Source organism: Arthrobacter sp. UYCu712, from assembly GCF_040547005.1.
In the GTDB taxonomy this organism is placed as follows: domain Bacteria; phylum Actinomycetota; class Actinomycetes; order Actinomycetales; family Micrococcaceae; genus Arthrobacter.
In genome coordinates this window covers 1-54092 of the sequence record NZ_JBEPOZ010000003.1, presented here as the reverse complement: position 1 = coordinate 54092, position 54092 = coordinate 1, and the positions used below count along the sequence as shown (strand labels likewise).

The following is a 54092-nucleotide window of genomic DNA, read 5'->3' as shown; positions in this document are numbered from 1 at the left end:
TCGCATAGAGCGTGGGCAGCGGGGCGGCCGGCGGCGGCGCAATCGGCACCGGGTTCTGGTGCACCGCTTTGAAGGCCCGTCCCGGTCCCGGCCACGCCCAGTTGAGGGCCACTTTCGCGGAGATCACCTTGTCACCGGTCTGCGGCGGTCCGGTCTCGTCAGTGTCGCCCGGCACTCCGGGGGGTCGCCGGCGGTGTCACGGCGGACGACGCCGGGGCGGAGCCCGTGGCCTGGCCGGCACTCCCGGGTTGCGGCGCAGGCGGCACACAGCCCGTGAGGATCACCAACAGCGCCAGCGTCCCCGGACCGGCGCTCCGGACCCATGGTTTCCGCCCCCTGACCGCACCCATGCTGAGCTCCCCTCGACCGTTCCAGCTTAGCCAGCGAAGAATCCCCTGCTCAGGGCCAAAAGTCACCGGCCATCCCGGACTATTTCAGGCGCCGCTGGGCTAGAGTCGTTCCTACCACTGCAGGAACGCAGACCGGCCGACGGCGCCCGGAACCCCGGAGCACAGCTGGCCTCTGCCACGAACCCATAAGGGGTCAATACATGCGATACGTAGTTGGCTATACACCCAACGAACGCGGCGCCGACGCCGTCGCCCTGGCCTCGGCCATGGCACGCGCCCAGGGGGCGCAACTCGACCTGGTCTATGTGGTGGACCGCCGGGCCCCCTACGTGGCCCTGAACCCGGACGGGAACCGCATCAGCGCAGCTGAGCAGGCAGTGCTGACCGCGGAACGCGAAGGCGTGGCCCTCGTCCCCGAAGGCGTGGAAGCCACGTTCCACGTCCGCCAGGCGGAGTCGTTCGCGTCGGGCCTGATCGACGCGGCAAGGGAATACGAGGCCGGACTGATTGTGGTGGGTGCGGCGAGCAACGGCCTGTTCAAGCGGTACAGCGTCGGCAGTGTGGCCAACGCCCTGCTCCATGCCTCGCCGGTCCCGGTGGCCCTCGCTCCGCGCGGCTACCGCCGCACGGAGCCCGTCACACGGTTGACCCTCGCGGTCGGCCAGCGCACCGGCGCTGAGGCGGCCATCGGCGTCTCGATCGAAGCCGCCGGGCGCCGCGGCGTCCCGCTGCGCCTCGTCTCGCTTGTGGAGCTCGACGCCGAAGGGGACAGCGGCGAGAACATCAACGCCGCCCACATCCACGCCAACACGGTCCTCACCGAGGCGTCCCACCGGCTCCCCGCCGGGCACGGCGCGACCGTTGAGGTGGCGCACGGCCGGACCATCGAGGAAGCCATCGATGACCTGGAATGGGATGACGGCGAGATCATGATCGTGGGCTCATCCCGGCTGGCGGAAAAGAACAAGCTCTTTATCGGCAGCACCGCCGGCAAGGTGCTGCGCGCCCTGCCGGTTCCGATGGTGGTGGTCCCGCGCGATTACGAACCCGTGGATTCCAGCCACCAGCTCTAAGGCCCGCACAGACACGCCGCCGCCTGGGATTGCCTCAGGCGGCGGCGCGGGCCCGTTTCCGGGTGAGCGAATTCTTCCTCGCGGTCCGCAGCATGTCCACGGTCAGCACCAGCAACGCCAGCCACACGACGCCAAAGCCGATCCAGCGCTCCGTGGTCATGGCTTCCTTGAACACGGCCAGCGCCACGACGAACTGCAGGACCGGGGCAAAGTACTGCAGCAGGCCGATCGTGGTCATCGGCAGCCGTCGGGCGGAGGCGCCGAAGAACAGCAGCGGGACGGCGGTGATGATGCCCGACGCCGCGAGCAGCCAGAAGTGCACGGGGCCGTTCGTGCCCAGTGTGGCGGCGCCGCTGACCGCGAGGAAGATCATGGTGGCGGCGGCGAGCGGTGCCAGCACAATCGTCTCCACGCTGAGGCTCGTGATGGCGTCCGCGCGGGGACCCACACGCTTCTTGACGAAACCGTACAAACCGAAGCTCAGCGCCAGGGTCAGGGCAATCCAGGGCAGTTTCCCGTAGGAGACCGTCAGGACGCCGACGGCGATGAAGCCGATAGCGACGGCAGCCCACTGCAGCGGGCGCAGTTTCTCCTTCAGGACGACGACACCCAGCAACACGGAGACGAGCGGATTGATGAAGTAGCCGAGCGAGGTTTCCACGGCCTGCCCGGTGGTCACGCCGTAGGTGTAAGTCAGCCAGTTCACCGCAATCAGCCCGGCCGCGATCGACAGCGGCCCGATTACCGCGCGGTTGCGGAACGCTGCTCCGAGCACCCGCCAGGAGCGGGTGATGGTGATCAGCAGGGTGCAGAAAAGCAGCGACCAGACCACCCGATTGGCCACGATCTCGACATTGCCGGCCGGTGCCAGCACAAAGAAGTACAGCGGAAGCAGCCCCCAGAGCCCGTAGGCGCCGATGCCGAACAGGACCCCCGCCGTCGTGTCCTTGTCCACAGCCCTGAGCGCCGGCGGCGTCGGCTGGCTGCCGCCGGGTGCGGCGCCACCCGGAGCGGTGATCATGGCTGGGGCGAAGGATCCGTCGGGAGTAGGCACAAGATCAACAACACCACCTGCTGGCCCCCTATTCCTGCCATCGGGCACCTGCGGACGGCGCCGGTCCCTGCGATCTCAGTCACGCAGGTCCCCACTGCTTCCTGCGGACATTTAGAATAGGGGATTGTGCGCTGCATCAACCGGCGCAGCCGCTCAGACTCAGAAGGGCTCCCGTTGTCCAACCCGGCCGAAACCCCGTCCAAACGTCCCCTCCGCGTCGCGATTGTCGGCGCGGGACCGGCCGGCGTCTACGCTGCGGACATCCTGACCAAGTCCAACGAGGTCAAGGACGGAGATTTCGAGGTCAGCATCGACCTGTTCGAGGCGTACCCGGCGCCGTACGGGCTGATCCGCTACGGCGTGGCCCCGGACCATCCCCGGATCAAGGGGATCGTGAATGCCCTGCACAAGGTCCTGGACCGCGGCGACATCCGCTTTCTCGGGAACGTCACCTACGGCCGCGACCTGACCCTGCATGACTTCCGCGCTTTCTACGACGCCGTGATCTTCTCGACCGGTGCCATCAAGGATGCGGAACTGGAGATCCCGGGCGTGGAGCTCGAGGGATCCTTCGGCGGCGCGGACTTCGTCTCCTGGTACGACGGGCACCCCGACGTGTCCCGCGACTGGACGCTGGAGGCCAAGGAGATCGCGGTGATCGGCAACGGCAACGTGGCCCTGGACGTGGCCCGGATGCTCGTCAAGCACGCAGACGAACTGCTGGTCACCGAAATCCCGGACAACGTGTACCGGGCGCTCAAGAATTCCCCCGTCACCGACGTTCACGTCTTCGGCCGGCGCGGCCCGGCCCAAGTGAAGTTCACGCCGCTGGAACTGCGCGAACTCAGCCACGCCGAGGACGTCGACATCGTCCTGTACCCGGAGGACTTCGAGTTCGACGAAGCCTCTGACGCAGCGATCCGCAGCAACAACCAGATCCGGACCATGGTCAACACGCTGACCAACTGGCTCGTCGAGGAGCACGCCGAGGCCGAGGAGCCGTCCTCACGCCGGCTGCACCTGCATTTCCTGCACAGCCCCGTCGAGATTCATGACGACGCCGCCAACCCCGGCAAGGTCACCGGCATCAAGTTCGAGCGGATGCAGCTGGACGGCACCGGCAACGTCAAGGGCACCGGGGAATTCCTCGACTGCCCGGTGCAGGCCGTCTACCGCGCGATCGGCTACCACGGCTCGCCGCTGGACGAACTGGAATTCGATGCCCGCCGCGGCGTGATCCCGAACGAAGGCGGCCGGGTGCTCGACGCCGAGGGCAACCCCGTCCCCGGCATCTATGCCACCGGGTGGATCAAGCGCGGACCCGTGGGCCTGATCGGCCACACCAAGGGCGACGCGCTGGAGACCATCGGTTTCCTGCTCGAGGACCGGCTGACCCTGCCGCCGGCGCAGAACCCGGATCCGCAGGCCATCATCGAGCTGCTCGACGAGCGCGGCATCGAATACACCACGTGGGAGGGCTGGAACAAGCTCGACGCGCACGAACTGGCCCTCGGTGCGGAGTGGTCCGCGGCCGGGAACGCCAACGGCGTGGTCCGGGAACGCATCAAGGTGGTGCCCCGCGAGGACATGGTCGAGATCTCGCGCGGCTAGCAGGGCACCATTCCCGGTGTCTCTGGCGGGTGCCCGGCCGGCCCACTAGACTGGGCCGGACGTGGCCGCCTCCGGCACGCCGTACCGCGTCCAATGGGAGTTCAATGAAGAACCTGGTCCCTCCGGCAGCTCTGTTACCGCCAGCAGGCGGAGTCACCGCGCAGCTGCGCCAGCAATACGCCAGTGTGGGCCATGAGCAGCTGGACTCCCGCGGACCGGCGTTCCCCGAGGGCCTGCAGCTGCCCGGCATCAGCGCCCTGATCCAGGAATCGTGGCAGCGATCCGTGCAGCTGCACGCCAACCCGGACAATCCCGAAGCCCCGCTGGCCATGGACCGCGAAGAACTCGAAGAATACCGGCGGCAGCACCCCCTGGCCGCCATCATGCCCGTGATCCACAAGCTGCTGGTCCTGCCGAGCCACGACAGCGGCATGCTGGTGGCCGTGGGGGACGAGGTGGGCCGGCTGCTCTGGGTCGAAGGCGACGCCGCCATGCGGCGCCGGGCCGAGGGCATGATGTTCGTCCCGGGGGCCGACTGGTCCGAGGCGACCGTCGGCACAAGCGCCCCAGGCACGGCGCTGGCCCTCGGCCGCGGCATCCAGATTTCCGGCGCCGAACACTACAAGCGCTCCGTCCACCCGTGGAGCTGCACGGCAGTGCCGTTCCACGACCCGGATTCCGGGGCGCTGCTGGGGGTCGTGGACATCACCGGGACGGAATCCGCCGTCGCCCCGCATACGCTGTCCCTCGTCGAAGCCACCGTGGCCGCCGCCCAGGCCCACCTGAGGGTGGAACGGCTCCAGCTCGCCGCGGCCCGGCAGACCTCGCCGCGACGGCGAAACCAGGCGTCCGCCTCCCACAGCGGGCGCGGTGCGTCAGCCGCCGCCGGCAGCCTCTACCGCAACAGCCTCCAGCTGCTCGGCCGGGACCAGGCGCTGCTCAGCATCGATGGCCGCACCGTGTCCCTGTCTGCCCGGCACAGCGAAATCCTGATCCTGCTCAGCATTCACCCTGAAGGGCTGAACGCGGAGGAGCTCTGCACCCTGCTCTATCCCGGGGAGGCGTCCACCATGACGCTGCGGGCCGAGATGGTGCGCCTGCGCAAGGTCCTGCACCAACTCAAGCCCGAGGCGGTCCCGGAATCGCGGCCCTACCGGCTGCCGATGGACCTGGTGCCGGACTCCGGCCAGGTCCTTAACTGCCTGCAGCGCGGCGCCCACCGGATAGCCCTGGAGATCTACCGCGGGGCCGTATTGCCGCGCTCGGAAGCGCCCGGCATCGCCGAATTGCGGACCCGGGTCTCCTCCCTGCTGCGCGAGGCTGTGCTGACCGATGGCAGCGCGGAATCGCTCCTGAAATACGCCGAGCTTCCCGAGGCAAGGGACGACGTCGGAGTCCGGACCGCCGCGCTGAAGCTGCTGCCGCTCCGCTCGCCCAAGCGCGCCGCCGTCGTCGCCGATCTCGAACGGCTGGACCAGGAACTCGGGGCCTGACCGGCCTTTATTCGCGAAGGTGACCCGGATCACTTTGCTTGCAACCTGACTGCAACCTTGCGCCTCCTACGCTGTAGGCAACGGTGAGAGCCAAGCAACAGGCCGCCATCAATCTTGCACAGCAAAGGAGCTAGCAATGACTGTCTACGCACAGCCCGGTACCAAGGGCTCGAAGGTCACCTTCAAGGACCGCTACGAGAACTGGATCGGCGGCGAATGGGTTGCCCCGGTCAAGGGCCAGTACTTCGAGAACATCACCCCCGTCACCGGCAAGGCCTTCTGCGAGGTCGCCCGCGGCACCGCCGAAGACATCGAGCTGGCGCTGGACGCGGCGCACAAGGTCGCACCGTCCTGGGGCAAGACCTCCGTCGCCGAGCGCGCCGCCATCCTGAACAAGATCGCCGACCGCATCGACGAGAACCTCGAGATGCTTGCCGTCGCCGAATCCTGGGACAACGGCAAGCCGATCCGCGAAACCCTCAACGCCGATATCCCGCTCGCGGCCGACCACTTCCGCTACTTCGCTTCCGCCGTCCGCGCCCAGGAAGGCCGGCTGTCCCAGCTCGACGACGACACCACCGCCTACCACTACCACGAGCCGCTCGGCGTCGTGGGCCAGATCATCCCCTGGAACTTCCCGATCCTGATGGCTGTCTGGAAGCTCGCCCCGGCCCTCGCCGCCGGCAACGCCGTCGTCCTGAAGCCGGCCGAGCAGACGCCGTCCTCGATCCTGGTGCTGATGGAACTCATCGGCGACCTGCTGCCGGCCGGCGTCCTCAATGTGGTCAACGGCTTCGGCGTCGAGGCCGGCAAGCCGCTGGCCTCCAGCCCCCGCATCCGGAAGATCGCCTTCACCGGTGAAACCTCCACCGGCCGCCTGATCAGCCAGTACGCCAGCCAGAACCTGATCCCGGTCACCCTGGAGCTCGGCGGCAAGAGCCCGAACATCTTCTTTAACGACGTCGCGGACACCAATGACGCGTTCTACGACAAAGCCCAGGAGGGCTTCACGCTCTTTGCCTTCAACCAGGGCGAAGTCTGCACCTGCCCGTCCCGCGCCCTCGTCCAGGAAGACATCTACGATTCCTTCATGGCCGACGCCGTGGCCCGGGTGGAGAAAATCATCCAGGGCAACCCGCTGGACACCGAAACCCAGCTTGGTGCCCAGGCCTCCAACGACCAGCTGGAAAAGATCCTCTCCTACATCGACATCGGAAAGCAGGAGGGCGCCAAGGTGCTCACCGGCGGCGCCCGGGCCGAAATGCCCGGCGACCTGGCCGGCGGCTACTACGTCCAGCCGACCATCTTCGAAGGCCACAACAAGATGCGGATCTTCCAGGAGGAGATCTTCGGCCCGGTTGTTTCCGTGACCCGCTTCAGCGACTACAACGACGCCATGGGCATCGCCAACGACACCCTGTACGGCCTCGGCGCCGGCGTCTGGTCCCGCAACGGCAACGTCGCCTACCGCGCCGGCCGCGAGATCCAGGCCGGCCGTGTGTGGGTCAACAACTACCACGCCTACCCGGCAGGGGCCGCGTTCGGCGGGTACAAGTCCTCCGGCATCGGCCGCGAGAACCACTCGATGATGCTGGACCACTACCAGCAGACCAAGAACCTCCTGGTCAGCTACAACGAGAACAAGCTCGGCTTCTTCTAAGCCGCATTGACCCGGGCGGGGCGGATCGTGAATGATCCGCCCTGCCCGCACCACTTTCCGGACCAGCCAGGGAGACCCCGATGACCCAGACCAGGCTCGACGCCGCCGTGACTTGCCCCGGCGAGGACTTCTCCCGGGTGGCGCTCATGCCGGAGGCCGTGGAACTGCTGCGCAAGCTGTGGCTCCAGCACGGGCCGCTGATGTTCCACCAGTCCGGCGGCTGCTGCGACGGTTCCTCGCCGATGTGCTATCCGGCCGGGGAGTTCATTACCGGGGACTCGGACGTGCAGCTGGGACTTTTCGACATTTCGGACGGGCTGCAGCCCCAGCCGGTCGAATTCTGGATGTCCCGGGAGCAGTTCAACTACTGGAGCCACACCCACCTGACCGTCGACGTCGTCCCGGGCCGGGGGAGCGGCTTCTCGGTGGAATCACCCGAGGGCAAACGCTTCCTGATCCGCTCCACGCTGATGGACTGGCCCGTCTGAGGCGGCCGCACACGGGCGCTGAGCCTCCTGGCGGACGCTTGGAGCGTCTCACTATGTGGGACAAAAATGGTCGTCCACTGGATGGACACTACTATGGATAGGTCTGTTTCCAACACGTTATCGAGATTGTGGACTTTCCTATGAACCTATTCCGGACCAAGACCATCGAGCAGTCCATGGCTGACGCCGATGAGCCCGGACGTAAGCTCAAGCGGTCGCTCAGTACCTGGGACCTCATGATTATGGGCGTCGCCGTTGCTGTCGGCGCCGGCATCTTCTCCGTCGGGGCCAAGGCCGCCGCGAATTTCTCCGGACCGGCAGTGACGATTTCCTTCGCCATCGCCGCCGTCACGTGCGCTCTCGCCATCATGTGCTACGCCGAGTTCGCCACCGCGATCCCGGTGGCCGGCTCCGCGTATGTGTTCACTTACGCCACCATGGGTGAGCTGCTCGCGTGGATCATCGGCTGGAACCTGATCCTGGAACTGTTCACCGCCGGCGCCGTGATCGCCAAGTACTGGGGCATCTACCTCAGCAAGGTGTTCGCGCTGATGGGCGTCGACATTCCGCCGTCGATTTCCCTCGGCGGCCTGGACCTCTACTGGGGCGCGTTCCTGATTGTCGCCGTGTTCACCGTGCTGCTGGTGCTGGGGACAAAGCTGTCCGCCCGCGTCGGCAACATCTTCACCCTGATCAAGATCGCCGTCGTGCTGTTCGTCATCGTGGTGGGCTTCAGCTACGTGAAGTTCGAGAACTACGCCCCGTTCGTGCCGGCCTCGGAGCCGACCGGCGGCACCGGAACCGCCGACGTCCTCAAGCAGTCCTTCTTCGGCTTCCTCACCGGCGCCGCTCCTGCACAGTACGGCACGCTGGGCATCTTCGCCGGCGCCGCCCTGGTCTTCTTTGCCTTCATCGGCTTCGATGTGGTGGCTACCTCGGCCGAAGAGGTCAAGAACCCGCAGAAGACGCTGCCCCGCGGTATCTTCGGCGGCCTCGCCGTCGTCACCGTCCTCTACATCCTGGTGTCGCTGGCCTTGACCGGCATGGTGTCCTACACGAAGCTGGCCGAAGCCGACAACCCGACGCTCACCACCGCCTTCGAGGCCGTGGGGAACACCGACGCCGCCAAGGTCATCGCCTTCGGGTCCCTCGTGGGCCTTACCACGGTGATCATGGTGCTGCTGATGGGCCTCTCCCGCGTGGTCCTGGCCATGAGCCGCGACGGCCTGCTGCCGCGCTCCCTGTCCAAAACCAGCGCCACCCGCGCGACGCCGGTCCGACTCCAGATCATCTGCGGTGCCGGCGTGGCCCTCGTGGCCGGGCTGACCAATGTGGACCTGCTCGAGGAAATGATCAACATCGGCACGCTGTCCGCATTCGTGATGGTCAGCCTGGGCATCCTGGTGCTGCGGAAGAAGCGCCCGGACCTGAAGCCGGCGTTCCGTGTCCCGTTCGGTAAGGTGCTCCCGGTCGTCTCGGCGGTCCTGTGCCTCTACCTCATGACGAACCTCGCGGTGGAGACCTGGATCTTCTTCGCCGGCTGGCTCGTGATCGGTGTCATCATCTACTTCTCCTACGGCCAGCGGCACTCGCGGCTGAACGAGAAGTTCGCCGTCGCCAAGGCATCGGTCAACGGTACGTCCGGCAGGACCGCCGGCGGCGACGCCGAGCCGGCCATGGAGCCGGCCGTTGACGACGACGAGGACGCCCTCAGCCGCTCCTGACCGGGAAGCGGCCGGTCCCTGCAGCCGCACCTGCAACGGGAACAACCGGAGTCGCCGGAGACGTGCGAATTCGCTGGAAAATTCCGGCGAATTCGCACGTCTCCGGCGATTTCGGCGTTTGGCGGGCGTTTGGCAGGCGTCGGGCGGGCGTCGGGTGGGCTTTTGGCCGGGCGGATCGGGATCCTGCAGCAGCGGTGGGCCCCGCCGCTCCCTAAGCTGGGATCATGGCCCGCCCAGCACGACCGGAGCGCAAATCAGAGTTGCTGTCCGCGATTCTGGACTACCTCATGGACAAGACCCTGGCGGAGCTCACATTCCGGAGCCTGGCCGAGGGCCTGGGCGTCAGCAGCTACGTGCTGGTCTACCACTTCGGCCACCGCGAACAGCTGGTGAACGAGATCATCGGCAGCATCGAATCCCGGCTGGACAGCATCCGCGCCACAGATGTGCGGGACATTGACAGGGACGCCTGGCGGGCGTTTCTCCTGGAGTCCTGGCGGTGGACCATGGCGCAGCGCAACCGGCATCTGGCCCGGCTCGAATTCGAAGCGACAGCCCAGGACATCGTGGCGGCAGTACCGCGCGGCGCGGCGCAGGACGACTACCGGATGCTGCACGGGAAGGCCCGGGACTGGCTCATGCTGCAGGGCATCGTGGAGGAATTTGCGGAGAACGACGCGCGCCTGTTCACGGCCGCGTTCTACGGACTCCAGTTCGACTTCGTGGTGATGAACCAGACGGAGGAAGCCAGCAAGGCCTTCGAGCTGATGATGCTGGTCTTCTTCAACAACCTGGACCGCCGGCTCGCCACCGACGGCGAGCACACCTGACACCCCCGGAAGCAAGCCGGAGCGCTGACACCCCGGCTGCCGGACGGCGCACCGGACACCACCGGACACCCCGGAGGCCGGTCAGGGCGCGGCGTACCGGCTGATCCACTCCACCAGGGGCCGCAGCTCCTCCCACCGCCGGGCCACCTCGGTCGAGGCCCCGGGCGTGGAGAGCCAGCCGGGTTGGCCCACTTCCACACCTGCCGTGAGTGACTTGTGCTTAAGCAGCCCGGCCCGTGGGTGGTCTTTGTCGAAGCCCCGCGGGACGGTCTTGAGGCTCTCGCCCTCCACCGCGAAGCCGGCCGACTCAACCGCCTGCACAATCTCCTGGAGCTCGCCGCCGCTGGCCCCGGCATCGACGGCGCTGCGGTACCGGGCGAGCTGGGCCGGCGTATGTGTGTGGCAGCCTGCCCCGATGAGCAGACCATCGGCGTCGAGCTGGAGGTAGAACCCCACGCCCTCAGCTGTCGAGGCGAACGCCCCCTGCGCCGTCTTGTAGGGCGATTTGTCCAGCGAAAACCGGACGTCCCGGTTGGGCCGGAAGAGCTTCGCCGCACCGAAGGCCGGTTCCAGTTCGGCAAGCAGCAGGCTCAGCGGCCCCTTCACGGCGTCGTCGTAGATTGCCTTGTGCTCCAGCCACCAGTCGCGGTTGTTGTTGTGTTCGAGCTCGGCATAGAACCGGAAGGCGGCATCCGGGATGCCTTCGAATGGGGTCATGGATGAATCGTATGGACACAGCGTGCCGCACGGCGAGGGGAGTGGCGCTTATGTGGAAAACGGCGAACACCCCGCCACGGCGAACCGTGACGGGGTGTCGGGTGCTAAAACTGCAGGGCAGCCGCCGTTAGACCTTGTTGGCGGCCTCGGCGTCGGACTCGACCTGGCCGGCGCCCAGGTTGGCGCGCAGCTTGGCGCCGAACTCGGCGTCGACGTTGGTCCAGTACTGGATGGCGCGTTCCTTGATGCCGGCGTTCTTGACGCCGCTGACGGCACCGGTAACGGTGTCCAGGAGGCGGGCCTTCTCGCCGTCGTTGTAGACCTCGCGGTACAGCGTGCCGGCCTGGCCGAAGTCGCCGTCCTCAGCGTGCAGGGAGTGCGCGGAGAGCGTCAGCGCGCCGTCATTCTCCCAGCCGCCGCCAGCAACGGCAGGCTCCACGGCAGCCGGGCCGCCCACGGAGTTCGGGGCGTAGACCGGAACGGAGGGGGCGTTGAAGTGGTAACGCCCGGCGCCGTCCTGGCTGTAGTTGTTGACCTGGTTCTTGGGCAGGTTCACCGGCAGCTGCGCGTGGTTGGTGCCCACGCGGTAACGGTGTGCGTCCGCGTAGGAGAAGATGCGGGCCTGCAGCATCTTATCCGGCGACGCGGCGATGCCCGGCACGAAGTTCGACGGCGCGAAGGTGGCCTGCTCGATCTGCGCGAAGTAGTTCTCCGGGTTCCGGTTCAGCTCCATGGTGCCCACCTTGACCAGCGGGTAGTCCGAGTGCGGCCACACCTTGGTGAGGTCGAACGGGTTGAAGCGGTACGTTTTGGCGTCCTCGTACGGCATGACCTGGACGTGCAGGTCCCAGGAGGGGAAGTTGCCGGCGGCAATGTTTTCCTGGAGATCGCGGATGTAGAAGTCGCCGTCAGCGCCGGCGAGTGCCTCGGCCTCGTCGCCCGTCATGGACTTGACGCCCTGGTTGGACTTGAAGTGGTACTTGACCCAGAAGCGCTCGCCCTCGGCGTTGATCCACTGGTAGGTGTGCGAGCCGTAGCCCTGCATTTCACGCCAGGATGCCGGGAGGCCGCGGTCTCCCATGAGCCAGGTGACCTGGTGCGCGGATTCCGGGGAGAGGGTCCAGAAGTCCCACTGCATGTCCGCGTCGCGCAGGTGGGTGCCCGGGAGGCGCTTCTGCGAGTGGATGAAGTCCGGGAACTTGATGCCGTCGCGGATGAAGAACACCGGAGTGTTGTTGCCGACGAGGTCGTAGTTGCCCTCGGTGGTGTAGAACTTCACGGCGAAACCGCGGGGGTCGCGCCAGGTGTCGGGGGAGCCTGCTTCGCCGGCAACCGAGGAGAAGCGGATGAGCATGTCCGTCTCGGTGCCCGGCTGGAACAGTGCGGCTTTGGTGTACTTCGAGACGTCCTCGGTGGTCTTGAAAGTACCGAAGGCGCCGCCGCCCTTCGCGTGCACAACGCGCTCCGGCACACGCTCGCGGTTGAACTGCGCAAGCTTCTCGATCAGGTAGTGGTCAGTCAGGATGATCGCGCCGTCGGGGCCGGTTGCCTGGGAATGGGCATCCGACGTGACCGGGGCGCCCGACTGCGTCGTCGAGTGGGCGGGGGTGGATACGGGTGAGATGGGCGCAGAGGTGTTCGCAGTCATCTTTCTCCTTCTGGTTGGGTTACTTAGTTTCGTTCGGAGGGAAGTTTTTGGGTGCGCTGGCAGTCCTGGCAGATGCCCTGGTACATGACATCAGCGATCTGGATGGTCATCGGCTTGGCGCCCTCGTCCCAGTGCGGGGTGAGGCAGGGAGCATGGCCCACGGCGCATTCCACGTCCTCGACGCGCCCGCAGCCGATGCAGACGGCGTGGTGGTGGTTGTCTCCCACCCGCGTCTCGTACAAGGCGGGGGAGTGCGGCGGCTCGAAGCGGCGCAGCATCTGCAGATCGGTGAGGTCGCCCAGGACCACGTACACAGACTGCGCCGTCAGCTCGGGCAGTTCCTCCCGGGCGGCGGCAAGGATGCTCTCTGCCGGGGAATGCGGATGGTGTTCGACGGCGGCGAGCACCGCCAGGCGCTGCTTCGTCACCCGGCGGCCGCGGGCGCGCAGGGCGGCAGCCCATGCGTCGTGGGTACCCGCGGAATCCGTCATGACCCCATTCAAGCACTTATTATGATTTTCTCACAATAAGGCAAGGCTAATATCCGCCGGTAACGTCTGCCCACGCCACGGGCCTCCGCGCTCGTGGCTAGAGTTACCCGGTGGGGAAATTTCTGGCGGACATCACGCCTCTGCGCGAAAGTCCGGCCTTCCGCCGCCTGTGGCTGGGCTCAGCCGTTTCGGCACTGGGCAGCCAGCTGACCTTGGTGGCGGTCAGCCTGGAGGTCTACCGCCTCACCCAGGACAGCCTCTATGTGGGACTGCTCAGCATCTTCGCGCTGGTCCCGCTCGTGTTCGGCGGTCTGCTCGGCGGCTCGATCGCGGACGCGCATGACCGCCGGAAGGTGGCCCTGCTTGCCTCCTCGGTGCTCTGGCTGACCACCGTATGCCTCGCGCTCCAGGCCTGGCTGCAGCTGGGGAACGTCTGGCTGCTGTACGCCCTGGTCGCCGTGCAGAGCGGCGCGCAGGCCATCAACCAGCCGGCCCGCAGCGCCATCATCCCGGTGCTGGTGCGGAAGGAACTGCTGCCCGCCGCGAACGCCCTGAGCATGATGAGCTTCGGGCTGACCATGACGGCTGGGCCCCTGCTGGCCGGCGTCCTGGTGGCCTGGATCGGCTTCGCCTGGACGTATTCGATCGACGTCTTCAGCTTCGCTTTCGCGTTCTGGGCGCTCCTGAAGCTGCCGCCCATGCCGCCGGGGGAGCATGCCCGTCCGGCGGGGCTCCGGTCCGTCGTCGAGGGCTTCCGCTTCCTGGGCACACGGCCGAACCTGCGGATGACCTTCATCATCGACCTCGTGGCCATGATCTTCGCCCAGCCCCGGGCGCTGCTGCCCGCGATCGGTGCCCTCATGATCGGCGGCGGCGAAGCCACCGTGGGCATCCTGCTGGCCTCGACGGCCGTCGGCGCGTTCCTCGCCGGGCTGTTCTCCGGGCCGCTGGGCGCGGTGCGCCGGCAGGGTGCCGCCGTCGTATGGTCCGTGATGGGCTGGGGCGCTTCGGTTGCCGGCTTCGGCCTCGTGGTGGTGCTCGCCGGACGCTCGGGGGACGACGGCGTGACGCCGTGGCTGGTGCCCGCCGCCCTGTGCTGCGCGCTGGCGGGCATCGCCGACTCCGTCAGCGCCGTCTTCCGCACCACCATCCTGCAGGCGTCCGCCCCGGACCATCTGCGCGGACGGCTGCAAGGCGTGTTCGTCGTCGTCGTGGCCGGCGGCCCCCGGATAGGGGACATGCTCGCCGGTGGCGGGACTAAACTTTTGAGTGAAGGTTGGGTCCTGCTGCTGGGTGGTATTTTGTGCATCGGGGTGGCATGGATGGTGGCTCACTTGCAGTCGGGCTTCCTGAAGTACGACGCACGGAACCCCGTCCCGTAGCGGTGCGTTTTCCTGTACAGGTAGTTCGCGGAACGCCACAGCAGGGGACACGGCGTGGGAGGCACAGTGCATAGGCATCACAACGGACTGAAGACCGCGGCCCTGATCGGCGTCCTGTGGGCGGTGCTCCTCGCGCTCGGCGCCCTGATCGGATCTGGCATGAACAGCGTCACGCCGATCTGGATCATGGCCCTGGTCGGCGTCGGCGTCGGCACCACGGCGTACGGGTACTGGAACAGCGACAAGATCGCCATCCGGGCGATGCGGGCCTATCCGGTGACGGAGGCCGAGGCCCCGCAGCTCTACCAGATCGTCCGGGAGCTCTCCGCCAAGGCCCAGCAGCCGATGCCGAGGAACTATGTCTCGCCCACGCTGGCCCCGAACGCCTTCGCGACGGGCCGGAACCCGCAGAACGCGGCCGTGTGCTGCACCGAGGGGACCCTCCGGCTGCTAGACACCCGCGAGCTCCGCGGGGTGCGGGGCCACGAACTCATGCACGTGTACAACCGGGACATCCTGACCTCCTCGGTGGCGGCCGCCGTCGCCGGCGTCATCACCTCGGTGGGGCAGATGCTGCTGTTCTTCGGCGGTGACCGGCGCAACGGGAACCCGCTGGCGATGTTTGCCATGTCGCTGCTGGCCCCGTTCGCGGCGTCGCTGATCCAGATGGCGATTTCCCGCACCAGGGAGTTCGACGCCGATGAGGACGGTTCCGCGCTCACCGGGGACCCGCTGTCGCTCGCCTCGGCCCTGCGCAAGATTGAGCAGGGCGTGCAAATGGCGCCGCTGCCCCCGGACCAACGGCTGGTCAACGCCTCGCACCTCATGATCGCCAACCCGTTCAGCGGCGGCGGCATGGCGAAGCTGTTCTCGACCCACCCGCCGATGAAAGATCGGATCGGCCGCCTGGAGCGGATGGCGGGCCGGCCGCTCCGGCCTGGCGACGCGCAGATTGCTCCGTGACGCGCGAAAGGGCTGGCGCAACGGGAATACCCGCCTCGCCAGCCCTTTGCGCGGCGTGCGGAAACGTGCGCCGCGGACGGGCCGCTAGCTGCGGAAGTTCACGAACTGCAGGTCGGCCTCGTCGAAGCCCTTCAGCAGGTTCATGGTCTCCTGGAGGTCATCGCGGGACTTGGACGAAACTCGGAGTTCGTCGCCCTGGATCTGGGATTTGACGCCCTTGGGCCCCTCATCGCGGATCAGCTTGTTGATCTTCTTGGCCAGGTCCTGCTCGATGCCTTCCTTGATGGAAGCCTCGAGGCGGAATTCCTTCCCGGAGGCGTACGGCTCGCCGGTGTCCAGGGACTTCAGGGAGATGCCGCGGCGGATGAGTTTGGACTGCAGCACGTCCAGGACGGCCAGCACGCGCTCTTCCGAGTTGGCCTTCATCAGGATCTTCTCGCCGCTGAAGTCGACCTCGGCGCCGACGCCCTTGAAGTCGTAGCGCTGGACCAGTTCCTTCTGGGCCTGGTTCAGCGCATTTGCGACTTCCTGCTTGTCGACCTTGCTGACGACGTCGAATGTGGATTCGCCTGCCATGACTGTCCTCCTGGGGGTTGCCGGGTGCCTGTGAATGGCCCTGATGTCTGCATTCCAGCCTAGTACGGATGCCCCCAAAGTGAAGTCCGGCAGGGCGGCCGCCCGATTCACAGTCCGCTCAAAGCAGAAGCAGGGCGGGAACGAAGCTTCGGCGGCGAGAGTTGCAGAGGTTGGAAGAACTGCTCGAAAGGCTATGAACATGCACCGCAAAGCCGTCCGTTACCTCACCCGCACCACAGCTGCCGCTGCGGGCAGCATCGCCACGGCAGCGACGTCGGTTGCCGCCGCCGCGCTGGCCGCCTCCATCATCTTCAGTCCGGCCGCGGATGCGTCCTCCCGGCTCGACGGCGTCCAGGCTGACCTCGCGCGTGCGGTCCAGCTGAATCAGATCACGGAGGAGCAGGCGTCCAAGTTTGAGGCCAAGATCGCCGCACGCATCCTCGGGGAAGCCTGATATTCCGGGCTTTTTGGGGCCGCAGGGCGCCGATTCGATTCTTCGGCGGAAGTTCTGTAAAGTTGTCTTGCCCGCGGTTACTGGAAGCGAAACGGACTGGAAACAGGCGTTCTGCAGCTGGAAGCCGCGAGTGATCTTCTTTTGAAGTTCGGCAGATTACCCGAGCGGCCAAAGGGGGCTGACTGTAAATCAGCTGGCAACGCCTACGGGGGTTCGAATCCCTCATCTGCCACAGTCCCGGATTTCCGGGGAATTTAGACCCGTTTGGATCTCTTTAGAGGTCCGGGCGGGTCTTTTTTTGCCCAATTGTGGGGGAAGTTGTGGGGGAAGTGTCCGGAATCAGGCGCTGAAGGCCCGCGCATAGGCCGCGGAGACGTCGTCCTTCAGCCGCTGGTCCTTCACCACGTCGAAATACAGGTCTGACGTGACGGTGATGGTTGAGTGCCCAAGGATTCGGGACACTACGGGCAGCGGCAGGCCGTTCTGCAGCATGATCGTTGCGGCCAAGTGCCTGAGGCTGTGGAAAACCACCTTGGGCAGTCCCGCGCGTTCGGCCATGCGACCGAAGGTCTTGGACACGTTGTTGGGGATCAGCGGGGCTCCTAGCGCGTCGGTGAAGACCAGTCCCCGGTCATTTGCCCACGCTTCCCCGGAGATCAGGCGCTCCCGTCCCTGCTGGACCTTCCACGCCTTCAGTACGTCAGGCACCCATCCGGCGAGCGGTACCCAGCGGTCCTGCCCGGCCTTGGTCTTGACGGGCTGAAACACAACTTCCTTGCCCTGCAGTTGTGCCTGCTGCCTGACGGTCAGATCCCCGGCCGCCAGATCCACGTCTGACCAGCGGAGCCCGCAGACTTCCCCAAGCCTCATACCCGTGCCCACGGCAAACAGGATCAGCGGGGCTAGGCGTTCCGCGTGGCCGTCCTGGGCTTCCATCCACGCCCGGAACTGGCCGAACTCTTCCGGAGTCCACACGTCCCGCCGCTCTGCCGCTTCCTTGGAGACGTGGGCACCGATAGTGGGGTCCCGGTGAATCTGGCCCGCCCTGAGAGCATCCCGCAGCGCTGACCGGAGCGTGGCAACGATCCGCCGCTCTGTGGAGGCGCTGACCTGCTGATTCTTGAGCTTCCCCGCATTGGCCTTCCGGACCTTGACCAGCATCGCGTCTATCTGGGCCGCCTTCAGGTCAGACAGCCGGACGCCGCCAAGGTTCGGGATCAGGTAGTTATCCAGATGCCCCCGGTAGGACCGGATGGTCGCCGCCCGGATGGTCTTAGCCGATTCCTTCGCCGTCAGCCACCGTTCCAGATACTGGCCCACGGTTTCCTTCCGCCGGTCAGCCTCGAGCGTCCCTTCCTTGTGTGCCCGCATGGCCTTGGTCCGGGCTTCCTTGGCCGTCTCCTGATCCGGGAAACCGGACTCGGCAATGCGGAGCCGCTTGCCGTCCTGACCGGGAGGGAACTCCACACTGAATCCCCACTTGTGCCGCTTGCACCGTGCCGGGCACCCGGGAGTGCACCGCTGGTAGACCCCTGCTGCTTTACCCATCTTCGATATTTCCTTTCGCCGTGAATCTTGAACTATTGACGACCTGTAACCCGTGTGCCTGGCCCGGGACTGAGGCCATGGGCCGGTCCTTACCGCTTGGGCCACGATGGCCGTCCTTTCGCCGGAACACCCCAACTATTGACATTCCATCCGAAGGGGGCATATCCTGAACAGTTTGTCTTGCTCATTCTACCGGGGCATGCAAGAATCAAGGCACCTTTTGGCGAAGGGCACCAAATAAAGATATGAAGGAGCAACAAACAAGTGTCTTCCGCCAAAGCGATTCCCCAGACGGCCCCCGCGCCTGATGACGACCTGCTGAGCATCAAGCAGGTATCCGAGATGACCGGCTGCAGCTCCCAAGCGCTGTATAACCATCGACACCGCGGGACCGGGCCCGAATGCTCCATGGTGAAGGGCAGGCTGAAGTACCGCCGGAGCGCTGTCCTCGAATGGGTCACCAAGGCAGACACCGCAACACTGCCGGAGCCAGCCCCCGCGCCCCACGGTTCCGCCGCCATGACAACGGCCGAAGTGCTGGACCTGCCGCCGTCCGTAGACCTCGAAACCGCCTGCAGGGCATTCCGGATCAGCCCGGCCACCGGCTACCGACTCGTCAAATCGAACGGCTTCCCCTGCCCCGTGGTCCGACTGGGTAGAGCCATCCGCGTCCCGAAAACCGGCCTACTCCGGGTTCTCGGGCTCGACGGCGCAGACCACACCTCTCCCACCGGATCCTGACGCCGTGCCCCGGGACTCTGGGGGTGGACCACTGCTGAAGCGCAACGCCGATTCTCATAAGTTCGACTGGCACCGGGCAATCGCCCGGTGTGGCCTGCCGCAAATCACAAAGCTGATTGCCTACGCCCTCTGGGACTTTACGGACCAGAACGGAACGAACGCGCACCCGGGTAATCCACTTTTGGCGGAAATCACGGGGTTTTCGATGGTTACCGTCAAGCGGCACATGGCAACCCTCAGGGCCGAACAATGGATCACCCGCGTCACGGCGTCCAACTCTCACCCTGACCGCAAATGGGCCGACGTTTACAACCTGACCATGCCCGTATCGGGTATCTCTCAGGAGACACCCGATACCGCCCAACCGGGTATCTCTCAGGGGATACCCGGTGTGGGGGAACCGGGTATCTCTCAGGAGATACCCGATCAGGTGCAGGACCGGTTATCTCCCGAAGACCAACCGGGTATCTCTGAGAGCCAACCGGGTATCTCTGAGAGCCAACCGGGTATCTCTCAGGAGATACCCCAACAAAGCTTTTCCATCAACCCATCTACAAAAAACTTAGATCAGGAGCCCACTCCGCCGGACGAATGCCCGCCAGCCCTGCCGCTCAATCTGACGCCGCCGGAGATCGAGGCCGCAAAACTCAAAGCAGCCGGAACGAATCCGGAAGCAGTCGACTACATACGCAGGCTCCGGCCTCCGAAAGGCACGAATGAATACGCCATCGCCCGCAGCAGGTTGCAACGGTGCCGGGGGCTCACGGGCCCGGAGATCTGGGAATTGGCCTTGAGCAAGCGGTGGATCCATCAATCCACCACACCCCCGGCGTGGGCATCCGCTCTGCTGCTGGAAGAAAAGATCCCGCCCGCCCGGGCCGGAATCACTCCCTGAAAGGAAAACATCATCATGGCAACTCAGGAAACAGCAGTACAGATTGCTTTCGACGTGCTGCAGGAAGTCATCGCCACCGGAGCGGACCCCCGGGGGCCGCTCGGCTCAGGCGCCGCCTGGACGATTGACACGTACGGGACGCCTGCCCAGAGGGCACAGCTGCAGCGGCTGGAAATGGCGGCCAGCCGGAAGCATGGCGCGGAACCGTCCCGAACGACCGCCGGAGCTGGCAAGGCCAAGGCATCGGACACGCAGGGCATGGACGCGCTAGACCGTGCCATTGCCAAGAGCTTCGGGACAGAGGAAGCATGAGCCCGAAGACTGCACCCTTGACTGCGGAGCAGGTCCGGGCAGACATTCTGGGCCCCGTGATCGAGGAACAGGACCGGATCAATGCGGGGGAGAGGGCAGCGCGCGTTGCCATCGATGAAGCCCGGGCCAAGCGCGAGGAGGAGATGACGGCATGGCAGGCGGAAGCGGCTGAGAGCCGCCGCCTCTTCGCGCCGGAGCCCCAGCGGCCTGCACCGATAGAGATGCAGCCACATCACGCCGTCCTGCACCGGGCGATAACGGCCCGTAAAGACGCTTCGGAGTGGCAGGACCGGTTGCTGGCCGACCAGCGCGGGAAGGCCGAGACGGCGTACAGGAAAGCGCTACCGGACCTGATCGAACGGACCCGCACCACCGCGCTAGGGGCCACTGACGCGATCCTGACCGAGTGGAACGGCTGGCTGCAGCTAGCCAGGGACTGCCGGGCCGCTAACGAGCGCACGGGCGGCAGGAGGCCATGGGACCCGGCAAGCGGCCGCATGCGGACCACGATCACCGCCGCGGACCTGCTGGAAGCCGTCAAGGGCGCGGATCTCCTCGAACCGTTCCCGCCAGCAACCGAGTGGATCGACGGGGGACCCCGGGACGGCTTCCACCAGCCACTGAGCGGCGGACCGGACGGACCGGACGGGCAGACCCGGGAGCAGGCAGCACAGCAGCGACGCCACGGCGGTGCACGGTGGTGGCTGTGAATGAGCACGATTGAGCAATTTTCCCGGGGTCAGCGGGCAGCACTCACGGCCCTGCTGGTCACGCCGAACCTCCGGACAGCCGCCGAGAGTGCCGGGGTAGGGCATTCCACGCTCCGCCGCTGGCTTGCACAGCCGGAATTTCAGGAGGAGTACCGGCGGCTGTCACGGGAGACGCACCAGCAGGCGGTCAGCGCGGTCCTTTCGGCCCAGCAGGAGGCTGTAGCGGTTCTGGTCCGCCTGATGGCCAGCAGGTCAGCAGACGTCCGCCTACGGGCCGCCAGCAAACTGCTGGATTTGGGGCACCGGATAGCGGGGGACGATCTGGACCAGCGGCTGACCCGGCTGGAAGAGATCGCCACACAACAGGAGCAGGAGAAATGGGCATGGGACGCAAAACGCGCGTAGGCCAGCTGGAAGAGAAGATCAAGGGCCCGGAACGCCGGGAGCCGTTCGACTGGGAAGCGGCGTATGGGGAAATCGGGGTACTCACGCGGGACTGCATCATTCTGTACCTGACCGCGGACAAAAGCCGGGAAGCACAAGAGGGGCACGCGCACCAGCTGATGCGGGTGGGAGGCTTCGCACTCACCAATCTGACGGGCGAGCGCCCTATCCGGGACGGGGAACGGGACGCGCTCCGGCAGCTGATGACGGATCCGGAGTACCGCGGCTTCGGCTGGGCCGAGGTGAAGCACCCCAAGGCCCTGGAGCTGTACCGCATGTGTGCGGCGCGGGGGTGGCTATAGTCTTCGCTGGCCTAGGTCGGTTCTTTTTGCTGTGCATTCGCGGTCATACGCACCTTCTCCTCTCTAGTGCCCTGTATTCTGTGTCAGTGTTCGAACTGAACACTGACACAGAATGACTCGGTGGGGGTCGGGTCGATCATGGCTGCACCCTCGCGAGCTACAACACGCAGGGGGCGCAGGTGGCTAGAATCAGGGAAAAGATTCCCCGCACCATTCAGTGGTGGCGGCTGGTTGACGGTAGGAGTGGCGCGGCAGTCGAGGAAGTTGACTGGTTTAGCGTCCTGGGGAAGCTGTACGGACCACAGCATATTTACTCTGTCGACGGGCGCGAGCAAAGCGGTCTCATTCGCTCCCTTCCGGTTTCTAACGCATGGCAGGACAGTCTCGCGGTAAGCGATCTCGAGGACGCGATACAGGTAGTGGACGAAACCACCACCTACGGCGTTGTTCTCGCGGGCGGCAAGGACTTCGTCCCCAACCAGCTGAACACTGAAAGCGGGGATCAGCAGCCGCTGGGTTTGGCCGGTGACGGATGGGAACCCGTAGACAACCTGTTCGTTTGGTTCGCGCCGTTTGGCAACATCTTCGGAGTTATGGCCGAGTCTGTGTCAGCAGCAAGGGCGAAGACATTTGCCGAGTGGCTGACCTTGACGATGGAGGGCGCGGGCATGTTGGATCCAGACGATCCAGAATTCTCATGGGCTGTGCATCCAGTCATCGACAAGCAGCAGGCAAATAAGCTGAGGACTGCCACTGGGCTACGTTCGATGGCCTTTGCCGGTCTGTTCGGCAACAATGTCCGCGACGCATCTGGTCTCGCCCGCATCTTTGGACGCCCTCAAGCTGCAGTCGGTGCCCTTCGTATCGAAGTCAAGGTCAGCCGTGTTGCAGGTCAGAGCGCACCGGGTGACGAAGAGGCGATTCTTGATTGGTTTTCACAGGAATTTGGGGACTTGGAGGGCTCTGTTCAGAAAGCCCAGGTTACGATCGCTCAGGATCAGGGTGCAGACGTTCCGGCCGACGAGATTGACCTCCTTCACCATCGGTTGACACGAAAGGTGAAGGTTGCTCTCGCGCCGGGAGCAACGAGATCCTTTGAGGCCTCCACGGCGATAAGCGAGATTGTCAGTGCCTTCTGTAACGATAGGAAAGATCTAGCACGCCTGAGGTTCAAGATCGATTAGAAGCGAGAGGGGCAGGACTGATGACTACAAACGACGTTCCGGCAGCCGAGACTAAGAGCCTTGTCATCCTGCTCCTCGCCATCCTTATCGCGGTTGGGGCAGGTGGCGCTCTGCTGGTTGTCTTCTTCCTGCAGGGCATAACCGTTACTGGCATACAAACGGGCCTGACCAACGTGGCTCAGGTAGGTGGAGTGGCAAGCGGGCTGTCTTTGACTGGAACGGCCGTGCTTTCGCTGAAGGGCCAAATGCTGCAGGAGATCGTGGACGACTATGGCGGCTTTCTGAGGGGCGTTCTCTTTGGCGGTTATGCCCTGATGGTCATCGGCGCGATCGCCTGTGCTTTGTTCTCGGCTCGGCCTGAACATCCCGCTGCAATGTGGGTAATGGCCTACACCGGAGCCGTCACTGCGGCAGGTCTACTCGTCACGGCCTTTATGATCAACGGATTGTTCTCCAAACAGGGGCACAACAGTAAGGCGCAGGTGACGAAGAGCCCCGTGAAACTCTGACGCTTCTCATGCGGGGCCTACGGCTGAAGTGAGCTCCTGCAAACGTCTCCTGAGGTAGATGTTCTGTTGGGGATTTGTGGGGGAAGAGGCGTTTGTTGGGGATAACTGCTGACAACTAGGGCGGCTTGCATCCGGGAAATTCCCTGAATGCAAGCCGCTCTAGGCCACTTCTGATAACTGCTGCTAACTCGGCTGTGACAACTGTAAATCAGCTGGCAACGCCTACGGGGGTTCGAATCCCTCATCTGCCACCCTTGCGAAAGCCTCCGGAACCAACAGGTTCCGGAGGCTTTTTCTTTTGCTCAGCGCCGGCGCGGACTCCGCGCGGCAAGCTTGCGGCTGTAGCCGACGGCCTTGAGGAGCCCGACGGCAAACCGCACCAGCAGTAGGAGCGAGATCGCGCCAACGACCCCGGTCACCACCCAGCCCAGAACCGGAGCGTCACTGCAGGGCAGATCGGCGACGTCGAATCCCGCCGCCGTGGCTGCCTGCCCGCACCCTTGGCGCATAAGCCGTACCGGAGCGTTGACAAGGACGACGGCGCCCATGCACACAAGCCAGATCCACGGCCGGTTCCAAGGCCATGAGATGTACTTTTCCATAGTGCACCCTTCGCCCGGCCTAACGTCGGGAGATGTCCGCCACGACCTGCTCGATCTGGTACTTCGACACCCGCGCCAGTTGCGGGTTGGTGTCCACATAGAAGGGATAGGCGATGATGCCGATCGAGAGTGCCCAGGCCCGTCCTCGGTTCCAGGTCGGCTGGTCAACGTCCATCGCGTCCCGGAACACCGCCCGCGCTTCGTCGTCGAGGAGGTTCCACGCGACGATGAGGTCGACGGCGGGGTCGCCGATGGCGAGGCCACCCCAGTCAAGGACACCGGCGAGCCGCCCGCCCGCGGCCAGGAGGTTGCCCGGCTGCAGGTCCGTGTGGATCCAGACGGCCTCCCCGGCCCCCTCGGGCACCCTGCGGGCCTCGTCCCACGCTTCCGTCAGGAGCGCTGGATCCAGCAGGTCAGCGCAGCCGCCGATGGCGGAGCGGGTCAGGACGTCCCTGGCACCAAGCGGGCCGCCCCGGTAGGTGCGCAACGGACCGGCGGACGTCTCAGTCCCGACGTCGGCGGTATGCAGTGCGGCGATGAAGTCGGCGAGGTCCACCGCGAGTGAGGGCCCGTGAGCGTCGCCCGGGGAAGGGTTCCCGCCTTCCAGCCAGCCGGATACCGTCCACGGCCACGGGTAGCCCCGCCCCGGCGCGCCCACGGCGAGCGGAATCGGGACCGGTACAGGCAGGCGCGGGCCGAGGACGGGCGCGTACCGCACCTCCTTCCGCAGCGAGGGTACGGCCGAGACAGTGCGCGGAAGACGGACGACAAGCCCCTCACCAAGCCGGAGCATCACGTTGTCAGTCCCGCTGGCGGACACCGGAGCCAGCGGCAGCCCCGCCCACCGAGGGAACTGGTCTGCGACCATACGGCCGACTTGGGCGATGTCAATGTCCGGCTCGGAGGCATGGAGCTTGGTAATCGGCACGTGTACCAGGCTATCTGCGCCCGATGAGGACGTTTTCCTGGAGCTTGCGCCACCCGGCGGCTTCGAGTTCCTTCGTGTCGAAACCGTCCGTCACCAAGGTGGCCGCCGAACCGTCCGCCCCCGACACCGTCACGATCTGGCCGGTCACCATTGAGCTTCCACATCCCGCAACAAAGCCAGTGGTGCCATCGCCGGGCACCTTGACCAGGCACGTCACGGCGGAACTATCGGTCTGGGCGGCGTAGTACCGGACACCGTCGGCTTCCGCGAGCACGCGCGTGTTTTCCATTTTCGGTGTGCCCGGGGTGTCCGGCCCCGCGGGCAGCTGGTCAGCGGCGGTAGCGTCGCGCTGGAAGGCGGCCAGGCCGGCCGGGGCCGAACACGCGCCCAGCAACAAGGCGATTGCGATCGCAGCAATGACCGGGAGTGGTGGACGATTCATGGCGCTGCCCCCTCAGGCTGTCGTTCCACCCGACGCTACAGCACCGGCCAGCCGGGGTGTTCCCATGCCTGGACCGACGCCGTGCACCGCCGCCTGCCGGCAGCTGTTGCGCAAGCGTTGTCAGCGCGAAGCGGACGGGCCTACTATGTGCGCACAGCCCTACTTCGGGGCAGTTCCGGGACTTCCTCCATGGCGTCGTGCGCACCGTGGGACGCCCGAGTCCTGGACTTCAGGGGACAGGAATAGGACCATGACCAAATATCTGTTCGAAGCGAATTACGTTGGCGACGGAATCAAGGGCCTCATGCGCGAAGGCGGCACAAAACGCAGGGAGGCGCTCGTCGAGGCCCTCAACTCCGTTGGGGGCACGCTCGAAAGTTTCTACTACGCCTTCGGCGACACCGACGTCCTCGGTGTCTTCGAGATCCCGGACCAGTCCGACGCCGCCGCCCTGTCGCTCATGATCAACTCGACGGGCTCCGTGAACGTGCACCTGAAGCCGCTCATGACACCTGAGGACCTCGACAAGGCTGCCAGGAAGACGCTGTCCTACCGGGCCCCCGGGCAATAGGGGCAATAGAGCAGGGCAGTTACTCGGGCATGCCCGGATGAACCGGGACGAACTCGATCTTGTTGGCCGGCTGGACCGTCTTCTTCGGTGCCCGCGAGTAACCCTTCGCATCAAGGTGGTTCTGCGCCCGGTACACGGCCAGGGCTTCGTCGTAGGCCGCATTGAGCTGATGACCGGAGACTTCCTCCGTTGAACCATCGTTGAAGGTGATGGAGATGCGCGTGCTGCCGGGATAGTGCCTGTTCATGCGGATATAGCCTTCGGCGTCCTGCTGGAGATTAATCAATGTGGGTCCAAACCTTCGTGATCGAGGACTTACAGTCTTCCGCACTTCCCGCGCCGCCGTGCACGGTTCCGCAGGAACAGTGCACGGAACGGGCGGAAGGCCCCTCACCGAGGAGCCTTCCGTGGTCTTGCCGGGGCTATACCTTCTCGCTGGTCCGGTCAACCGTTGCCGGTTCCTCGACGGTGAATTCCCTGCTGCGGCGGGGGAAGTACCAGAACTTGAAGTCCTTCTCCTCCACCCGGGGCTCAGGGCGCACCTCAGGCTCCTTTGTGGCATCCTTCTGGACGTCACGCCAGTAGTCCCGGTTGTACTGATAGCACATCACTGACCTCCTTATGGTGACTGCCCTTTAATACTCCTCCGCAGACGCCCAGGCGTCGATACTTGTTTCGGCGGGAGCTAGCAGGTCAATGCCTGGCTCAATGCCGACACGGCGGCCCAGCCCCGATGACGACGCCGCCCAGGAGCAGCAACCATACGAGTGCGACGGCGGATCCGGCCCAGACTGCGGCCGCGACGGGTCCGGCGGACGCGGACCTGTGCGTCCGCCGTGCCGGCGGAGTCCCCGGTTTCTCCCGCACGTCAGCCAAGCCCCGGTCCTCCGGCGGGCACGATACGGGCGGGGCGGGCGGTGGATTCACGAGGGTTCCTGTCAGCCGTGCCGTGCTGGAGCGTCGATGGGACGTTATTCCACACTCTTGATTAAGTCCACCGACCCGCCGGCCCGGAGCCGGCCATTCGGTATAGTGCCCGTCATGGATGAAAAGGCGATTCTGCACCGGTACCTGCGCACGCGGCGTGACGACTTGTTGGGCAAGCTCGACGGGCTCAGCGAGTACGACATCCGGCGGCCCCTGACGCCGACCGGCACCAGCCTGCTGGGCCTGGTCAAACATGTGGCCAGCGTTGAAATTGGCTACTTCGGCGAAGTGTTCGGGCGGCCCGCCGGACTGGAGCTGCCATGGTTCGCCGACGACGCGGAACCGGATGCGGACATGTGGGCAGCGGCGGATGAGACGCGGGAGCAGATCATCGAACTGCACCGGCTGTCGGCAGCGCACAGCGACGCCACGATCGAACAGCTCCCCGTCGACGCGACCGGCGAAGTGCCCTGGTGGCCGGAAGAGCGGCGCCACGTGACCCTGCACCAGATTCTGGTCCACATGTGCGTCGAAACGGCCCACCATCTCGGGCATGCCGACATCCTCCGGGAACTGGTGGACGGGACAGCCGGGCAGCGCCCGGGCGACCCCAACCTCACCCCGCGGACCCCGGACGAGTGGGCCGCGCACCGGGCAAGGCTCGAGGCCGCCGCCCAAGAGGCCGCCGGCAGCACGGCGACGCCGAACCCCGCCTAGCTCCGGCGGTGTCTGGAAAGGACTAGCTCAACTCATATCAGCCCGGCCCGGGCACGCCGGCGGTGTCGACAACACAGAAGCGGTTTCCCTCCGGGTCGGCCAGGATCACGTAGTCCGCATCCGGAGGCCGGCCGCCCCATTCGACCCGGCTCGCCCCGAGGCCAAGGAGTCGCTCCACGTCCGCGTCCTGCTGGTCCGAGTACAAGTCGAGGTGGATGCGCGGAGGTACCTGGGCGGTCGCGGGAACCCGGTCCAGCGAGATGTTCGGGCCGGCCCCATCCCTCGGCCCGAGGACAACGAAGTCTTCTTCGGGAGGCCGTCGCGGCACGTAGTCCAGAGCGGCCGTCCAGAAGTCCAGTTGGCGCCGGAGATCATCGACACGGATGACGATGGAGCCGACGCTGATCATTTGGCCAAAGTACACCCCGGTCCAGGCCGGGCAACACCCCCGGCTCCGCGGAAATTCGCCGTCTTTGCGCGGTGGCCGGAGTAGGGTTATGCGGTTCACCGTCGAATCTGAGGAGCCCTAGTGAAGTCGTTTGCATGTGGAGATGTAGTGCCCGGTTGCGAAGCCCGCTGGGTGTGCAGCACGGACGATGAAATCCTGGTCAACGTTGCGGCCCACGCCGCATCAGCCCACGGATTGGTTGAGTTGCCGCTGGGGCTGGTCCAGTCGGTGCACAAAGCAATCGTTCCAATTAGTTGATACCCGCGGTGGACGGTCCGCCTCCCGGTGCCGGCGCGGCTCCGGCAACGAACTGGGAAGAGCTTTTGGCGGCCGCCTGCCGCGGTGACGGCCTGTCCTCGGCCTACCAGCCGATTGTTGATACGTCCCGCGGCACCGTGGTGGGGTATGAAGCCCTGGCCCGGTTCCCCGGTTTCGCCGAGAAGAACCCGGAAGTGTGGTTCGCGGCCGCGCGGTCCCACGGCAGGTCGGCCGAGCTGGAAGCGGCCGCCTTGCGCGCTGCGCTCGCGGCGCGGGCCACCCTGCCGCCCAACTGCTTCCTGACCGTCAACGTCTCGCCCGAACTGCTGCCCAGCGAAAACATCCGCAGCGTCTGGCGGGACGAAGGCAGCCTGGCGGGCCTCGTCGTCGAACTCACAGAGCAGACCCCCATTGACTCCTACGTCGAGCTGGAACCTGACCTCAACCAGCTCCGGGCTGCCGGCGCGCTGATCGCAATCGACGACGCCGGCGCCGGCTATGCGGGATTGCGGCACCTTCTGGCGCTGCGCCCCTCGCTGATCAAGATCGACCGCGAACTGATCCAGGACGTCGACCAGGATGAGGCGAAGCGCGCCTTGATCAGCATGCTGGGAACATTCGCCAGCCGCGTGGACGCGTGGATCCTCGCCGAGGGCGTGGAACGGGTCGAAGAGCTCGATGCCCTGGTGTCCCTCGGAGTGCCGCTCGTGCAGGGCTATTGCCTGGCCCGGCCCGGCCCGCCATGGGCCAGCCTCGACCTTGATCTCGCGCACCGGCTGGCCTCACAGCGGCCGGTAGTCCACAAGACCGTCATCCGGGACATCCTGGAGACGGCGGCAACGGCCACCAGTACCGCGCTCGCAGCGGAGGCTTTCGCAGCAAACCCCGCGGTGCAGTCGGTGGTGCTGCTCGGGGACCACCTCCGGCCAGTCTCGGTGCTTGACTCGGACAGTACGGGGCTCGGGTTGGTGAGCCCTGGCATGCGGGTGAACCTGGACACGCCGCTGAGCGAAGCGCTTGCCCGGTCCATGACCCGGGCGAAGGCCAGCCGGTTCGAGCCGTTGCTGGTGACGGACAACGCCGGCCGCTACGCCGGCGTCGCCCGGATGGAACGGATGATCACCGCGCTGACGGGCAGCGGCGGGTAGGCGGATCCAGTCCCGGTCCGGAACGCGGTTCAGTCCGCTGTGCCCAGGAGCCGGTCAGTGGCGGCATCAGGCTGCCCCTCGAAGTACAGGTCGAGGATCCGCTGGAAGACCGGTTCGTCCGGGTCTGCCCGCAGGAACAAGGTCATGGACGACCGCAGCTTCCGCTCATCCGTGGTGCCGAAGATCTGCCCAAAGGTGCGTCCTTCGACGCCGGCCACGGCCCCGGCGCTTTCGAGCAGGCGCGGGCCCAGCACCGGATGGCGGAGGTAGGCCTTCGCTTCAGCCAGGCTGGAGATGGCATACCGGACGGCGGTGGCGCTGTGTCCGAGGCCCGCCAGCTGGGGGAAAACGAACCACATCCAATGGCTCCTCTTGGCGCCCCCGCGAAGCTCCCGGACGGCCTGTAGGTAGGTGCCGCCCGAGTCCTGGGCGGTGACGAAGCGCTCAAGGTCAAAAGGATCGTCCACAACAACCGATTCTATCCGTCAAAGCGCGCCGACATATCGGTGTCACCGGCGATGCCGGCAACGACGGCGACGGCAACGTCGCGGATTTTCATGTTCCTGTTGTTGGACGTGTTCCGCAGGATCTTGAAGGCGATGTCCCGCTGGCACCGGTTCTGGGCCATGATGGCGCCGACGGCCATGTCGATGATGGTCCTCGATTGCATGGCGGCGGTCAGGTCGTCCCTGGAGTCGCTGAGCCGGGCGATCTGCAGGGCTATTAAGGGGGCGCGTGAGGCGTCAGCCGCGAATTCCCGTGCCGCTGCCCGGTCTTCGCCGCAGAAGGCCCCGGGACGGGACGAGTAGACGTTCACCACCCCGGAGTTCTCGGCGTCAAGGACAAGGTCTTCTCGAATGCTGCTGCGGGCATCCCTACCGCGGCTGCCGGCTGTCGAAGCGGGCTTTCGGCGCCGGTACAGCGTGACTCCGCAAGACACTTCCGCTCCCGGGCGCGAGAATCTGTGCCCTGCCAGGACGGCCAACTCGGCCAGGAAATCGTCCATGCCGGAACTCGCCGCGGCGTTGTCCAGGAGCAGGTCCAGCAGCGTTCCTGTGTGCCGCCCGACGTACTGGTCGAGTTCTGATGCATGTTTAGCCCCCAAGTCCTGGCCACGCGATTGCCCCAGGACACGGCAGGCGGCTTTCAACGATGCTAGTTCGGCCTTCCGGTGGAGGGAAGGGCGGCCTCCTGTAGCAGCAGTTCTGCACCACGATCAGCGAGACGCCGGCATCGATGACAGCGCGCGATTTCAAGGCCGCCCGCAAAATTCTCCGGGTAAAGTTCCGGCTGGTGCACGCGGAGTGCCAGGCGCAGGATCCGTGAATGGACGCCGCGTGGCTACGGGGACCGGGCAGGCGGCGCGGGCAACGGCTGACGTTGCTAGAGTCTGCTGTAAGGCAGCCGGGACGGGCCGGACCTGCCTTCATTCCGGACCGGGAAGGGCGCGCGGCATGGTCGAAATGTTGGGGCTGTTTACCGAGACGAGCCTCCTGGAAGTCGGGCTGCTGCTTGCCACCTTCGTCCTGACCTCCCTGATCGGCATCGAACGGCAGGTCAGGCAGAAAAGCGCCGGTTACCGGACCCACGTGCTCGTGGGGTTGGGATCCTGTGCCTTTACTCTCGTCTCGGCCTACGGCTTCGCCTCCGTGCTCGACCCGGGCGTGGCCCTGGATCCGTCCAGGATTGCCGCGCAGATCGTCAGCCGCATCGGCTTCCTCGGTGCCGGTGTCATCTTCAAGGGCCGGGATGTGGTCCGCGGCCTCACCACCGCCGCGACCATCTGGGTGGCTGCCGCGGTGGGCATGGCCTGCGGAGCGGGAATGGTTTCCCTTGCCCTGGCGCTGACCGTATTCCACCTCATCACGCTGTTCGTTGTAGCGCCCGCTGTCCGCAGGATCCCCTCCGCGGACCGGAACCGGGTCCTGCATATCAGCTACGCCGATGGCCAGGGGGTTTTGCGTGACGTGCTCGAAGTCGCCACGACCATGGGGTTCAGTTCCTCGATCCTGCGCACGCGGCGAGCCGGGGATGAGCAGAAGCCGATGGTTTCGATGGACGTCCGGTTCTTCGGACAGCATCCGCTGCGCAACCTCGTTCCGCACCTGATGGACCTGCACGGCGTCGAAAGCGTGATTGTCCGGGGCACCGACAGCAACGAGGACGACGACGATGCAGCCTGAGCAGCTGCCGGCAACTGATCCGCGGGTCGACGCCTACATCGAGGCGCTGCCCGGCTGGCAACAGGCGCTCTGCCGCGAGGTCCGGGCGCTGGTCCACGCCGCCGATCCGGGTATCCGGGAGACCATCAAACGCACCACCCAGCCTTACTTCGTCCTGGACGGCAATGTCTGCGCCCTGCTCGCGGCGAAGGACCATATCAACGTGTTCGTCTACGACGGCGGGATCGTTCAGGACCCGGAGGGCATCATCACCGGCGGACATGGCAACAAGACCGCCCGCACGGTGGCCTTCCGGCAGGGCGAAGCCATCAACGCGCCCGCCCTGACCGCGATGTTCCGGCAGATCATTGCCAACAACCGCGCCGGCGGCTGGCGGAAGCTGAAGCCCGGCGGCTGACCGGTCGGTCGGCGCGCGGCAGGTCTGCCATGATGGCCGGATGCGAATGACGCAAGAACCCTGGACCTCCCGGACGCCGGGGGCCGCCGGGCTTGAACTCGTCCGACTGCCGCCGGCTGTGCTGGCCGCACTGGCCGACGGTGATCTGGACGCGGCCCTCGCCGGCCCCGCGCTGCCGCTGACGACCTACCTCGCCGGCCCCGAATGCGCCGGCGTCTGGCGGATGCGGCGGGAACAGATTGCCCGCAGCCCGGCCGACGAGGCGTGGGTGACGCGGCTTGTGGTGGAGACGGCCGCCGGGCAGGTGGTGGGTCGCGCCGGCTACCACGGCCCTCCGGACGGCGCCGGCATGGTCGAGGTCGGCTACTCGATCGATCCGGAGCACCGCCGCCGGGGCTACGCGCGGGGCGCCCTCGTGATCCTGCTGGAGACCGCGAGGGACCACCCAGGGGTCGCCGTCGTCCGGGCCTCCGTGCGCCCGGACAACACGGCTTCCCGCCGGCTCCTGGACCAGTACGGCTTTCAGGCCATGGGGGAGCAGTGGGATGACGAGGACGGCTGGGAAACGGTCCTCGAAGTCTCCGGCACGGCATCCTGAATCCGCGCCGGCGGTCCCGTTTGATTTACCTGGGGACATGGAATCTCTCGGGTCCGGCACAACCCTGGCGGGCAGTGTCCGCGCGCGTGCTGCGCGTCTCCGACGCCGAGCGCCTGGGCGCCGCGTACCAGCGCAACAGGGGACACCTTGCCCCGTGGGAGCCGCGGCGGTCCGAGGAGTTCTTCACCGTGGCCGGCTCGGCGGCGGTGGGCTACGCGGTCGGGGCTGCCCGGACCAGGCTGGGACTGCACCGGATCCAGGCCGCGACGCTGCAGCACAACGCCGCATCACAAAAGATGCTCCAACGCTCCGGCTGCGAGGATATCGGGCTGGCCCCCGCATACCTCAAGATTGCCGGCAGCTGGCAGGACCACATCCTCTACCAGCGCATCCTGTTCTGAGACCGGGCACCCGGCCCGCGGCTACCGCACCAGGCGCATGATCCGCACCGGAACCCCCGCCAGCTCCGCGGTCCCCGAGGCGCCGTCCTGGACAAAACCGTTGCGCCGGTAGAAGGCCAAAGCACGTGGATTGTCCGCCGCGATCCACAAATAGGCTGGACGGACGCCCACGGCCGCATCAAGGAGCAGCTGCCCGGCACCGGACCCAAGGTGGCTGGCGAGCACGTAGATTCCTTCAAGCTCGAGCGGGCGCGGGCAGTCCGCGTCCCGGCCCGCGCCCGCGGTGGCCCAGCCGATGATCTCCGCCCCGTCGCTGGCTACCCGGACGTCCGTGGTGGCGGCGATGCGCTCCCGCCATGTCTCCTCCCGGGCGCCCACATCCAGCCCGGCCAGGGTGTCCGCCGGCAGCAGGTGGGCGTAGGTCTCCCGCCAGGCCTGGACGTGCACCCGGGCTATGCCCGCCGCGTCGTCGGGAACTGCGTACCGGATCGAGAGCCCGTTAGTCATCCGGCAAGGCTAGTACGCATGGCGCGTGCCCGCAGCGAGGCACGGCCGGCCGGTCGTCAGCGAGGTCCTTGGCACCATTGTTACTCGCGGGTAACATATTGTCCATGCATCTGCTGCTCCGCACCCTGGCCCTGCTGTTCACGTCCTCCCGGCGGACCCCGCTGAGCATCTGGGACACCTCGTCCCTGCGGCTCCGGGTCCTGCCCACGGACATCGACATTGCCATGCATGTCAACAACGGCATGTACTTTTCGCTGATGGACCTCGGCCGTTTCGACCTCATGGCCCGGAGTGGAACGTGGAAGCGGATGCGCCGGCGAGGTTGGAGCCCGGTGGCCGCGGGGGAGACCATCGCCTTCCGCCGATCGCTCCAGCTCTGGCAGCAGTACACCATCGAAACGAAGATCATCGGCCTTGACGCGAAGGCGATCTACTTCGAGCAGCGGATGGTGGTGGACGGCGAAATCTATGCCCGCGCCTACATCGCCACGCGGCTGGTCAGCAAGGGAAAGCCCGTCAGCCAGGCGGAAATCCTGGCTGAATTCGGTGAGCCGCCGGCGGACCTCGAACTCCCCGGATGGATCCACGAATGGCGGGAAACCAACGCACTGCCCGGCGCCCGGAGGCCCGCCCCGCACGCCTGGGCGTAGGTCGCGCCGCCCCGGCGTGGCCTTGTCACGGGGTGAGCCGTCAGCGAAATGCGGGGGACATTCCCAGACCGCTCGCGTACCGTTGACGCATGGCTACCGTAGACATTACAGGTGAACAGTTCGCATCGACCGTCGAGGACAACGACATTGTCCTCGTTGATTTCTGGGCAGAGTGGTGCGGCCCATGCAAGCAGTTCGGACCCACATACTCGGCAATCTCGGAGAAGCACCCGGACGTGGTCTTCTCCAAGGTGGACACCGAAGCCGAGCAGCAGCTCGCCGCGGAGGCAGGCATCACGTCCATCCCCACGCTCATGGCGTTCCGCGAAAAGGTACTGGTGTTCTCCCAGCCCGGGGCCCTGAACGCCCAGCAGCTGGAGCAGGTCGTCGACGCCGTCAAGGCGCTGGACATGGAAGAAGTCCATGCCCATGTGGCCCGCTCCCAGGCCGAGGCTGCCGCCGCTGCGAGCCAGCAGGACGGCACCCAGATCCCGGACGCCTAAGCGCCCGGACGCGCCTGCCGGCTTAGAGCCGCTCGAGCCTGACCGGTTCGGCCAGCAGGGCGCTGAGGGACTCGTTGAGGTCCTGGACGGCTGTGCCCTTGGAGTGGATGTCCAGGTCGGCCTGCGAGGCCCACTGCTCCGTCAGCACCAGCTTGTCCTCGCTGGCCTCGGTGAGTTCGTAACGGATGCAGCCGGGCTCGGCCACCACCTCGTCAATCGCGATTTCCAGCGCGAGCTTCACGCGGAAGAACTCGCCGTCGTTGGGGATGAAAATGGCCTGAAGGTCAACGGGTGCAGTCATGGTTTTCACCATACCGGGCCGCGGCATCCACCCCCGAACATGTCGTAGGACTTCCAAGCTTCGCTCTTCTTTTGCCGCCGGTCTGTTGGTAGCGTCACATCATGCTTGCTTACACAGCCGGGGACACTGACGTCCCGCTGCTCGAGGAAACCATCGGCGAAAATTTCGAACGGATCGTCGCGAGGTTCCCGTACCACGACGCCCTGATCGAGGCCGCCGCGGTGCCCGGCGAGGAAGCCCGGCGGTGGAGCTACACCAAACTCAACGACGACGTCGACCGCGTAGCCCGTGCCCTGCTGGCGCTCGGGGTGGCCAAAGGTGAGCGGGTGGGCATCTGGAGCCCGAACTGCGCCGAATGGACCATCCTGCAGTACGCGACGGCGAAGGTCGGGGCGATCCTGGTCAACGTGAACCCCGCCTACCGCAGCCACGAGCTTGAGTTCGTGGTCAAGCAGAACGGCATGCGCTTGCTGGTCTCGGCGCCGTCGGACCGGAACAGCGACTACACCGCCATGGCCCGGCAGGCGCTGGCGGAATGCCCCGAACTGCGCGAGCTGGTCTTCCTGCCTGACGCCGGGCTGGCCGGGCTCACCGCCGGCACTCCGGAAGGCGACGCGGAGCGGACCTTCGCGGAGCTGCTCAAGCGCGCTGACGACGTCGCGCATTCCGCCCTGAAGACGCGCATGACGGAACTGGACGCGCACGACGCCATCAATCTGCAGTACACCTCCGGGACTACCGGATTCCCCAAGGGCGCCACGCTGACGCATCACAACATCCTCAACAACGGCTACTCGATCGGCGAGCTGCTGGGCTACACCGAGCACGACCGCGTCGTGCTGCCGGTGCCCTTCTACCACTGCTTCGGGATGGTGATCGGGAACCTGGCCGCCCTCAGCCACGGCGCCGCCACCATCATCCCGGGGCGGGGGTTCTCGCCCGCGGCGGCGCTGGAGGCGGTCCAGGACTTCGGCGGAACCTCGCTGTACGGCGTGCCTACGATGTTCATCGCCGAGCTGGCGCTGCCCGACTTCGGCTCCTACGACCTTTCCAGCCTGCGCACCGGGGTGATGGCCGGATCGCTGTGCCCCATCGAGGTGATGAACCGGGTCAGCTCGGAGATGAACATGGTGGACGTGGCCATTTGCTACGGCATGACCGAGACGTCCCCGGTATCCACCATGACCCGGAGCGTGGACACCATGGCCCAGCGCACCGAGACCGTCGGACGGACCATGCCGCGGCTCGAGAGCCGGATCGTGGACCCGGTGTCCGGGGAAGTGCTGCAGCGCGGCGGGATCGGCGAGCTCTGCACCCGCGGCTACTCCGTTATGAAGGGGTACTGGAACCAGCCGGACAAGACGGCCGAAGCGATCGACGGCGAAGGCTGGATCCACACCGGTGACCTGGCCCGGATGGACTCGGACGGCTACATCGTGATCGAAGGCCGGATCAAGGATATGGTGATCCGCGGCGGCGAGAACATCTACCCGCGGGAAATCGAGGAGTTCCTCTACACGCACCCGGACATCCAGGACGTGCAGGTGATCGGTGTCCCGGATCCGCGGTACGGCGAGGAACTTGTGGCCTGCATCATCCTCAGGCCGGGCGCCGCGCCGCTGGATGCCGCGGACCTGGCCGAGTTCTGCCGCGGCAAGCTGGCGCACTACAAGATCCCGCGGTACCTCGACTTCCGCGAGAGCTTCCCGATGACCGTTTCCGGCAAGATCCGCAAGGTGGACATGCGCCAGGAAGCGGTGGCGCGGCTGGGTCTCTAGCCGGAGTCAGTGGCCGCGGTGGTCCTGGATGGTCATGCGCGGACCGAAGGTCTGCTTCCGGAAGCCGCTGAGCCCGATCATGCGGACCACGCGCTGCCGGTGCCCGGACCACGGCGCGAGGAGCTTCAGCATGCCGGCGTCGTCCGTCCTGCGGCCGGTCAGCGCCGCGCCCACATCCGCGGCCAGGTGGTAGTCGCCCACCGCGATGGAATCCGGGCAGCCATGCGTCCGCTGAACGACCTCCGCCGCCGTCCAGGCCCCGATTCCGGGGATCGTCTGCAGCTTGGCCCCCGCCTCCGCCGCAGGAAGGGCCGCCAGCCGTTCCAGCGCGACGGCGGAACGCAGGGCCCGCATGACGGTGGCCGAACGCTGCGGGCCCACGCCGGCCTTGTGCCACTCCCAGGACGGGATGCGCAGCCACTGCTCGGCCGTCGGCTGGACCAGGAGGTCGGCGGGAGCGGAGGTGCCGGCAGCCGGCGCCGCCGTGCCGAAGCGGTACATGAGGTAGCGGTACCCGCGGCGGGCCTCGATGACCGTGACCTTCTGCTCCAGAACTGTGGGCACAAGCGAGTCGACCATGCGTCCGGTGGCGGGCAGCCGCACCGCGAGGTTCCGCCGCCGGGCGTCCACCACCATCCGGGGGAGCGTGGCGTGGAACGCGGGCTCGTCGAAGCCGGACCAGTCGTCCTCGCTCCCGAGCATCCGCGGTACAGACTCGACGGCGTCGGCCGCGCCGGGACCCCAGGCCTGGGCGTCCACCGCCGGGTCGGCCCGCGGCCCGGCGGCGGACAGGCGCAGCGTGGCCGGTCCGTGCGGCGTGGTGAACGCGAACCAGACCCCGTCCGGGGTGGTCCGGATAGCCGGGTCGCCGCGGCCGCGCAGGAGGGTGCCGACGGTCTGCATCAAGGCGAACGGTCCACCCGGGTGCCACCGCAACGAGGCGTCCGCCGCCGCGGCAATGCCTGCGGGGGCGTCAGCAAGGCTCATCCGAACATGTTCCCACGCTCCGCCGGCGGGGGCTGCATCTGCAGACCCCAAGCATGGGCCGTAGGGCCCTAAACCTGCGGCGCTCCAGGGGCTAAAATCCGGCTGTGGCGTGTAGCGCCTGCGCCCTGCCTCGATGGCCCGGATCCTTTGTTCTGAGGAGAGTGTGATGGCTGGTGGAGTAATACATTTCGAAATCCCCGCAGAGGACGAGGGCCGCGCGCGGGAGTTCTACACTTCGGCGTTCGGCTGGGAAGTGGGCGCCGTGCCGGAGATGAGTTACGCCATGATCAAGACCACGCCGACGGATGCCACGGGCGTGCCCTCCGTTCCGGGGTCCATCAACGGCGGCATGTTCCGCCGCGAAGGGGAGCTCACCTCGCCGATTGTCACGGTGGACGTTGATGACATTGACGCGGCGTTGGCGAAGATCAATTCCGTGGGCGGCAGCACCGTCCTGCCACGGGAGCAAGTCGGCACCATGGGCTGGGCCGCCTACTTCAAGGACACCGAAGGCAATATCGTCGGTCTCTGGCAGAACGCCGCACCTGCGGGCGCAGGCTCCGGTGCCGCGGGAAATGACATCGGCGCCTGACGCCTCCGGTGCCTGACTCCTCTGGCGAGGCTGACCTCAGTGCATGCCCGTGGTGAGCCAGAGCGCGAGGACAGCCAGGGGCACCGTGAGGACCACGGCGGCGAGGCCGGCCAGTGCGAAGCCGCCCCACCGGATTTCGACGTTGAGCGTGCGGAGGCGCTCGTGCCAGAGCAGGGTGGCAAGGGAGGCCCACGGCGTCACGAGCGGCCCGAGGTTCACCCCGATCAGTAAGGCGGCGAGCCGTACCGGGGAGCCTGCCACCGGTTCCAGCGCGAGGTAGGCCGGGAGGTTGTTGACCGCGTTGGCGGCGCCCGCGCCCAGCCCCGCTTGCTGCAGCAGCGCCGGCAGGCTCTCGCCGGAACCGGCAATGCCCGTGAGGAACTTCGTCAGGCCGTTGGCGTGCAGGGCCTCCACCACCATGAACAGTCCCGTGGTGAGCATGAGCGGCCGCCAGGGGACCATCGTCCAGCGCAGCGCCGAACGGCGGCGCCACACGAAGAGCAGCAGCAGGATCACCGCCGCGGCCAGGGCCGGGAACTGGACCGGAACCCCGGAGACCAGGGCAGGCAGCAGGAGTGCCATCACGGCAGCCGCCGGATACAGCAGCACCCGATCCCGGACCTTGTGGACCGGCTGCGGGACGTAGTGGCCGCGGAGGTCCTTCCGGAAGGCCAGCCAGAGCAGCCCGAGCGGCACCAGGATGCCCGCGAGGGCCGGCGCCCAGACCAGGCCGGCGAACTCGGCCGGGCTGAGCCGGAGCCGGTCCTGGGCCAGGAGGTTGGTCAGGTTCGACACCGGCAGGAGTAACGAGGCGGTGTTGGCCAGCCAGACGGTGGTCAGGGCGAAGGGCAGCGGCGGAATCCGGGCGTGCAGCGCCAGCAGCACGACCACGGGAGTCACCAGCACCGCGGTGGTGTCCAGGGACAGGAAGATGGTGGAGACGGTGGCGAGGACGATCACCAGAAGCCAGAGGAGCAGCACCCGGCCGCGTCCGAGGGCGGCGAGGCGCCCGGTGATTACCCGGAACAGCCCGGCGTCGTCCACCAGTTCGGTCACGAGCGACATAGCAACCACAAACGCCAGGATGGGGACAGTGCGGGCCGCGAGCTCCTGGAATGCCGGGACCGGCAGCAGCCCGGAAACCAGCGCGGCTGCCCCGGCCAGGAGCATGCCGGCAGGGAACAGATAGCTCTTCAGGTCTTTCAGCCAGCGCCAGCTCGTCACCGCCCAATCTTCGCACCCGGGGTCCGCCGGAACGCCGCCGACGTGCCTGCCGCCGCGGAGACGGTAACTTTGTACCTATGAAGTACGCGCAGTCCATCCTGGACCTCATCGGCCATACGCCGCTCGTCAAACTGAACCACGTCACCGACGGCATCGGGGCCACGGTCCTGGTGAAGCTGGAATACCTGAACCCCGGCGGTTCCATCAAGGACCGCATCGCGGCGAAAATGATCGAGGAAGCCGAACGCGCCGGCAAGCTCCTGCCCGGCGGGACCATTGTGGAACCCACCTCGGGCAACACCGGTGTCGGACTCGCCCTCGTCGCCCAGCAGAAGGGCTACCGCTGCATCTTCGTGGTGCCGGACAAGGTCGGGGAGGACAAACGGGCCGTACTCCAGGCCTACGGCGCCGAAGTGGTGGTCACCCCCACCGCCGTCGCCCCGGACAGCCCGCAGAGCTACTACAGCGTCTCGGACCGGCTGGTCACCGAGACCCCCGGCGCCTACAAGCCGGACCAGTTCTCCAACCCTGCCGCCCCGGCCAGCCACTACGAATCCACCGGCCCGGAAATCTGGCAGGACACCGACGGCCGGGTGACGCACTGCGTGATCGGCGCCGGCACCGGCGGCACCATCACCGGCACGGGCCGGTACCTCAAGGAAGTCTCCGCCACGCGCCCCGCGGCCGACGGCGGCGTGGTCAAGATCATCGGCGCGGACCCCGCGGGGTCGGTGTACTCCGGCGGCACCGGCCGGCCTTACTTCGTCGAAGGCGTCGGCGAGGACATGTGGCCCGCCAACTATGACAAGGCGGTCCCCGACGACGTCATTGCCGTCAGCGACGCGGACTCCTTCGCGATGACCCGCCGGCTGGCCCGCGAGGAGGGCCTGCTCGTGGGCGGATCCTCCGGCATGGCCGTGGTCGCCGCGCTGCAGGTCGCGAAGGACCTCCCCGAGGACGCCGTCGTCGTCGTCATCCTGCCGGACTCCGGCCGCGGCTACCTGGCGAAGATCTTCAACGACCAGTGGATGCGCTCCTACGGCTTCCTCGCCAGCGTCGACGATTCTTCCGTGGGCGAGATCCTCAAGTCCAAGACCGGCGAACTGCCGGACCTCGTGCACATCCACCCCAACGAGACAGTGCGCGACGTCATCAACATCATGAACGAGTACGGGGTCTCGCACATCCCGGTGCTGTCCCAGGAGCCGCCGGTGGTCATGGGCGAGGTCCTTGGTTCCGTCGACGAACGCACCATCACCGCCAAGCTCTTCCGCGGCGAAGCGAAGCTGACGGACAAGATCTCCGAACACATGGAGGAACGGCTGCCCGTGATCGGTTCGCTCGAATCGATCTCGACGGCCCGTGAACTCCTCTCCGACGCCGACACCCTCATGGTGACGTTCGTCGGCGCGCCGGTGGGGATCCTGACCCGCCACGACCTCCTCGCCTACCTCAGCAACTGACCGCAGCAACCGACCCGGAGACCGGACATGCCCTCCCGGGGGCGCCCGGCCGACGGACGAAAGGATCGCATATGTCTGTGCCAGAAAGTTCTGCTTCCACAACCCAGGGCTTCAACACCCGCGCCGTCCACGCCGGCCAGGCCTTCGAGCCGCGCACCGGCGCCGTAGTGCCGCCCGTGCACTTTTCCTCTACCTACGCGCAGGAAGCCATCGGCGTGCTGCGCGCCGGCTACGAGTACGGCCGCGGCACCAACCCCACGCGTGACTCGCTGCAGGAACAGCTCGCGGCCCTCGAAGGCGGGACCGCCGCGTTCTCCTTCAGCTCCGGCCTGGCCGCCGAGGACTCGATGATCCGTGCCCTGACCCGGCCGGGTGACCACATTGTGCTCGGCAACGACGCGTACGGCGGCACGTACCGGCTGATCAGCCGGGTCCTGGGGGAGTGGGGCATCGGCAACACTCCGGTGGACATGTCCGATCTCGACGCCGTAGCGAAGGCCGTCGCGGCCGGCGGCGCGGCCGACGGCGGCGGCAAGACCCGCCTGGTGTGGGTGGAGACGCCCTCGAACCCGATGATGAAAATCACCGACATCGAGGCGCTCGCCAAGCTGGCGCACGACGCCGGCGCCCTCCTCGTGGTGGACAACACGTTCGCCTCGCCGTACCTGCAGACTCCGCTGGCCCTCGGCGCCGACATCGTGGTGCACTCGACCACCAAGTACATCGGCGGCCACTCCGACGTCGTCGGCGGGGCAATCATCGTCAACGACGCGGAACTGGCCGAGAAGATCGGCTTCGTGCAGTTCGCCGTCGGTGCCGTCTCCGGCCCGATGGACGCCTTCCTCACCACCCGCGGCCTCAAGACCCTCGGCGTGCGCATGGACCGGCACAGCGACAACGCCCAGGCCGTGGCCGAATGGCTGCTGGAGCGCCCCGAAGTGGAAGCCGTGCTCTACCCGGGCCTGCCCTCCCACCCCGGCCACGAGCTGGCCAGGAAACAGATGAAGAAGTTCGGCGGCATGATCTCGGTGCAGTTCAAGGGCGGCGAAGCGGCAGCACGGAAGGTGGCCGAATCGACCTCCGTGTTCACCCTCGCCGAGTCCCTGGGCGGCATCGAGTCCCTCATGAACTACCCGTCCGAAATGACGCACGCCTCCGTCAAGGGCACGGAACTGGCCGTTCCGGTCAACCTGATCCGCCTCTCCTGCGGCATCGAGGACGTCGAGGACCTCATCGCCGACCTCGAGCAGGCCCTCGCCGGCCTTGAGTCAGGCAGCTAGCAGCCAGTGACAATCACCGCCAGGGCCAAGTCCTCAACCACCCGCGGCTGGCTCGCGACGGCGGCCGGCGCGATCGCCGTCGTCGTCGCCCTGGTGGTGCTGTACAGCGCCTACATCCCGCTGATGAACGACTTTGAGGTCTACTTCTACGGCGGCAGCCGGGTGCTGCAGACCGGGGAAACCGGCGTCAACGAACTCTATGCCCCGCGGGACGGGCTGCCGTTCACGTATCCGCCGTTCGCCGCGCTGCTGTTCGCGGCGCTGGCATCGCTCGGGCAGAGCGCGGCCAGCCTCATGTTCATCACCACGGCGCTGCTGGGCGCCGTGATCGTCTCCGCCTGGCTGGCACGGCACTACTTCCGGCTCGGCCGCTGGCGCGACGCGGTGGCTGACTGGCGCTTCAGGTCCGTGGCCCTCGCGGGCACGGCGGCGATCCTGCTCCTGGGTCCCTGGCGGGACACCTTTGACTTCGGCCAGATCAACATCATCCTGATGGGCCTGATCCTGGCCGACTTCGCGCTGCACGGGAAGGTCGGGGCCGGGGAGATCCGCTGGCCGGCCGGACTGCTGATCGGGATCGCGGCCGGAATCAAGCTGACGCCGCTCGCGTTCGGGCTGTACTTCCTGGTCCGCCGCGACTTCAAGGCGCTCGGCTGGATGGCCGCCGGATTCTTCGGCTCCATCGCCCTGGCCTGGGCCCTGCTGCCCACGGCCTCGGTCACGTTCTGGACCAAGATCCTTCCGGACACCGGCCGGATCGGCGGCCCGGCCTACATGGACAACCTCTCCGTCAAGGGCCTGCTGCTGCACCTGGGCCTGCCGGACTCCGGCCCGACCAGCGTCCTCTGGCTGCTCATCTCGCTGGCCCTGGCCGCGGTGGCGGCGCTTGTGATCAAGTGGGCCGTCGACGCGGACGAGAACTTCGTGGCCGTGTCCGCCACCGCACTGTTGATGCTGCTGATCAGCCCCGTGTCCTGGTCCCACCACTGGGTCTGGATGGCCGTGGCGCTGCCGTGCATGGGTTTCGCGATCCACCGGGTGCCGTCCCGGGACGGGAAGATGCGCCTGGCCGGCTGGATCATTGTGGCCGCCACCGCCGCCGCGTTCTACCTGACGCCGAAGTACCTGTCGGTGATGGCCGGGGCGCAGGAGTGGGGCAAGGACCCGCAGACCCAGTGGCAGCTCATCGTCGCCAGCCTCGGCGTGGTGTGCGGCATGGCCATGCTGGTGTACTGGGCGCTGGCCTACCGGCCGTCCCGGATTATTGCCCACGAGGTGTCATCTCGGCGCAAAACCTAGCTTTCTTGAAAAGAGTTAGCTAGGGTGTGGGCATGGCACTTCGATCCGACTGGTCCGCCCGGAACTGCAGCATGGCCCGCGGCCTGGATGTCCTGGGCGATCCGTGGGGCATGCTGGTCCTCCGTGAAATCTTCTTCGGCAACGGCCGCTTCGACGCCATCAAGGCGCGGCTGGGTGCGGCGGATTCCGTGCTGACCAAACGCCTCGCGGCACTCGTCGATTCCGGGCTGCTCACCCGCCGGCCCTACGACGACGGCGGCCGCACCCGCCAGGAGTACGTCCTCACCGCCAAGGGGGAGGACGCCCTGCCGGTGCTCAACGCCGTCGTGCTCTGGGCCGAAAAACACCTCCCCGCGCCTTCCGAGCAGGCCCACATGTTTGTGATCCACTCGGGCTGCGGTGCCCGCACGTCCTCGGCCGACACCTGCACGGCCTGCGGGGAACGGCTCACGGCGGACAACACCAGCTGGCACAGCCTCACCCGCACCCTCGAGCCCGTAGCCCTCGCCACCTCCCTCCCGGCCACCTCCCCCCAGGCCTCCCAGAACGGAACCGCGGCATGAGCGCGCCCAAATCCACCCTCCTTCCGGCCCCCAAGCGTCGGCTGCACCCGGCCTGGACCGTTGCAGCGGTCGCATTCCTCGCGCTGGTCGGCGCCGCTGGCTTCCGGGCCGCCCCCGGCGTGCTGATGGTGCCCCTGCAGAATGAATTCGGCTGGTCCACCACCGTGCTCTCGGCCGCCGTCAGCATCAACCTCGTGCTCTTCGGACTCACGGCCCCGTTCGCCGCTGCCCTGATGGAACGCTTCGGCATCCGCGCCGTCACCGCCGTGGCGCTTGTGCTGATCGGGGCCGGCAGCGCGCTGACGGTCCTGGTGAACCAGTCCTGGCAGATCCTGCTCACCTGGGGGCTCCTGATCGGGCTCGGCACAGGCTCGATGGCCCTCGTCTTCGCCGCCACCATCGCCAACACGTGGTTCGCCCGGAGCCGCGGCCTGGTGATCGGCATCCTGACCGCAGGCAGCGCGGCCGGGCAACTGGTCTTCCTGCCTTTCATCGCCATGCTCGCCCAGGACCCGGGCTGGCGCCAGGCATCGCTGCTGATCGCCGCGGGGGCGCTGGCCGTCGTCCCGCTGGTGTTGAAATTCCTCAAGAACTCCCCGGCCGACGCCGGCGTGCTGCCGTACGGTGCCGATTCCGACGCAGTCGGGGAAACAGCAGCCGGGGAACCATCCGGCGATCCGGACACCGCGGAAGCTGCGGAGCCCGCGGGGCCGCGCCGGAACGCCGCGGTCCGGGCGCTGCAGGCCCTCAAAAGGGCCAGCAAAGTGCGGACCTTCTGGGCCCTCGTGGCCGGCTTCGCCATCTGCGGGGCCACCACCAACGGTTTGATCGGCACCCACTTCATCCCCTCCGCCCACGACCATGGGATGCCCGAAACCACCGCCGCGGGCCTGCTCGCCGTCGTCGGGATCTTCGACATCGTCGGGACCATCGCCTCCGGCTGGCTCACGGACCGCTTCAACCCGCGGATCCTCCTCGCGGTGTACTACCAGTTCCGCGGCATCGGGCTTCTGGTCCTTCCGCTCCTGCTCAGCGCCACGGTGCAGCCGAGCATGATCGTCTTCGTGGTGATCTACGGCCTGGACTGGGTGGCCACGGTCCCGCCGACCGCCGCGATCTGCCGCCAGGTCTTCGGGGCCGACGGCAGTGTGGTGTTCGGCTGGGTCTTCGCCGCCCACCAGCTCGGGGCGGCCGCTGCAGCGCTGGCGGCGGGCGCCATCCGGGACGCCACGGGCCAGTACACCTACGCCTGGTTCGGAGCAGCCGCGATGTGCACCATCGCCGCCGTCATCAGCGCGACCATCCGCAAGGACGCCGGCAAACGCGAGGCCGTCCCGGTCCCGGCCTAGCGTTCTCCTGGCCGGGCGCGGCGCCGAACTGTCATCTCGCGTGCAGTCATAGAAGTCCTAGTGGAACGCGGCGAGCCCGGTGATGTGCTGGCCCAGGACCAGGGTGTGGACCTCGTCCGTGCCCTCGTAGGTGCGCACCGACTCGAGGTTCGCGGCGTGCCGCAGCGGGGAGTAGTCCAGGGTGATCCCGTTCCCGCCCAGGATGGTGCGGGCCTCCCGTGCAATCCCGATCGCCTCGCGCACGTTGTTCAGCTTGCCCAGCGAGATCTGCTCGGGCCGCAGCTTTCCGGCGTCCTTGAGCCGGCCCAGCTGCAGCGCCAGCAGAGTGCCTTTCTGGATTTCCAGCAGCATGTTGACCAGCTTCTCCTGGGTCAGCTGGTAGCCGGCCAGCGGCTTGCCGAACTGCAGCCGCTCCAGCGAATACTTCAGCGCCGCCTCGTAGGAGTCCCGCGCGGCGCCCATCGCGCCCCACGCGATCCCGTACCGCGCCTCGTTCAGGCAGGTGAACGGGCCCCGCAGCCCGAGGGCCGCCGGCAGCAGGGCCTCCGGACCGAGCCGGACGCCGTCGAACGCGATATCGCACTGGATGGAGGCCCGCATCGAGAGCTTCTGCCCGATCGGCGTCGCCGTGACCCCGGGCGTTCCGGACGGGACCAGGAAGCCGCGCACGCCGTCGTCGGTCATGGCCCAGACCACCAGCACATCCGCCACCGAGGCGAGCCCGATCCACCGCTTGGCGCCGGCCAGGATCCAGCCGGCGTCCTCGCCGCTGCCGTCGCGCCGGGCGAACGTCGTCATGGCGGCGGGGTCGGAGCCGGCGGCGGGTTCGGTCAGCGCAAAGCAGCCGATCAGCTCGCCGGCCGCCATCCGGGGGAGCCACTCCTGCTTCTGGTCCTCCGAACCCCACTTGTGGATCGCGGTCATGGCGAGCGAGCCCTGCACCGAGACGAAGGTGCGGATACCGGAGTCGCCCGCTTCCAGTTCCATCGCGGCCAGGCCGTATTCGACGGCGGTGCGGCCGGGGCAGCCGTAGCCTTCCAGGTGCATGCCGAGGACGCCGAGTTCGCCCAGTTCCGGGGCCAGCTCCAGCGGGAAGACGCCCTCGTCATACCAGGCCGCAATGCCGGGACGGATCCGCTGGTTGGTGAAATCGCGGACTTTCTCCCGCACGGCCAGCTCCCCGGCGCTCAGCAGGGTATCGATCGCCAGGACATCGGAAACGTCGGGAACACCAGCAACATTGCTCATGCCAGCATCCTACGGCCGCCGCGTACTCTCGGACTGCGTCCGTGCCGCGGGGGGCTGCCGCTGCAGGAAGTAGCCCCGCGTGGACGGCGCGAAACGGCAGACGGCGGCCAGCACCACGCCGAGCGCCAGGAGCAGCACGCCGCTGACGAAGGCCCCGCCGACGCCGAAGATCTGCGTATCGCCGTAGTCCGGATCCCACATCTGCACCGCCGAGACGAAGAATGCCGCAGTCAGCATAAGTGCGCCGAGCAGGGGCAGGACGCCGCGGAACCAGAGGTTCCGCGCGGAGCCGCGCAACGTCGAGCGGAAGTACCAGATGCAGGCGAAGCCGGTCAGGGCGTAGTAGAAGGCGATGAACAGGCTGATGGAACTGATGGAGTCTGCGAGCAGGTCCTCGCTCAGGATGCTCATCAGGACGTAGTAGGCAACGGCCGCGGCGCCCATGACCTGGGTGGAGAATCCCGGCGTCTGGTTGCGCGGGTGGACCTCGCCGAACCTGGGAGGCAGGGCCCCGTGCACGCCCATGGACAAGGTGCCGCGGGCCGTGGGGAGGATGGTGGTCTGGGTCGAGGACAGTACCGAGGCCAGGACGGCGACGACGATCAGCCAGCCCCAGGGACCCAGGACCACGTCCTTCATCGCGAGGAAGACATCGTTCTGGTTGGCCTCGTTGCCCAGCCCGATCCCGTCAGTGCCCACCGTGGCGTACATCATCACCAGGAGGGCGACGGAGACGTAGATGGCCATGAGGACAAACGCCGAAATGATGGCGCCGCGGCCCGGTGTCGTGGCCGGATTTTCCGTTTCCTCGTTCACCGCCAGGCACGTGTCCCAGCCCCAGTAGATGAACAGTGCCAGCAGGGCGCCGTGCACCACGGCGCCGGGATCGGCGAAGGCGCCGGCGGGGTTGAACCACTCAAGGTCGAAGGCCTGGCCTTCGGGGACGCCGCCCGCGATCCGGAAAATAATGGCCACGGCGAAGATGCCCAGCGAGACGTACTGCACGTAGGTCAGGACCCGCTGGACATGCTCCCCGAGGCGGATGCCGCGGTAGTTCACCAGTGTCATGAACACGATGAACAGGACGCCGGTGGCAGTGACCACGAGGCTGTTCCCGGCCAGCGAACCGTCGCCGACCAGCAGCCACACGTACTGCCCGGCGACCTGGGCGAGGTTGGCGAGGACCACGACGCCGGCCAGGGCCACGCCCCAGCCGCCCAGCCAGCCGGCCCAGGGACCGAAGGCCCGGCGGGCCCAGATGAAGGTGGTCCCGCAGTCCGGCATGGCGCTGTTGAGCTCACGGAAGGCGTAGGCGATGAAGAGCACGGGCACGAAGCCCAGCAGCAGGATCAAAGGGGTGTAATTGCCGTTCACGGCGACGATCAGGCCGAGGGTCGCCGCGAGCGAATAGACCGGCGCCGTGGAGGCCAGCCCCAGCATGACGGAGTCTCCGAGGTCCAGGATCCCGGCGCGGAGTCCCTTGGCGGGAACGTCCGCCGGACCCGTGGGGCCGCCGGCCGCCGTCGTCGTCTCGGTGCTCATAGGGTGATACCTGCCTTGCTGGAGTGGGACTGGTTCGAGGAGGGAACGGGCGGGGCGGGCGAGTCGATCGTGTTGGGAACGAAACGGCAGAAGTAGTCGGTGATGGGCCCGTCCGATTCGCGGATGCCGCAGCCCACCGATTCGCCGTCCACCACCCACAGGCCCAGCACTGGACGGTTGCCGTCGAAGTCGGGAAGGGCGTGGAACTGCTGGTAGCACCAGCCTTCCCGGCCGTAGCCGCCGGGCTGTTCCAGGTTGATGCCGGCGGCGTGGATCTTGATGTTGTCCCCTTCGCGGCCGTGCAGCGGTTTGGCCACCCACTCCTTGAGCGGGCCCGGCCCGTCAAGATAGGCCGGAAGCAGGTTGGGGTGGTCCGGGTACAGGTGCCAGAGCGCCGCGAGCAGGGCCTTGTTGGACAGCAGCATTTTCCAGGCGGGCTCCACCCAGCGCGGATTGTGGGCGCGCTGGAGCAGCCGGTGCCCGAACGGCTCCTTCATCATCAGCTCCCAGGGGTAGAGCTTGAACATGGTGCTGATCATGAAGTTGTCCAGGTCCACGAAGCGGTTGAGGTTCGGGTCCCAGCCGATGTCCGACATGTTGATCCCGATGGTGGTCCAGCCGGCCTGGCTCGCGACGTCCCGCATGTAGGCAGCCGTCATCCAGTCCTCGCCGGATTGTTCCGCCTCGGAGTGGGCGATGTGGAGTGTGCTCATGCCGGTGCGGTACTGCAGTTTCTTCCATTGCCGGATGAGGGCTTCATGGATGCCGTTCCACTGGTCTTTTTCGGGGAAGACGTCCTGCAGCCAAAACCACTGGGCGACGGCGGCCTCGATGAGCCCGGTGGGGGTGTCGGCGTTGTATTCGAGCATCTTGGCCGGGCCGCCCCGGCCGTCGTAGACGAAGTCGAAGCGGCCGTAGACGTCCGCATCGCCGGCCTGCAGCGATTCGGCCGCGAGCTCCAGTGCCTGCGGCCCGATTCCGATGTTGCCCATGGCGCCGGTGGCGAGGAACTTTGCGGCCTCGAGGCACATTCGGTGCATGTCCTCCGCGGTCTCTTCGAGGGTCTCCACTTCGTCCATGGTGAATTCGTAGTAGGCGCCCTCGTGCCAGTACTCCACGTTCGTACCGTCGGGCAGGGCCGTGGTGGAGAAGACCAGGCCCTGTTCTTCGATCCGTTCTTTCCAGTCCGGCCTCGGCGCGGATCCCAGTCGTCTCATCCCTAGCCTCCCGTGCTTCCGCCCTTGGAGCTGCTGCCGAAGCCGCCCCTGCTGACCGTGCCGCCCGTGGGGCTGTACCCCGTGGACGCCTTGGCCCCGGTGGGGACCGACCTGCTGTAGCTGGGGTAGCCGGACCGGTTCTGTCCCACCCCGGGCACGCTGGCGCCGCGGGAGTAGAAGTACCAGGCGTAGATGCCGGAGCTCCGGCCCTCCGTGCTGCTGTTGTCGCACTGGGTGTCATCGACGCGCTCGCCGGTGTCGTCGTTGAAACACACCTGGGCGTAGTCGGCCTCGTCCTCGTTGCTGGCCACCATCGCGGTGATCGTGCCGGCCAGAAGTGCAGTGACGCCCAGCCCGACGACGACGGTGCGGCGCTGCGAGCGTTTCTTGCGGGCCGCCGTGCCCGCCAGCTGGCGCTCGCGTTCCCGGGCGAACGGGTCAAAGATGGCGCCGGGGGCAGTGGCGTGTTCCGGAAGTTCCGGCGGTTCGGGTGGGCCGGTCTGGCCGGCCTGGCCGGCCTGGTTTTGCAGCTCGGGCCGGAGCTCGGGCTGTGGAACCTGCCACGGAGGCTGCTTCCGGTCCTGCGGCGGCTCGTCCTTGCCCAAATGCGTCCCCTCACGTGTGGCCGCCGGACGTGCCTGTCCCGCGGAAGACTTGCGTGCTTTCCCGACGCCAGCCTAACCGGGTTCCGGATCTCGGGGCGATGGAGAGGGCTCCCCGTGACTGCGCAGGGGCCCGGCCGGACTCCCCGGGGCCGCGGCGGGGGCCCGCCGAGAAAGCGCAGGCCTACACTGGTGCCATGGATACCGCATCAGTGATCGCCGTCTGCCGGGTTCACCAGCTGCTGACCGACCCCGGCAGTGTCGGCGTGACCGCGATCGACAAACGTCCCGTCGACGGGCCCGTCCGGGTGCACCGGCTCGGCCTGCACGGCGATATCCAGGCCAGCCGGATCCACCACGGCGGCGAGGACCAGGCGCTGTACGCCTACTCCCAGGACGATGCCGACTACTGGGCGGCCGAGCTGCAGCGCGAGCTCCCGCCCGGCATCTTCGGCGAGAACCTGCGCATCACCGGCATCGACGCCACCAACGCCATCATTGGGGAACGCTGGAAAATCGGACTGGATGTCGAGGTGGAGGTCACGTCGCCCCGCGTCCCCTGCGCCACGTTCCAGCGGCGGATGCACGAGCCGCAGTGGGTCAAACGCTTCGGCGACGCCGGCAGGGTGGGCACCTACCTCCGGGTGGTCCGCACCGGCAGCATCCAGGCCGGGGACCACATCCACCGGATATTCATCCCGACGCACGGCGTGACGATCGGCAAGTGGTTCAGCGATCCCACGGTCGAGGACATGGACGCCCTGCGGGACGCCGATGCCGACGGCCAGATCCGCCTCCAGCCCGAGTATCACGAGGAATTCGAAAAGCTGCAGCGCCGGCTGGGCGTCTGACGGACCGTCCTGGACGCCCCCGCGGGCGGCCGGTGTGCGCAAGCTCACCGCCGTCGTCGGCCTCCTGGGTTACCCATGCGCTGATCCATGCCCTACACTTGAAATATCCCCCACTCCGGAAATCCCTTATTCCTGCCCAATTCTTGAGGCAGGACTGGCAAGTGTTGGGGCCCGCAAATTGTGATGCGGGCATTTTCATAGGGAGAGCCGGCTAAAGAAAACGCTGTACAGACTGCTGGGATAGCAGCCAAGAGATGCAGCGGGAAGTCCTGCCACGGGATTGCGAAAGCGCCGGACTTCTATGTGACCGGCCGGTCAAAGTATGCCCGGCTAATTCAGTCACGCGTACTGCGGCTCCGCTCACCTCGGGTTGTGCCGCCTGGCCCCTATGGATGAGGAAATTTCACCTATGCCCGAAAATCAGAACAACTCCGTCGACACCGAACTCGCCACCGAGAACAGCCAGGTCGACGTCGAGACTTCTGAAACGGCTGCACCAGCAGCCGGCTCCGCCCCGGAATTCACCGAGGCTCCTGCGAACGTTGAGGCGCCGGCTGCTGTTGAGGCCGCCGCCGAGGCTGCCCCGCAGGCCGACACCAAGACCGAGACCAACTCCGCCCCGGCCAAGGACGAGGAAACCGAGGATGAAGGCGTCAAGTTCGTTGACCTCGGCATCGACGGCCGCGTCCTCGCCGCACTGCAGGACGTCGGCTACGAGAAGCCGTCCCCGATCCAGGCAGCGACCATCCCGCTGCTGCTCGAAGGCCGCGACGTCGTGGGCCTGGCCCAGACCGGTACCGGTAAGACTGCAGCATTCGCAGTACCGGCGCTGTCCCGTCTGGCCGAGCTCCACGACCTCAACGGCCCGTCCCGCAAGACCCAGGCCCTGGTGCTGGCTCCCACCCGCGAGCTCGCCCTCCAGGTCGCCGAGGCCTTCACTTCCTACGCCAAGCACATCGACGACTTCACCGTCCTCCCGGTGTACGGCGGCTCCGCCTACGGCCCCCAGCTCGCCGGCCTGCGCCGCGGCGCCCAGGTTGTTGTCGGTACCCCCGGCCGCGTCATCGACCACATCTCCAAGGGTTCCCTGGACCTGTCCGAACTCCAGTACCTCGTGCTGGATGAGGCCGACGAGATGCTCCGCATGGGCTTCGCCGAAGACGTGGAACAGATCTTCCAGCAGACCCCCGCGGGCCGCCAGGTTGCGCTGTTCTCCGCCACGATGCCGAGCCAGATCCGCCGGCTCTCCAAGCAGTACCTGAACAACCCGGCCGAGGTGCAGGTCAAGTCCAAGACCACCACCGGCGCCAACACCCGCCAGCGGTACCTGCAGGTCATGGGCCCGCACAAGCTCGATGCGCTGACCCGCATCCTCGAGGTCGAAGAGTTCGAGGGCGTCATCGCCTTCGTCCGGACCAAGATGGCCACCGAGGACCTGGCAGACAAGCTGCGCTCGCGCGGCTTCCTGGCCGCCGCCATCAACGGCGACATCCCGCAGCAGCAGCGTGAGCGAACGGTCGAGGCCCTGCGCGACGGCAAGATCGACATCCTTGTCGCCACCGACGTTGCCGCCCGCGGCCTGGACGTTGAGCGCGTCAGCCACGTGGTCAACTACGACATCCCGCACGACACCGAGTCCTACGTCCACCGCATCGGCCGCACCGGCCGTGCAGGACGTTCCGGCGACGCCATCCTGTTCATGACGCCGCGGGAGAAGTACCTGCTGCGTTCCATCGAGAAGGCAACCCGCCAGCCGGTGGAGCAGATGCACCTGCCCACCGCGGAAACCGTCAACACGCTGCGCCTGGGCAAGTTCGCCGAGAAGATCACCGAGACCCTCGCCTCCGAGGATGTTTCGTCGTTCCGCGACCTCATCTCCTCCTACGAGGAAGAGCACAACGTTCCGGCGTCGGAGATCGCTGCCGCACTGGCCGTCATGGCGCAGGGCGGACAGCCTCTCCTGGTCAAGGAACTGCCGGCAGCTCCGGAATTCCAGAAGCGTGAACGCGCCAAGGACGGCTTCGGCTCCCGCGGCCCGACGCGTACCCTGACCGAGGGCAACGCCACCTACCGGATCGCCGTCGGACGCCGCCAGCGCGTCATGCCGGGTTCCATTGTTGGCGCCATTGCCAACGAAGGCGGCATCTCCTCGGCCCAGATCGGCGGCATCGACATCCGCGCGGACCACTCCCTCGTGGAGCTCCCGGCGGACCTCAGCGCCGACCAGCTGAAGGCCCTGTCCCGCACCCGGATCGGCGGCGAGCTGATCCACCTCGAACTTGACAACGGCCGCAAGCCCGCCGGTGACCGTGGCAGCTACCAGGGCGGCAGCCGAGGCGGCGACCGTGGTGGAGACCGCGGCGGTTACTCCGGCGGCGGCGACCGCGGCGGCAACTTCAAGGGCAACGGCGGCTTCAAGCGCGAATTCCGCAAGACCGACGGCGAGCGGTCCTCCGCTGACCGTGGCGGACGCTCCTTCAGCGACCGCAACGAGCGCGGCGTAGGCACAGACGCGGCACGCAAACCGCGCACCGAAGGCGGCTTCAAGCCCCGCAACAAGTGGTAACCACTGCTTCGAGGTGAACTGAGGACGGGCCGGCTTTTAGCCGGCCCGTCCTTGTTAAAGTCCGCCTTATGTTCGCTTCGTCACATCCTCTCCGGAAGCCGTCCCCGGGCGCCTTCACGTGCTGTCCGGCGGCTCCGGCGACCCCGGATTTCCGGCACTTTGGCCGCCCCCGGGGCCGACCGGGAGCCGATTTGTTGAGAGGGCAATCTTCCGGTAGAGTATTTACTCGTTGCCCCCCTAGCTCAGTGGTAGAGCGCGTTCTTGGTAAGAACGAGGTCACCGGATCGATTCCGGTGGGGGGCTCTGAATGAGGGCCTGTGTCAAGGCGGTTTTGACCGGCTTAACGCAGGCTTTCCTCATTTATGGCGGCGTAGCTCAGTTGGTTAGAGCGCACGACTCATAATCGTGAGGTCGGGAGATCGAGCCTCCCCGCCGCTACCAGATAAGACCCCCGGAATCCGAGTGATTCCGGGGGTTTGTCTGTTTGCTCCCCCGACGCCCTGCCCGAATTGCAGAATGTGCCCACGCGGGCCGGCTTCCCGGTGCTCGGCCATCACCTTCGGGCACCCAAGGTTTTCCGATGGTGCCCTCCCTAGTCTCTGTCTTGTCATGGGGGACTAGGCCGCAGGGGGGCACTGATGAATCGTTGGTCGCTACATCGAGCCTCTTCCCTGATCCGGCACGCGGGTCGAAAAGCCGGCCATGGACGCCTGACGGCAGCCTTGGTCGGCTGCCTGCTGGTCACGGGGTATGTGGCCGTGGCTCCGTACGGCTCCCAGGGCGCGACCGGA

60 protein-coding genes and 3 tRNA genes (1 of these 63 running past the window's edge) are annotated in these 54092 nt (G+C 66.8%); 40 read left to right on the top strand and 23 right to left on the bottom strand.

Annotated features, from left to right (window positions below):
• Positions 1 to 175, bottom strand: the start of a protein-coding gene (locus tag ABIB51_RS03995; protein ID WP_354185701.1) for an AMIN-like domain-containing (lipo)protein. 431 nt of this gene lie to the left of the window's left edge; only the first 175 of its 606 coding nucleotides appear in the window; the start codon lies at positions 173 to 175; the stop codon falls past the left edge of the window.
• A 375-nt stretch (positions 176 to 550) separates the two neighbouring features.
• Here ABIB51_RS03995 and ABIB51_RS03990 point away from each other — a divergent pair, with 375 nt between their 5' ends.
• Complete coding sequence (locus tag ABIB51_RS03990; RefSeq protein WP_354185699.1) at positions 551 to 1423, top strand: universal stress protein; 873 nt, start codon at positions 551 to 553, stop codon at positions 1421 to 1423.
• A gap of 34 nt (positions 1424 to 1457) precedes the next feature.
• On the opposite strand, the gene rarD is transcribed toward ABIB51_RS03990, so the two are convergent.
• Positions 1458 to 2444 (bottom strand): EamA family transporter RarD, encoded by a 987-nt coding sequence (rarD, locus tag ABIB51_RS03985; protein WP_354186182.1) that lies wholly within the window; start codon positions 2442 to 2444, stop codon positions 1458 to 1460.
• A 207-nt stretch (positions 2445 to 2651) separates the two neighbouring features.
• Here rarD and ABIB51_RS03980 point away from each other — a divergent pair, with 207 nt between their 5' ends.
• The 6 genes from ABIB51_RS03980 to ABIB51_RS03955 all read left to right on the top strand — a co-directional run bounded on the left by ABIB51_RS03980 (position 2652) and on the right by ABIB51_RS03955 (position 10283).
• A complete protein-coding gene (locus ABIB51_RS03980; protein WP_354185697.1) occupies positions 2652 to 4088 on the top strand; it encodes an FAD-dependent oxidoreductase in 1437 nt (478 codons plus the stop codon).
• 104 nt (positions 4089 to 4192) lie between these two features.
• Positions 4193 to 5581 carry a GAF domain-containing protein gene (locus ABIB51_RS03975; RefSeq protein WP_354185695.1) on the top strand — a complete coding sequence of 463 codons (1389 nt, stop codon included), beginning with the start codon at positions 4193 to 4195 and terminating at the stop codon, positions 5579 to 5581.
• Positions 5582 to 5717: 136 nt separating this feature from the next.
• Positions 5718 to 7241, top strand: coding sequence for an acetaldehyde dehydrogenase ExaC (exaC, locus tag ABIB51_RS03970; RefSeq protein WP_354185693.1), 1524 nt, complete (start codon positions 5718 to 5720; stop codon positions 7239 to 7241).
• Positions 7242 to 7321: 80 nt separating this feature from the next.
• Positions 7322 to 7729, top strand: a complete 408-nt coding sequence (locus tag ABIB51_RS03965) for a DUF779 domain-containing protein (RefSeq protein ID WP_354185691.1) — start codon at positions 7322 to 7324, stop codon at positions 7727 to 7729.
• A gap of 140 nt (positions 7730 to 7869) precedes the next feature.
• Positions 7870 to 9453: an amino acid permease gene (locus ABIB51_RS03960; RefSeq protein ID WP_354185689.1), complete on the top strand. Its 1584-nt coding sequence runs from the start codon at positions 7870 to 7872 to the stop codon at positions 9451 to 9453.
• Between the two features lie 224 nt (positions 9454 to 9677).
• Entirely contained in the window at positions 9678 to 10283 is a 606-nt protein-coding gene (locus ABIB51_RS03955) for a TetR/AcrR family transcriptional regulator (RefSeq protein ID WP_354185687.1), read from the top strand.
• 81 nt (positions 10284 to 10364) lie between these two features.
• Here ABIB51_RS03955 and ABIB51_RS03950 read toward each other — a convergent pair whose 3' ends face one another.
• The 3 genes from ABIB51_RS03950 to ABIB51_RS03940 all read right to left on the bottom strand — a co-directional run bounded on the left by ABIB51_RS03950 (position 10365) and on the right by ABIB51_RS03940 (position 13139).
• Positions 10365 to 11000: a DUF2461 domain-containing protein gene (locus ABIB51_RS03950; RefSeq protein WP_354185685.1), complete on the bottom strand. Its 636-nt coding sequence runs from the start codon at positions 10998 to 11000 to the stop codon at positions 10365 to 10367.
• A gap of 127 nt (positions 11001 to 11127) precedes the next feature.
• Positions 11128 to 12648, bottom strand: coding sequence for a catalase (locus ABIB51_RS03945; protein WP_354185683.1), 1521 nt, complete (start codon positions 12646 to 12648; stop codon positions 11128 to 11130).
• A gap of 23 nt (positions 12649 to 12671) precedes the next feature.
• A complete protein-coding gene (locus tag ABIB51_RS03940; protein ID WP_354185681.1) occupies positions 12672 to 13139 on the bottom strand; it encodes a Fur family transcriptional regulator in 468 nt (155 codons plus the stop codon).
• A gap of 110 nt (positions 13140 to 13249) precedes the next feature.
• Here ABIB51_RS03940 and ABIB51_RS03935 point away from each other — a divergent pair, with 110 nt between their 5' ends.
• Together ABIB51_RS03935 and htpX are read left to right on the top strand one after the other, a co-directional pair.
• A complete protein-coding gene (locus ABIB51_RS03935) occupies positions 13250 to 14521 on the top strand; it encodes an MFS transporter (RefSeq protein WP_354185679.1) in 1272 nt (423 codons plus the stop codon).
• Between the two features lie 66 nt (positions 14522 to 14587).
• On the top strand, positions 14588 to 15484 hold the full coding sequence (htpX, locus tag ABIB51_RS03930; RefSeq protein WP_354185677.1) for a zinc metalloprotease HtpX: 897 nt from the start codon (positions 14588 to 14590) through the stop codon (positions 15482 to 15484).
• Between the two features lie 84 nt (positions 15485 to 15568).
• Here htpX and ABIB51_RS03925 read toward each other — a convergent pair whose 3' ends face one another.
• Complete coding sequence (locus ABIB51_RS03925) at positions 15569 to 16060, bottom strand: YajQ family cyclic di-GMP-binding protein (RefSeq protein ID WP_354185675.1); 492 nt, start codon at positions 16058 to 16060, stop codon at positions 15569 to 15571.
• Between the two features lie 199 nt (positions 16061 to 16259).
• Here ABIB51_RS03925 and ABIB51_RS03920 point away from each other — a divergent pair, with 199 nt between their 5' ends.
• The gene (locus tag ABIB51_RS03920) at positions 16260 to 16514 is read left to right on the top strand and encodes a hypothetical protein (RefSeq protein WP_354185673.1); all 255 of its coding nucleotides are present in this window, start codon (positions 16260 to 16262) and stop codon (positions 16512 to 16514) included.
• 150 nt (positions 16515 to 16664) lie between these two features.
• Positions 16665 to 16746 (top strand) — tRNA-Tyr (locus ABIB51_RS03915).
• 107 nt (positions 16747 to 16853) lie between these two features.
• Here the strand turns inward: ABIB51_RS03915 and ABIB51_RS03910 are convergent.
• Positions 16854 to 18062, bottom strand: a complete 1209-nt coding sequence (locus ABIB51_RS03910) for a tyrosine-type recombinase/integrase (RefSeq protein ID WP_354185671.1) — start codon at positions 18060 to 18062, stop codon at positions 16854 to 16856.
• A gap of 264 nt (positions 18063 to 18326) precedes the next feature.
• On the opposite strand from ABIB51_RS03910, the gene ABIB51_RS03905 reads away from it, so the two are divergent.
• The 8 genes from ABIB51_RS03905 (at position 18327) to ABIB51_RS03870 (ending at position 23159) form a co-directional block, all read left to right on the top strand.
• Complete coding sequence (locus ABIB51_RS03905; protein WP_354185669.1) at positions 18327 to 18803, top strand: helix-turn-helix domain-containing protein; 477 nt, start codon at positions 18327 to 18329, stop codon at positions 18801 to 18803.
• Positions 18804 to 18807: 4 nt separating this feature from the next.
• Positions 18808 to 19698: a hypothetical protein gene (locus ABIB51_RS03900; RefSeq protein ID WP_354185667.1), complete on the top strand. Its 891-nt coding sequence runs from the start codon at positions 18808 to 18810 to the stop codon at positions 19696 to 19698.
• A 15-nt stretch (positions 19699 to 19713) separates the two neighbouring features.
• Complete coding sequence (locus ABIB51_RS03895) at positions 19714 to 20010, top strand: hypothetical protein (RefSeq protein ID WP_354185665.1); 297 nt, start codon at positions 19714 to 19716, stop codon at positions 20008 to 20010.
• Positions 20007 to 20720: a hypothetical protein gene (locus ABIB51_RS03890; RefSeq protein WP_354185663.1), complete on the top strand. Its 714-nt coding sequence runs from the start codon at positions 20007 to 20009 to the stop codon at positions 20718 to 20720. The genes ABIB51_RS03895 and ABIB51_RS03890 overlap by 4 nt, the downstream gene beginning before the upstream one ends.
• Positions 20721 to 21125 (top strand): hypothetical protein, encoded by a 405-nt coding sequence (locus ABIB51_RS03885; protein WP_354185661.1) that lies wholly within the window; start codon positions 20721 to 20723, stop codon positions 21123 to 21125.
• Positions 21104 to 21466, top strand: a complete 363-nt coding sequence (locus ABIB51_RS03880) for a hypothetical protein (protein ID WP_354185659.1) — start codon at positions 21104 to 21106, stop codon at positions 21464 to 21466. The genes ABIB51_RS03885 and ABIB51_RS03880 overlap by 22 nt, the downstream gene beginning before the upstream one ends.
• A 179-nt stretch (positions 21467 to 21645) precedes the next feature.
• Positions 21646 to 22650: a hypothetical protein gene (locus tag ABIB51_RS03875; RefSeq protein ID WP_354185657.1), complete on the top strand. Its 1005-nt coding sequence runs from the start codon at positions 21646 to 21648 to the stop codon at positions 22648 to 22650.
• A gap of 20 nt (positions 22651 to 22670) precedes the next feature.
• Positions 22671 to 23159 carry a hypothetical protein gene (locus ABIB51_RS03870; RefSeq protein ID WP_354185655.1) on the top strand — a complete coding sequence of 163 codons (489 nt, stop codon included), beginning with the start codon at positions 22671 to 22673 and terminating at the stop codon, positions 23157 to 23159.
• 302 nt (positions 23160 to 23461) lie between these two features.
• Here ABIB51_RS03870 and ABIB51_RS03865 read toward each other — a convergent pair whose 3' ends face one another.
• The 3 genes from ABIB51_RS03865 to ABIB51_RS03855 are packed head-to-tail and all read right to left on the bottom strand — an operon-like array spanning position 23462 to position 25131.
• Positions 23462 to 23761: a hypothetical protein gene (locus tag ABIB51_RS03865; RefSeq protein WP_354185653.1), complete on the bottom strand. Its 300-nt coding sequence runs from the start codon at positions 23759 to 23761 to the stop codon at positions 23462 to 23464.
• A gap of 19 nt (positions 23762 to 23780) precedes the next feature.
• Positions 23781 to 24689 (bottom strand): aminoglycoside phosphotransferase family protein, encoded by a 909-nt coding sequence (locus ABIB51_RS03860; RefSeq protein WP_354185651.1) that lies wholly within the window; start codon positions 24687 to 24689, stop codon positions 23781 to 23783.
• Positions 24690 to 24699: 10 nt separating this feature from the next.
• Positions 24700 to 25131 carry a hypothetical protein gene (locus ABIB51_RS03855; protein ID WP_354185649.1) on the bottom strand — a complete coding sequence of 144 codons (432 nt, stop codon included), beginning with the start codon at positions 25129 to 25131 and terminating at the stop codon, positions 24700 to 24702.
• A 250-nt stretch (positions 25132 to 25381) separates the two neighbouring features.
• On the opposite strand from ABIB51_RS03855, the gene ABIB51_RS03850 reads away from it, so the two are divergent.
• Positions 25382 to 25702 carry a GYD domain-containing protein gene (locus ABIB51_RS03850; protein WP_354185647.1) on the top strand — a complete coding sequence of 107 codons (321 nt, stop codon included), beginning with the start codon at positions 25382 to 25384 and terminating at the stop codon, positions 25700 to 25702.
• Positions 25703 to 25721: 19 nt separating this feature from the next.
• Here the strand turns inward: ABIB51_RS03850 and ABIB51_RS03845 are convergent, their stop codons facing one another.
• Together ABIB51_RS03845 and ABIB51_RS03840 are read right to left on the bottom strand one after the other, a co-directional pair.
• Positions 25722 to 25988, bottom strand: a complete 267-nt coding sequence (locus ABIB51_RS03845) for a hypothetical protein (protein WP_354185645.1) — start codon at positions 25986 to 25988, stop codon at positions 25722 to 25724.
• A 136-nt stretch (positions 25989 to 26124) separates the two neighbouring features.
• Positions 26125 to 26310 (bottom strand): hypothetical protein, encoded by a 186-nt coding sequence (locus ABIB51_RS03840; protein WP_354185643.1) that lies wholly within the window; start codon positions 26308 to 26310, stop codon positions 26125 to 26127.
• Positions 26311 to 26743: 433 nt separating this feature from the next.
• Between ABIB51_RS03840 and ABIB51_RS03835 the strand changes: the two genes are divergently transcribed.
• The gene (locus ABIB51_RS03835) at positions 26744 to 27346 is read left to right on the top strand and encodes a DinB family protein (RefSeq protein ID WP_354185641.1); all 603 of its coding nucleotides are present in this window, start codon (positions 26744 to 26746) and stop codon (positions 27344 to 27346) included.
• 37 nt (positions 27347 to 27383) lie between these two features.
• Here the strand turns inward: ABIB51_RS03835 and ABIB51_RS03830 are convergent, their stop codons facing one another.
• The gene (locus ABIB51_RS03830; RefSeq protein ID WP_354185639.1) at positions 27384 to 27755 is read right to left on the bottom strand and encodes a VOC family protein; all 372 of its coding nucleotides are present in this window, start codon (positions 27753 to 27755) and stop codon (positions 27384 to 27386) included.
• Between the two features lie 120 nt (positions 27756 to 27875).
• On the opposite strand from ABIB51_RS03830, the gene ABIB51_RS03825 reads away from it, so the two are divergent.
• On the top strand, positions 27876 to 28052 hold the full coding sequence (locus ABIB51_RS03825; protein WP_354185637.1) for a DUF1059 domain-containing protein: 177 nt from the start codon (positions 27876 to 27878) through the stop codon (positions 28050 to 28052).
• Between the two features lie 8 nt (positions 28053 to 28060).
• A complete protein-coding gene (locus tag ABIB51_RS03820; RefSeq protein WP_354185635.1) occupies positions 28061 to 29200 on the top strand; it encodes an EAL domain-containing protein in 1140 nt (379 codons plus the stop codon).
• A 29-nt stretch (positions 29201 to 29229) separates the two neighbouring features.
• On the opposite strand, the gene ABIB51_RS03815 is transcribed toward ABIB51_RS03820, so the two are convergent.
• Positions 29230 to 29667, bottom strand: a complete 438-nt coding sequence (locus tag ABIB51_RS03815; RefSeq protein ID WP_354185633.1) for a DUF1810 domain-containing protein — start codon at positions 29665 to 29667, stop codon at positions 29230 to 29232.
• Between the two features lie 11 nt (positions 29668 to 29678).
• Positions 29679 to 30305 (bottom strand): ANTAR domain-containing protein, encoded by a 627-nt coding sequence (locus tag ABIB51_RS03810; RefSeq protein WP_354185632.1) that lies wholly within the window; start codon positions 30303 to 30305, stop codon positions 29679 to 29681.
• A gap of 349 nt (positions 30306 to 30654) precedes the next feature.
• On the opposite strand from ABIB51_RS03810, the gene ABIB51_RS03805 reads away from it, so the two are divergent.
• From ABIB51_RS03805 to ABIB51_RS03790, 4 genes are all read left to right on the top strand, one after another.
• Positions 30655 to 31383, top strand: a complete 729-nt coding sequence (locus tag ABIB51_RS03805; RefSeq protein WP_354185631.1) for an MgtC/SapB family protein — start codon at positions 30655 to 30657, stop codon at positions 31381 to 31383.
• Entirely contained in the window at positions 31373 to 31780 is a 408-nt protein-coding gene (locus ABIB51_RS03800) for a DUF1801 domain-containing protein (protein WP_354185630.1), read from the top strand. Before ABIB51_RS03805 ends, ABIB51_RS03800 begins: the two co-directional genes overlap by 11 nt.
• A gap of 40 nt (positions 31781 to 31820) precedes the next feature.
• A complete protein-coding gene (locus ABIB51_RS03795) occupies positions 31821 to 32378 on the top strand; it encodes a GNAT family N-acetyltransferase (RefSeq protein WP_354185628.1) in 558 nt (185 codons plus the stop codon).
• Between the two features lie 74 nt (positions 32379 to 32452).
• On the top strand, positions 32453 to 32779 hold the full coding sequence (locus tag ABIB51_RS03790) for a GNAT family N-acetyltransferase (RefSeq protein ID WP_354185626.1): 327 nt from the start codon (positions 32453 to 32455) through the stop codon (positions 32777 to 32779).
• A gap of 21 nt (positions 32780 to 32800) precedes the next feature.
• On the opposite strand, the gene ABIB51_RS03785 is transcribed toward ABIB51_RS03790, so the two are convergent.
• Complete coding sequence (locus ABIB51_RS03785) at positions 32801 to 33286, bottom strand: GNAT family N-acetyltransferase (RefSeq protein WP_354185624.1); 486 nt, start codon at positions 33284 to 33286, stop codon at positions 32801 to 32803.
• A 104-nt stretch (positions 33287 to 33390) separates the two neighbouring features.
• Between ABIB51_RS03785 and ABIB51_RS03780 the strand changes: the two genes are divergently transcribed.
• Both ABIB51_RS03780 and trxA read left to right on the top strand, forming a co-directional pair.
• Positions 33391 to 33936: an acyl-CoA thioesterase gene (locus ABIB51_RS03780; RefSeq protein ID WP_354185622.1), complete on the top strand. Its 546-nt coding sequence runs from the start codon at positions 33391 to 33393 to the stop codon at positions 33934 to 33936.
• Positions 33937 to 34025: 89 nt separating this feature from the next.
• Complete coding sequence (gene trxA, locus ABIB51_RS03775) at positions 34026 to 34439, top strand: thioredoxin (RefSeq protein WP_354185620.1); 414 nt, start codon at positions 34026 to 34028, stop codon at positions 34437 to 34439.
• A 22-nt stretch (positions 34440 to 34461) separates the two neighbouring features.
• On the opposite strand, the gene ABIB51_RS03770 is transcribed toward trxA, so the two are convergent.
• Positions 34462 to 34740 carry a putative quinol monooxygenase gene (locus tag ABIB51_RS03770; protein WP_354185618.1) on the bottom strand — a complete coding sequence of 93 codons (279 nt, stop codon included), beginning with the start codon at positions 34738 to 34740 and terminating at the stop codon, positions 34462 to 34464.
• 101 nt (positions 34741 to 34841) lie between these two features.
• Here ABIB51_RS03770 and ABIB51_RS03765 point away from each other — a divergent pair, with 101 nt between their 5' ends.
• Entirely contained in the window at positions 34842 to 36518 is a 1677-nt protein-coding gene (locus ABIB51_RS03765; RefSeq protein ID WP_354185616.1) for an AMP-binding protein, read from the top strand.
• A gap of 6 nt (positions 36519 to 36524) precedes the next feature.
• Here ABIB51_RS03765 and ABIB51_RS03760 read toward each other — a convergent pair whose 3' ends face one another.
• On the bottom strand, positions 36525 to 37505 hold the full coding sequence (locus ABIB51_RS03760; RefSeq protein ID WP_354185614.1) for a DNA-3-methyladenine glycosylase family protein: 981 nt from the start codon (positions 37503 to 37505) through the stop codon (positions 36525 to 36527).
• Positions 37506 to 37671: 166 nt separating this feature from the next.
• Between ABIB51_RS03760 and ABIB51_RS03755 the strand changes: the two genes are divergently transcribed.
• Positions 37672 to 38097, top strand: a complete 426-nt coding sequence (locus tag ABIB51_RS03755; protein WP_354185612.1) for a VOC family protein — start codon at positions 37672 to 37674, stop codon at positions 38095 to 38097.
• Positions 38098 to 38133: 36 nt separating this feature from the next.
• On the opposite strand, the gene ABIB51_RS03750 is transcribed toward ABIB51_RS03755, so the two are convergent.
• Positions 38134 to 39267 carry an SLC13 family permease gene (locus tag ABIB51_RS03750; RefSeq protein ID WP_354186180.1) on the bottom strand — a complete coding sequence of 378 codons (1134 nt, stop codon included), beginning with the start codon at positions 39265 to 39267 and terminating at the stop codon, positions 38134 to 38136.
• A gap of 131 nt (positions 39268 to 39398) precedes the next feature.
• Between ABIB51_RS03750 and ABIB51_RS03745 the strand changes: the two genes are divergently transcribed.
• From ABIB51_RS03745 to ABIB51_RS03725, 5 genes are all read left to right on the top strand, one after another.
• On the top strand, positions 39399 to 40784 hold the full coding sequence (locus tag ABIB51_RS03745) for a cystathionine beta-synthase (protein ID WP_354185610.1): 1386 nt from the start codon (positions 39399 to 39401) through the stop codon (positions 40782 to 40784).
• A gap of 71 nt (positions 40785 to 40855) precedes the next feature.
• Complete coding sequence (locus ABIB51_RS03740) at positions 40856 to 42064, top strand: cystathionine gamma-synthase (protein WP_354185607.1); 1209 nt, start codon at positions 40856 to 40858, stop codon at positions 42062 to 42064.
• Between the two features lie 6 nt (positions 42065 to 42070).
• Positions 42071 to 43363 carry a glycosyltransferase 87 family protein gene (locus tag ABIB51_RS03735; RefSeq protein ID WP_354185605.1) on the top strand — a complete coding sequence of 431 codons (1293 nt, stop codon included), beginning with the start codon at positions 42071 to 42073 and terminating at the stop codon, positions 43361 to 43363.
• Between the two features lie 32 nt (positions 43364 to 43395).
• Positions 43396 to 43926: a winged helix-turn-helix transcriptional regulator gene (locus tag ABIB51_RS03730; RefSeq protein WP_354185603.1), complete on the top strand. Its 531-nt coding sequence runs from the start codon at positions 43396 to 43398 to the stop codon at positions 43924 to 43926.
• Positions 43923 to 45275, top strand: coding sequence for an MFS transporter (locus ABIB51_RS03725; protein ID WP_354185601.1), 1353 nt, complete (start codon positions 43923 to 43925; stop codon positions 45273 to 45275). Before ABIB51_RS03730 ends, ABIB51_RS03725 begins: the two co-directional genes overlap by 4 nt.
• Positions 45276 to 45332: 57 nt before the next feature.
• Here ABIB51_RS03725 and ABIB51_RS03720 read toward each other — a convergent pair whose 3' ends face one another.
• The 4 genes from ABIB51_RS03720 to ABIB51_RS03705 are packed head-to-tail and all read right to left on the bottom strand — an operon-like array spanning position 45333 to position 49887.
• Positions 45333 to 46523, bottom strand: a complete 1191-nt coding sequence (locus tag ABIB51_RS03720; protein ID WP_354185599.1) for an acyl-CoA dehydrogenase family protein — start codon at positions 46521 to 46523, stop codon at positions 45333 to 45335.
• A gap of 9 nt (positions 46524 to 46532) precedes the next feature.
• Positions 46533 to 48065, bottom strand: coding sequence for an APC family permease (locus ABIB51_RS03715; protein ID WP_354185597.1), 1533 nt, complete (start codon positions 48063 to 48065; stop codon positions 46533 to 46535).
• On the bottom strand, positions 48062 to 49282 hold the full coding sequence (locus ABIB51_RS03710) for a glutathionylspermidine synthase family protein (RefSeq protein ID WP_354185595.1): 1221 nt from the start codon (positions 49280 to 49282) through the stop codon (positions 48062 to 48064). Before ABIB51_RS03710 ends, ABIB51_RS03715 begins: the two co-directional genes overlap by 4 nt.
• Positions 49283 to 49284: 2 nt before the next feature.
• Positions 49285 to 49887, bottom strand: coding sequence for a Tat pathway signal protein (locus ABIB51_RS03705; protein ID WP_354185593.1), 603 nt, complete (start codon positions 49885 to 49887; stop codon positions 49285 to 49287).
• Positions 49888 to 50081: 194 nt separating this feature from the next.
• Between ABIB51_RS03705 and ABIB51_RS03700 the strand changes: the two genes are divergently transcribed.
• The 4 genes from ABIB51_RS03700 to ABIB51_RS03685 all read left to right on the top strand — a co-directional run bounded on the left by ABIB51_RS03700 (position 50082) and on the right by ABIB51_RS03685 (position 53742).
• Positions 50082 to 50735 carry an MOSC domain-containing protein gene (locus ABIB51_RS03700; RefSeq protein ID WP_354185591.1) on the top strand — a complete coding sequence of 218 codons (654 nt, stop codon included), beginning with the start codon at positions 50082 to 50084 and terminating at the stop codon, positions 50733 to 50735.
• Between the two features lie 409 nt (positions 50736 to 51144).
• Positions 51145 to 53301, top strand: a complete 2157-nt coding sequence (locus ABIB51_RS03695; protein ID WP_354185589.1) for a DEAD/DEAH box helicase — start codon at positions 51145 to 51147, stop codon at positions 53299 to 53301.
• Positions 53302 to 53532: 231 nt separating this feature from the next.
• Positions 53533 to 53604: transfer RNA gene (locus tag ABIB51_RS03690), tRNA-Thr, on the top strand.
• Positions 53605 to 53665: 61 nt separating this feature from the next.
• Positions 53666 to 53742, top strand: a tRNA-Met gene (locus ABIB51_RS03685).
• Positions 53743 to 54092 lie beyond the last annotated feature (350 nt).

What these genes read in the sequence shown, in the direction of transcription:
- ABIB51_RS03895 (WP_354185665.1), top strand. Translation starts at nt 19,714, where the DNA reads ATGGCAACTCAGGAAACAGCAGTACAGATTGCTTTCGACGTGCTGCAG.
- ABIB51_RS03760 (WP_354185614.1), bottom strand. Translation starts at nt 37,505, where the DNA reads ATGAGCCTTGCTGACGCCCCCGCAGGCATTGCCGCGGCGGCGGACGCC.
- ABIB51_RS03885 (WP_354185661.1), top strand. Translation starts at nt 20,721, where the DNA reads ATGAGCACGATTGAGCAATTTTCCCGGGGTCAGCGGGCAGCACTCACG.
- ABIB51_RS03795 (WP_354185628.1), top strand. Translation starts at nt 31,821, where the DNA reads ATGCGAATGACGCAAGAACCCTGGACCTCCCGGACGCCGGGGGCCGCC.
- ABIB51_RS03840 (WP_354185643.1), bottom strand. Translation starts at nt 26,310, where the DNA reads ATGTGCTATCAGTACAACCGGGACTACTGGCGTGACGTCCAGAAGGAT.
- rarD (WP_354186182.1), bottom strand. Translation starts at nt 2,444, where the DNA reads ATGATCACCGCTCCGGGTGGCGCCGCACCCGGCGGCAGCCAGCCGACG.
- ABIB51_RS03965 (WP_354185691.1), top strand. Translation starts at nt 7,322, where the DNA reads ATGACCCAGACCAGGCTCGACGCCGCCGTGACTTGCCCCGGCGAGGAC.
- ABIB51_RS03755 (WP_354185612.1), top strand. Translation starts at nt 37,672, where the DNA reads ATGGCTGGTGGAGTAATACATTTCGAAATCCCCGCAGAGGACGAGGGC.
- ABIB51_RS03725 (WP_354185601.1), top strand. Translation starts at nt 43,923, where the DNA reads ATGAGCGCGCCCAAATCCACCCTCCTTCCGGCCCCCAAGCGTCGGCTG.
- ABIB51_RS03920 (WP_354185673.1), top strand. Translation starts at nt 16,260, where the DNA reads ATGCACCGCAAAGCCGTCCGTTACCTCACCCGCACCACAGCTGCCGCT.
- ABIB51_RS03730 (WP_354185603.1), top strand. Translation starts at nt 43,396, where the DNA reads ATGGCACTTCGATCCGACTGGTCCGCCCGGAACTGCAGCATGGCCCGC.
- ABIB51_RS03865 (WP_354185653.1), bottom strand. Translation starts at nt 23,761, where the DNA reads ATGGAAAAGTACATCTCATGGCCTTGGAACCGGCCGTGGATCTGGCTT.
- ABIB51_RS03745 (WP_354185610.1), top strand. Translation starts at nt 39,399, where the DNA reads ATGAAGTACGCGCAGTCCATCCTGGACCTCATCGGCCATACGCCGCTC.
- ABIB51_RS03990 (WP_354185699.1), top strand. Translation starts at nt 551, where the DNA reads ATGCGATACGTAGTTGGCTATACACCCAACGAACGCGGCGCCGACGCC.
- ABIB51_RS03785 (WP_354185624.1), bottom strand. Translation starts at nt 33,286, where the DNA reads ATGACTAACGGGCTCTCGATCCGGTACGCAGTTCCCGACGACGCGGCG.
- ABIB51_RS03710 (WP_354185595.1), bottom strand. Translation starts at nt 49,282, where the DNA reads ATGAGACGACTGGGATCCGCGCCGAGGCCGGACTGGAAAGAACGGATC.
- ABIB51_RS03870 (WP_354185655.1), top strand. Translation starts at nt 22,671, where the DNA reads ATGACTACAAACGACGTTCCGGCAGCCGAGACTAAGAGCCTTGTCATC.
- ABIB51_RS03765 (WP_354185616.1), top strand. Translation starts at nt 34,842, where the DNA reads ATGCTTGCTTACACAGCCGGGGACACTGACGTCCCGCTGCTCGAGGAA.
- ABIB51_RS03925 (WP_354185675.1), bottom strand. Translation starts at nt 16,060, where the DNA reads ATGGCAGGCGAATCCACATTCGACGTCGTCAGCAAGGTCGACAAGCAG.
- ABIB51_RS03850 (WP_354185647.1), top strand. Translation starts at nt 25,382, where the DNA reads ATGACCAAATATCTGTTCGAAGCGAATTACGTTGGCGACGGAATCAAG.
- ABIB51_RS03830 (WP_354185639.1), bottom strand. Translation starts at nt 27,755, where the DNA reads ATGATCAGCGTCGGCTCCATCGTCATCCGTGTCGATGATCTCCGGCGC.
- ABIB51_RS03740 (WP_354185607.1), top strand. Translation starts at nt 40,856, where the DNA reads ATGTCTGTGCCAGAAAGTTCTGCTTCCACAACCCAGGGCTTCAACACC.
- ABIB51_RS03700 (WP_354185591.1), top strand. Translation starts at nt 50,082, where the DNA reads ATGGATACCGCATCAGTGATCGCCGTCTGCCGGGTTCACCAGCTGCTG.
- ABIB51_RS03910 (WP_354185671.1), bottom strand. Translation starts at nt 18,062, where the DNA reads ATGGGTAAAGCAGCAGGGGTCTACCAGCGGTGCACTCCCGGGTGCCCG.
- ABIB51_RS03720 (WP_354185599.1), bottom strand. Translation starts at nt 46,523, where the DNA reads ATGAGCAATGTTGCTGGTGTTCCCGACGTTTCCGATGTCCTGGCGATC.
- ABIB51_RS03975 (WP_354185695.1), top strand. Translation starts at nt 4,193, where the DNA reads ATGAAGAACCTGGTCCCTCCGGCAGCTCTGTTACCGCCAGCAGGCGGA.
- ABIB51_RS03770 (WP_354185618.1), bottom strand. Translation starts at nt 34,740, where the DNA reads ATGACTGCACCCGTTGACCTTCAGGCCATTTTCATCCCCAACGACGGC.
- ABIB51_RS03835 (WP_354185641.1), top strand. Translation starts at nt 26,744, where the DNA reads ATGGATGAAAAGGCGATTCTGCACCGGTACCTGCGCACGCGGCGTGAC.
- ABIB51_RS03960 (WP_354185689.1), top strand. Translation starts at nt 7,870, where the DNA reads ATGAACCTATTCCGGACCAAGACCATCGAGCAGTCCATGGCTGACGCC.
- ABIB51_RS03880 (WP_354185659.1), top strand. Translation starts at nt 21,104, where the DNA reads ATGGGACGCAAAACGCGCGTAGGCCAGCTGGAAGAGAAGATCAAGGGC.
- ABIB51_RS03945 (WP_354185683.1), bottom strand. Translation starts at nt 12,648, where the DNA reads ATGACTGCGAACACCTCTGCGCCCATCTCACCCGTATCCACCCCCGCC.
- exaC (WP_354185693.1), top strand. Translation starts at nt 5,718, where the DNA reads ATGACTGTCTACGCACAGCCCGGTACCAAGGGCTCGAAGGTCACCTTC.
- ABIB51_RS03695 (WP_354185589.1), top strand. Translation starts at nt 51,145, where the DNA reads ATGCCCGAAAATCAGAACAACTCCGTCGACACCGAACTCGCCACCGAG.
- ABIB51_RS03800 (WP_354185630.1), top strand. Translation starts at nt 31,373, where the DNA reads ATGCAGCCTGAGCAGCTGCCGGCAACTGATCCGCGGGTCGACGCCTAC.
- trxA (WP_354185620.1), top strand. Translation starts at nt 34,026, where the DNA reads ATGGCTACCGTAGACATTACAGGTGAACAGTTCGCATCGACCGTCGAG.
- ABIB51_RS03940 (WP_354185681.1), bottom strand. Translation starts at nt 13,139, where the DNA reads ATGACGGATTCCGCGGGTACCCACGACGCATGGGCTGCCGCCCTGCGC.
- ABIB51_RS03855 (WP_354185649.1), bottom strand. Translation starts at nt 25,131, where the DNA reads ATGAATCGTCCACCACTCCCGGTCATTGCTGCGATCGCAATCGCCTTG.
- ABIB51_RS03805 (WP_354185631.1), top strand. Translation starts at nt 30,655, where the DNA reads ATGGTCGAAATGTTGGGGCTGTTTACCGAGACGAGCCTCCTGGAAGTC.
- ABIB51_RS03955 (WP_354185687.1), top strand. Translation starts at nt 9,678, where the DNA reads ATGGCCCGCCCAGCACGACCGGAGCGCAAATCAGAGTTGCTGTCCGCG.
- ABIB51_RS03715 (WP_354185597.1), bottom strand. Translation starts at nt 48,065, where the DNA reads ATGAGCACCGAGACGACGACGGCGGCCGGCGGCCCCACGGGTCCGGCG.
- ABIB51_RS03780 (WP_354185622.1), top strand. Translation starts at nt 33,391, where the DNA reads ATGCATCTGCTGCTCCGCACCCTGGCCCTGCTGTTCACGTCCTCCCGG.
- ABIB51_RS03950 (WP_354185685.1), bottom strand. Translation starts at nt 11,000, where the DNA reads ATGACCCCATTCGAAGGCATCCCGGATGCCGCCTTCCGGTTCTATGCC.
- ABIB51_RS03750 (WP_354186180.1), bottom strand. Translation starts at nt 39,267, where the DNA reads ATGCTCCTGGCCGGGGCAGCCGCGCTGGTTTCCGGGCTGCTGCCGGTC.
- ABIB51_RS03890 (WP_354185663.1), top strand. Translation starts at nt 20,007, where the DNA reads ATGAGCCCGAAGACTGCACCCTTGACTGCGGAGCAGGTCCGGGCAGAC.